Source organism: Leifsonia poae, assembly GCF_050632195.1.
GTDB classification, from domain to species: Bacteria; Actinomycetota; Actinomycetes; order Actinomycetales; family Microbacteriaceae; genus Leifsonia; species Leifsonia poae_C.
Window position 1 is genome coordinate 1915912 of the sequence record NZ_CP192580.1, and the last position, 55823, is coordinate 1971734.

The window sequence follows — 55823 nt, forward strand, 5'->3', positions numbered from 1 at the left end:
GGCTGGTCGATGAGCCTGCCGAAAATACTTCGAAGAAATTCGACTCGGCTGTCGATTTCGCGCGGTAGCTTACGTCGTACTGGTGTTCACATCAGAAGCGCCCCGGCGCGACACGTAAGGAGTAACCCATGTCTGACGAATACGTGGTCCTCATCCAGGAGCCCAACTGGGACCCGGCAGCGATGACGCCCGAGCAGTGGGAGGCCGGGATGGCGGGTCACCGCGCATTCCAGGAGGCCGTCGCGGCCGCGGGGGAGCGGGTCACCGCGAGCAATGCGCTGCAGCCGCCGTCGGCCGCGACGAAGATCACCCCGAACGGCGGCAGCCCCGTGTTCACGGACGGCCCCTTCGGCGAGACCCGCGAGGTCGTCACCGGGCTCTACGGGTTCACGGCGAAGAGCCCCGAGCAGGCCCGCGAGCTGGCCGCTCTCATCCCCACCCAGGGATGGCTCGAGATGTATCCGGTGCTCGTGCTCAGCTCTGTCAGCTGACTCCGATCCGGTGGTCACGACCAAGCACGTCGCCGGCGCGCCCGCGCAGGTCGTGAGTGGCCTGTGACCACCGAGATCGAGGATGCGTTCCGCGATGACGCTCCGCGCATCCTCGGCGCCGTCGCCCGCTACATCGGCGACCTCCAACTGGCCGAAGACGCCGTGCAGGAGGCGTTCGCACGCGCCATCGACCTCGCGGCCGCCGGCCGCGCGCCGAGCAATCCGTCCGCTTGGATCACGACGGTGGCGCGCCGCGTCGCGGTCGACATCATTCGCAAAGACCAGACGGCCGCGCGTGCCCTGCCCGGGATCGCGGCCGAACTGCGCCGGACGACGGACCAGCCCATGCCTGACACCTTCGCGTTCTCGGGCGACGAACGGCTCGAGCTGATCCTCCTCGTCTGCCACCCCGATGTGTCGGAGGAGTCCCGCGTCGCTCTCGCGCTGCGATTCGTCTGCGGCATCCCGACCGCGGACATCGCGGCCGTCTTCCTGGTGCAGGAGACGACGATGGCGGCGCGGCTCACGCGTGCCAAGCGCCGCATCCACGAGTCGAGCATCCGGTTCACCACCGACGACGACTCCGGCGTCACCTCACGGTTTCCGGATGCGCTGACGACGATCTACCTGCTCTACACGGTCGGTCACGCATCGCCCGACGACCGCATCCGCGCTGCCGCGCTCGACCTCGCGCGCGACGCGCACCGCCTGCGGCCCGACGATCCGGAGGCGGCCGGTCTGCTGGCCCTTCTCCTGCTGACCGAGGCCCGGCAGTCGTCGCGACTCTCGCCGGACGGGGAGTTCGTCACCCTCGGCGACGCCGACCGGTCGGAGTGGGACCAGCGGATGATCGCCGACGGCGAGCGCCTCGCCACGGTCGCCCTCGCGGGACGCGGCCGGTTCGCCCTGCAGGCTGGTATCGCCGGTCTCCATACGACGGCCATCAGTTGGCTCGAGACCGACTGGCCCACCATCGGCCGCCTCTACGACAGGCTTGTCGAGGTCTGGCCGTCACCCGCCGCGCAACTCGGCCGCGTCGTCGCCCGCGGGTACAGCCCCGATGTGGGGCCGGAGGCAGCGCTCGCGGAGTTGGAGCGCATCCCGAACGCGTTCGAGGGAACTCTCGCCCCGCAGTCGTTCGCGGTGCGCGGCGATCTCGCGCGGTTGAACGATGATCTGCCGACGGCGGTCGACTCCTATCGTCGGGCCGCTGAGCTCGAACCGAACGACCGGGTGCGCCGCTTCCTTGAGCGCCGGATCACGGAGTTGGGCGGGTGATCGGTCGGATCGAGATCAGCGCGAGCGTCCGGCCAGCTCGGTGACGAGCGCCACGAGCCTGTCCATCTCCGCCTCGTCGCGCACGATCGGTGAGGGCTCGGGGAGCAGCACGGAGTTGTAGTAGATCCCGTCGCCGATCAGCATGACCGCCTTCGCGGTGATCGGGTCGTCGACCTCGGCCTCGAGGAGTTCGAGCCAGCCGCGCTGCATCTCGCCGAGCGCATCGCGCGCCCGCGCGTCGGAGCCCTGGGCCAGGCGAGCGATCGCGATCACCGTGCGATCCAGCGCGCTCTGCGACGATACCGAGCTGCGGATGAAGTAGTCGACGGCGCCCGCGGGAGCGCTGCGCATCCGCTCGAGATCGTCGGTCACGAGAGCGCGGAGTCGTTCGACGATGCCCTCGACCAGTGCATCCTTCGACGCGAAATGGTAGAGGAGCCCACCCTTCGAGACGCCCGCGCGCGCAGCCACTGCGTCCAGGGTCGCCGCGCGTTCGCTCTGCTCGGCGAGCAGGTCCTCGAACGCGTCGAGGATGCGGTCGCGCGCGGACGGTGTCGATGGCATGGCCCCATGCTAGCCGCAGAACTTTGTCTACTGTACCGTCCAGACGGTATAGTGGTAGCTATGTCCGCTCTGCCCACTACGCACTCGCTTCCTGTCGTCGCCCCCGCTCGCGCCGGCACCCGCGAATGGCTGGCGCTCGGTGTGCTCATGCTCCCCGTACTGCTGGTCTCGATCGACAACACGGTGCTGAGCTTCGCGCTGCCCGCCATCTCGCGGGCCCTCGAACCGACGGGCACGGGCATGCTCTGGATCATCGACGCCTACCCGCTGGTGCTCGCCGGCCTGCTCGTCTCGATGGGCAGCCTCGGCGACCGCATCGGGCGGCGCAAGCTGCTCCTCATCGGCGCGATCGGTTTCTGCGCTGTCTCGATCGCCGCAGCGTTCGCGCCGACGACAGAACTCCTCATCGCGGCGCGTGCCAGTCTCGGCTTCTTCGGAGCGATGCTCATGCCGTCGACGTTGTCGTTGCTGCGCAGCGTCTTCACAGACCGCGACCAGCGCCGCTTGGCCATCGCGATCTGGGCTTCGGGATTCGCGGCGGGCGCCGCTCTCGGGCCGATCGTCGGCGGCCTCCTCATCGAGCACTTCTGGTGGGGCTCGGTCTTCCTGCTCGCGGTTCCGGTGCTCGTGCCGATGCTCATCCTGACGCCGCTGCTCATCCGGGAGTCGAAAGACCCGAACCCGGGCCCGATCGATCCCGCGAGCATCCTGCTCTCGCTCGCTGCCATGGCTCCGGTCGTCTACGGGATCAAGTCGCTCGCCAGCGAAGGCATCACCGTCGTCGGCGTCCTCGCGATCGTCGTGGGTGTGACGGCCGGTGCACTGTTCGTCCGGCGCCAGTTGCGTCGGCCGATTCCGATGCTCGACATGAGGTTGTTCCGCCGCGCATCCTTCAGCGGAGCCGTGCTCATCAACTTGCTCAGCGTCGTCTCGCTGGTCGGCTTCCTCTTCTTCGTGTCCCAGCATCTGCAATTGGTGCTCGGGCTCAGCCCGATCGGGTCCGGGCTCGTGCTGCTGCCGGGTCTCGTCACGATGATCATCGCGGGGTTGCTCGTCGTGCCCATCTCGCGTCGCGTGCGGCCGAGCATCGTGATCCCGGTCGGCCTGCTCATCTCGGCGACCGGCTACGGTCTCGTGGCGTTCCTGGGCGGGGATGCGCCCGCATCCGTGCTCCTCGTCGCGTTCGTCCTCCTCGGCCTCGGCATCGGAGCCGCGGAGACCGTCTCGAACGAGCTCATCCTGTCGAGCGCTCCGCTCGACAAGGCGGGCGCGGCGTCCGCAGTGTCGGAGACCGCGTACGAGCTGGGGGCGGTGCTCGGCACGGCGACGCTCGGTACCATCCTGACCGCGTCGTATCGGTCGGCCGTCGTGCTTCCCGAAGGTCTGACCTCGGCGCAGCAGCACGCGGCGGGGGAGACGCTCGGTGGAGCGACGACGGTGGCTGACCAGCTGCCGTCGACCCTCGGAGCGCAACTCCTCGAATCGGCCAGGCACGCGTTCGACTCGGGCGTCGCGCTCACCGCCGGTATCGGGGTCGCGCTCATGGTCGGCGCTGCCGTGGTCGCGCTGGTGTCGCTGCGCAAGGTGCGCGGATGACCCGGCCCGGCCGCCGGTAGGGTTGCTGTAAACACAATCGAGACCGCAGGAGTGCCATGCCGCAGACGATCAGACTCGCCGTCATCCCGGGAGACGGAATCGGACCGGAGGTCGTCGCCGAAGCGGTGAAGGTCCTCGATGCGGTCACGGCCGGCAGCGACCTGACCTTCGAGAAGACGCCGTTCTCGCTCGGCGCCGACCGCTTCCTCGCCACCGGCGACGTGCTGACGGATGCCGACCTCGCGGCGATCAAGGATCACGACGCGATCCTGCTCGGCGCCGTCGGCGGGGTGCCCGGCGACCCGCGGCTGAAGGATGCGAACATCGAGCGCGGCCTGCTCCTCAAGCTCCGCTTCTCGCTCGACCACTACGTGAACCTGCGGCCGACCACCCTGTTCCCGGGGATCACGAGCCCACTGGCCGAGCCCGGCGACGTCGACTTCGTCGTCGTGCGCGAGGGAACAGAGGGTCCGTACGTCGGCAACGGCGGAGCGATCCGCCAGGGAACGCCGCACGAGATCGCCAACGAGGTCTCGGTGAACACGGCATACGGCGTGGAGCGCGTCGTGCGCTACGCGTTCGAGCAGGCCGAGGCGCGGCGCAAGAAGCTGACCCTCGTGCACAAGACCAACGTGCTCACCTTCGCCGGTGGTCTCTGGAAGCGGATCGTGGATGCGGTCGCGGCCGAGCATCCGGATGTCACCGTCGACTACCTGCACGTCGACGCTGCGACGATCTTCCTCGTCACGAACCCTGCTAGATTTGACGTGATCGTCACGGACAACCTCTTCGGCGACATTCTCACCGATCTCGCGGCCGCAATCAGCGGAGGCGTCGGACTGGCGGCCTCGGGCAACATCAACCCCGCAGGCGAATTCCCCAGCATGTTCGAGCCGGTTCACGGATCGGCCCCCGACATCGCAGGCCAGCAGAAGGCCGACCCCACAGCCGCGATCCTCTCCGTGGCACTCCTGCTCCGTCATCTCGGCAGCGTGGAGCTCGCGGAGCGGGTGGAGGCCGCGGTCACGGCCGATCTGGGCTCCCGCTCGTCCCAGGGCGGCGCATCCCGCACCACCGCCGAAATCGGCGACGCGATCTCGGCCCTGGTGACGCAGAATTAGATCAACCCTGCTTTGAACGAATGCAGCGCAAAGGATTCACATGACTTCGACAAGCATCACCCTCACCGACGGTCCCAGCGAGACGAGCGGCCTGCAGTTCGCCGTGACTCGCAACGAGGCGGCTCGAAGCGCCGCCGAGCGTGAGGAGATCCTCGCGAACCCCGGGTTCGGCAACTACTTCACCGATCACATGGTCGACATCTGCTGGTCGGCCAAAGGTGGCTGGCATCGCCCGCGCGTCTCGCCGTACGGGCCGATTCAGCTCGAGCCGTCGGCCGCCGTGTTCCATTACGCGCAGGAGATCTTCGAGGGTCTGAAGGCGTACCGCCACGAGGACGGCTCCATCTGGACCTTCCGCCCCGAGGCCAACGCGGCCCGGATGCAGCGCTCGGCCTACCGTCTGGCCCTGCCCGAGCTGCCGGTCGAGTACTTCCTCGACTCGCTGCAGCAGCTCATCAAATACGACGGCGACTGGGTGCCGTCGGCTCCCGAGACAAGCCTCTACCTGCGCCCGTTCATGTTCGCGAAGGAGGCATTCCTCGGCGTGCGCCCGGCCAACAAGGTGGCGTACTACCTGATCGCGAGCCCGGCGGGGGCCTACTTCTCCGGTGGGGTCGCCCCCGTCTCGATCTGGCTCTCCGACCGCTGGTCGCGCGCCGGCCACGGCGGCACGGGCGCCGCCAAGACCGGTGGCAACTACGCGTCGAGCCTGCTTCCTCAGGCCGAGGCATCCGCTCACGGCTGCGCGCAGGTGCTCTTCCTCGACTCGGTCGAGGGCAAGTACCTCGAGGAGCTCGGCGGGATGAACGTGGCGCTCGTCTACAAGGACGGCACCATCGTGACGCCCGAGTCGGACAGCATCCTGGAGGGCATCACGCTCGAGTCGGTGCTGCAGCTCGCCCGCGACCGCGGCCACAAGGTGGAGCAGCGCAAGGTGACGCTCGACGAGTGGCGCGTGGGAGTGGAGTCGGGCGACATCGTCGAGGTCTTCGCCTGCGGCACCGCCGCCGTGATGACTCCGATCGGCGAGCTCAAGTCGGACACCTTCACCATCGGCGACATCACCGCGCCTCCGGGGGAGCTGACGATGTCGCTGCGTCAGGAGCTGACCGACATCCAGTACGGCCGCATCCCCGACCGCCACAACTGGCTCACCCGCCTCGACGGCTGACGCGCTTTTCGCGTTCTCGCGTTCTGCGCACCGAGTCGCGCCGAATCGACCTTCCCGATCACCGGGAACCGATTCGGCGCGACTCAGTCGTTTCGGGGACGCGACGGGAGGGCGTCGACGAGGAGGTCGAGGTCGGCTGGGGTGTTCCAGAGGTGGAAGGCGACGCGCGTGCGACCGGCGCGTCCGGACGCGCGAATCCCGGCGGCCGTCAGTGCAGTGAGATCGGTGCAGTCGGCATCCGGCCAGGTGACGATCGCCTGCCCGAGCCGCGGGATGCCGAGCCGCGCGCAGAGTTCGTCGCCCAGCCCGACAACGTGATCCCGGACGCTCGCGATGTCCAACCCCGCGAAGAACTCCAGCGCGGCTGCCGTGCCGGGCCAGACGGGCCAGGCGGGGGAGACGTCGAAGCGGCGCGCATCCTGAGCCAGATGGATGCTCGGGCCGTAACAGGATGTCCACGGGTCGTCGCCGGCGAACCATCCAGCCTGCACCGGGCGGAGCTCGTCGAGCATCCTGTCGCCGACGGTGAGGAACGCCGACCCGCGCGGCGCGCAGAGCCACTTGTATGCGTGGCAGATGGTCGCGTCGAACCGTGAGGCGTCGACCGGGAGCCACCCTGCGGCCTGAGTGAGGTCGGCAAGCGTGCGAGCGCCTGTGCGGTCGGCGGCCGCGAGTACAGCATCGACATCGGCGATCTGCCCGGTCGCCGACTGCACGAGCGAGAACGCGACCAACCAGGTGCGCGGGCCGATCGCTTCGGCGAGACGGTCGAGCGGGGCGTGCACGACGGTGATCCCGCGATGCGCCTGGGCGAGGAACGGATAGATCATCGAGGTGAAGTCGCCGTCGACGCAGACGACCTCGGCGCCGTCGGGTGCTGACGCGGCGGCGATGCTCACCAGCACGGAGACCTGCGACCCGATGGCCACGCGATTCGCGGGCACCCCGACTAGCCGCGCGAAGGCGGAGCGCGAGCGCTCGACCGCATCGCCGTAGAACGCGGGAGTCACCGTCCCGCCCTCCCAAGCGTCGAGCTCGGCACGGGATGCGGCGAGCGTCTCGCGCAATGGAAGCCCCTGGGTGCACGCGGCGAGGTAGCCGGCCGGAGCAGCGAAATGGGCACGGGCTTCGGCCAGGGCAGATGTCGTGGCGGTGCTGTGCATGAATCCAGCGTGACGGATCCTCATTCATTCGACCAGCACCAGTAGTGAATCAATCCCATAGCGCATGGTTATGATTCCGTATGACCACCGACAGCTCAGCGAGCGCCCTCGACTCCGCGATCGACACGGCGCGTCTCGACCTCGATTCCCACGCCCTACGCATCGTACGGGCGGTCGCCGACCACGGTTCGATCACCCAGGCCGCTCGCGCGCTCGGCTACAGCCAGCCCGCGATCAGCCAGCACCTCAAACGGCTCGAAGCGCGTCTCGGGATGCCCGTGGTCGCACGGGTCGGCCGTGGTGTGCGGCTTACCGAGGCAGGCCGGGTGCTCGCGCGCCACGCGAATACCGTCACGACCGCTCTCGACGCGGCCGCAGGCGAGCTGGCCGACCTGCAGGGACTCCGCTCCGGAAGGGTGCGGCTCGCGGCGTTCCCGTCTGCCTCGTCCACGCTCGTGCCGCGACTGCTCGGCACGATGGGAGCGACGCATCCGGGAGTACGGATCACTTACACGGAAGCCGAACCACCCGAGGCCGTGGCCGCGGTGCGCAAGCAGTCTGCGGACCTCGCGATCACCTTCAGCTACCCGGGCGACCGTGTCGACCCGCATCGGGAGAGCGCCCGGGGGCTCGCGGTGATCCCGGTCTGGCGCGACGAGATGCTGCTCGTGCTGCCGTCGGGACATCCGCTCGCCGACGCCGAGTCCATCGACCTGGCCGATCTCGCGGGTGAGGCGTGGATCGCCGGTTGCCCGCGCTGCCGCGGTCACCTGCTCGAGCTGACGGATGCGCGCGACTTCGTGCCCCGCATCGCCTACGAGACCGACAACTTCGTCGCCGTGGTGAGCATGGTGGCCGAGGGAGTCGGCGTCGCGCTGATCCCTTCGCTCGCGGTCGGGTCGGCCGGGCGTATGGCCGGAGTCGTCGTGCGGCCGACGATCAATCACGACCACCGCACGATCAACCTCGTCGGGGCGACGGGCGCCGACCAGGTTCCGGCGATCGCGACGACGGCCTCCGCCCTGCTCGCGCTCGATGCCGGCGAATGGTCGCTTGCTGCGGTCTGAGTCGCACAAGCCTTAGGCTCGGAAGCGTGAAAATTGCACGATTCAGCCACGAAGGCGCCATCGATTACGGAATCGTCGACGAGGATGCGCTCGTAGTGCTCGCCGGCGACCCCATGTTCTCCGGATTCGACACCACCGGAGAGCGAGTACCGCTCAGCAAGGTGGGGGCGCTCCTTGCTCCGGTCATCCCGCGTTCCAAGGTCGTCGCCGTGGGCAAGAACTATCGCGACCATGCCGCCGAGATGGGCGGGGATGCGCCGACCGAGCCGCTGCTGTTCCTCAAGCCGAACACGGCCGTCATCGGGCTCGGCGATGCGATCATCCTGCCGCCGCAGTCGCAGCAGGTGGACTTCGAGGGCGAGCTCGCCGTCGTCATCGGCAAGATCGCCAAGAACGTGCCGGCCGAGAAGGCTGACGAATACATCTTCGGGTATACCGTCGCGAACGATGTCACGGCCCGCGACCTTCAGAAGACCGACGGTCAGTGGGCGCGCGCGAAGGGTTTCGACACGTTCTGCCCGCTCGGTCCCGTGATCGAGACCGACTTGAACCCGGAGGCGTTCATCCGCACCCGCGTCAACGGGGAGCTCAAGCAGGACGGCAAGCTCAGCGACATGGTGCACGACATCCCGTCGATCGTCGCCTACGCGTCGAGTGTGTTCACGCTGCTGCCGGGCGACGTCATCCTGACCGGGACCCCGGCGGGCGTCGGACCGATCGTCGCCGGAGACACCGTCGAGGTCGAGATCGAGGGCGTCGGTTCGCTCGTGAACCCGGTGCGCGCGGCCAAGTAGGCGCGGCCAACTAGACTCGCAGGGTATGTCTGACAACGATTCGCACCCCTTCTCCACGGCCACCGGCGCCGACGTCCGCGTACGGTTCTGCCCCTCGCCGACCGGCACGCCGCACGTCGGCCTGATCCGCACCGCCCTGTTCAACTGGGCGTACGCCCGGCACACGGGCGGCAAGCTGGTCTTCCGCATCGAGGACACGGATGCTGCCCGCGACAGCGAGGAGAGCTTCGACCAGATCATCGACGCTCTCACTTGGCTCAAGCTCGACTGGGACGAGGGCGTGAACGTCGGCGGACCGGACGGGCCGTACCGCCAGTCGCAGCGCTACGGGATCTACGACGAGGTCATCGCCAAGCTGAAGGCGTCCGGACACATCTACGAGAGCTTCGCCACGGGCGAGGAGATCGAGGCGCACAACGTCGCGCTCGGCCGTGACCCGAAGCTCGGCTACGACAACTTCGAGCGCGACCTCACCGATGAGCAGAAGGCCGCGTACCGGGCCGAGGGTCGTCAGCCGGCGCTCCGCCTGCGCGTTCCCGACACCGATCTGAGTTTCGACGACCTGGTTCGCGGTGAGATCACGTTCCCGGCCGGCTCGTTCAGCGACTTCGTCGTGGTGCGCCCCAACGGACATCCGTTGTATCCGTTCGTGAACCCGGTCGACGACGCGTTGATGGGTATCACCCATGTGCTGCGCGGCGAGGACCTGCTCTCGTCGACGCCGCGCCAGATCGCGCTCTATCACGCCCTCATCGACATCGGCATCACCACATTCGTTCCGCGGTTCGGACACCTGCCGTACGTCATGGGCGATGGCAACAAAAAGCTCTCGAAGCGCGACCCAGAGTCGAACCTGTTCCACCACCGCGACCGGGGCTTCATCCCCGAGGGTCTGGTGAACTACCTGGCGCTGCTCGGTTGGTCGCTCACCCACGACCGCGACGTGTTCTCGATCGACGAGATGATCGCGGCGTTCGACGTCGTCGACGTGAACCCCAACCCGGCCCGTTTCGACGTGAAGAAGGCCGAGTCGATCAACGGGGACCACATCCGGATGCTCGAGACCGCCGACTTCGCGGAGCGCACCATCCCGTACCTCGTCGCCGCAGGTGTGCTCACCGAGCCGCTGACCGACGTGCAGCGCGCGGTGCTCGCGGACGCCGCCCCGCTCGTGCAGGAGCGCGTGCAGCTGCTGGGCGAGACGCCCGGCATGCTCGGCTTCCTCTTCACGGACGCCGGTTCGCTGGTCGTCGAAGACGACGCGCGGGCGTCTCTGCCTGCCAACGCGGGCGAGGTGCTCGCCGCCTCCCTGGGAGCGTTGGAACTCGTCCCCGAGTCCGAGTGGACGCACGAGACCATCGAGTCCGCGTTGCGCGATGCTCTGATCGAGGGCCTCGGCCTCAAGCCGCGCATCGCCTTCGGACCGTTGCGCGTCGCGATCTCCGGCCGCCGGATCTCGCCGCCGCTATTCGAGTCGATGCAGATCCTCGGCAAGTCCGAGACGATCGCGCGGCTCGACAAACTCTCCGCGCTGCTCGGATAGGGCGCGCAGAATGGCAGGGGAGTCGTTCGAGGTCGTGGTGATCGGCGGGGGCCCGGCAGGGCTGTCGGCCGCACTCAACCTCGTTCGCGCTCGGCGACGCGTTCTTGTGATCGACGGCAACCGCCCGCGCAACGCGGCGACCCTGAAGGCGCGCGGGTTCCTCACGCGCGACGGGATCCCACCGCTCGAACTGCGCAAACTCGGCCGGGATGAGGTCGAGGCTTACGAGAACGGCGAGGTCGCGTTCGCGCAGGTCGAGACTCTAACGGTTTCGGATGCGGGTTTCCGCGTTCGGGCGAAGGGCGTTCGCGGGTCCGCCGACCTGGACGTTCTCGCTGATTCCGTGGTTATCGCCACTGGCGTGGTGGAGACGCTCCCGAGCATCCCGAGCATCCGTGCTTACTACGGCACCCAGCTGCACAGCTGCGTCGAGTGCGACGGCTTCGAGAAGGCGGATGCGCCACTCGCGCTGATCGGGGAGACCTCCGATCTGGCCGAGCGCGCGCTGCTGCTGACCCAGTGGTCGACCGACCTCATCGTCTTCACGAACGGCATAGGATCCGTGACCCCCGACGAGGAGCGCACGCTCGCACGTCTCGGGGTACGGGTCGAGCGTCGCCCGATCGACGATCTGACGGGCGAGCGCGGGGCCATGACCGGTGTGCGACTCACCGACGGTACGGAGATACCGCGTACCGGCGGATTCGTGCGGCCCCTGTGGACTCCCTCGCTCGGCTTCATCGCCGATCTCGACCTCGACGCCGACGACGACGGATTCCTGCTGACGGACGCTCAAGGTCGCACGTCACTCCCGGGTGTCTACGCCGCGGGGGAGTCGACGCCCCCGGGCCGCAGCAACTGATCGTGGCAGCCGGAGCGGGAGCCGTCGTCGCGGCGGCCGTGAATCGCGACCTGATCGGGATCGCGATCGAGCGCGAGTGAACCGCGGTGCTCTCGTTTTGTTATTGAGGCTCCCCGTAGGCTAAAGTTGACTCTCGGTGCCGGTCTCCGGATCTGCGCAGTGGGGTATGGTGTAATTGGCAACACGGCTGATTCTGGTTCAGTTGTTCTTGGTTCGAGTCCAGGTACCCCAGCAGTAAAAGCAAGTGTCAGAAGCCCGGATTTCCGGGCTTTTTCATGCCTCCGCTAACGCCCCTCGTTCGCAAATGGAAGCCGCTAACGGTAGCGGGCGTGCCGAAGGGTCAGGGGAGCTCGGTCGGCTCCGGATGCGCATCCGTCGCTGACTTCTTGCGTTGCTGGCCCACGATCACGTGCTCGCCGACGATCACGGCTGCTCCGACGACGAACAGGAGTGCTGCTGTCCACCATCCGACCGGCGTCGCGCCCAGGATGATGTTGACGACGACAGAGACAATCCCGAGGGCGATGATCAGGCCGCCCGTAATGTACGCGGTGCGGTAAGGGTCGGGCGGATCGAAGCTCGTTCGGGCCATGTGTGGATGGTACGCCGTGCGACCCGGCTGGCGGCTCTTTAGACTGAGAGGCGGGTGGGATCAGCGGAGGACGGCGGACACATGCAGATACGACGGATTCTCGCGGCGAGTGTTGTAACGGTTGGTCTGACGCTGCTCGCGGTGCTCGGCGCAGGGCCTGCGCAGGCGCAGGAGCCGGTCGTTCTCGGACCCGGCCAGGTGGTCGACGACGCCGGCGTGCTGGGATCCCGAGCAAGCGAGGTGGAGAGCGCCGCAGCCAAACTCGCGACCGGCCACCAGGTGCGACTGTTCGTGGTCTACGTCGACACGTTCACGTCGCCGTCCGATGCCAAGTCGTGGGCGATCGCCACGGCTCGGCAGAACGAGCTCACGCCGACCGACTACCTGCTCGCCGTCGCCGTGCAGCAGCGTTCCTACTACTTGTCGGCGGATACCGCCGGGCCGCTCAGTCAGGAGCAACTGAGGGAGATCCAGAAGAATCAGATCGAGCCACGCCTCCGCGCCGACGAGTGGGCCGACGCCGGGATCGCCGCCGCGACCGGCATGGACACGGCTCTGAGCGGCGCCGACAACGGCGCAGCGGGTGGCGGGAGCGCGACCTCATCCGGCTCCATCACGGCGGTCATCGTATCCGTCGTGATCGTGCTGGTGATCATCGGGATCATCGTGCTGCTCGTCGTTCGCAGCCGCAATCGCAAGCGCATCCAAGCCAAGCAAGCCGCGACCCCCAGAGAGCCTGTGGACGAGCTCCAGGCGATGCCACTGCCCGACCTCGAACGCCGGGCGGCGACCACCCTTGTGCGGACCGACGATGCCCTGCAGGCCAGTTCGCAAGAGCTCGGATTCGCCGTCGCCCAATACGGTGAGGAGGCTGCGAAGCCGTTCGCGGCCGCCGTCGATGCAGCCGGGGCGAAACTGCGAGCAGCCTTCTCGCTCAAGCAGAAGCTCGACGATGCCGAGCCGGACACCGAGCAGGAACGGCGCGAGTGGAACGCCACGATCATCCGGGAGTCCGACGAGGCGAATCGTCTGCTCAACCAGCAGGCCGACGCGTTCGCCGAACTGCGATCGATCGCCAAGGACATCCCGGGAAAGGTCGCGGAACTGCGATCGGATGTCGCCACCGTACAGGGCAGACTCAAGGCCACGCGGACTGCGTTCGCCCAGCTGAACACGGCATACAGCGATTCCGCGCTCAGCACCGTGAGCGACAACATCCCGCAGGCCGAGGAACGGTTGACCTTCGCGGCGACGGCGCTGGCGGATGCGGAGCGCAAGGCCGCGGCCGACTCCGCCAGTCAGGCGGCGGTCAGCGTACGCGCCGCCGAAGCGGCCATCGATCAGTCGCGCCAGCTTCTGGATGCGGTCGACCGGATCGGCGCTGACCTCACGGCGGCACGTCGACAGCTCGACGACCTCATCCTGAACCTGCAGCAGGACATCGCGGATGCTCGAGCTCTCGCGGCCACCGGCGACCCGAGCGGAGCCATCATGGCCGCCGAAGGATCGACGCAGGCAGCCGTCTCAGACGTGCAGTCGCGCATCCGAGGCGGTCAGCTCAACCCTCGCGAGTTGCTGCAGAAACTCGAGACGGCGAACCGGGAGATCGACGGCGTGCTCGGGGCTGTTCGCACGCGACAGGCACAGGAGCAGCGCGCTGCCGCCTCGTTGGGACAGATTCTCGGGTCGGCCCAGAGCCGCGTCACGGCTGCCTCGGACTTCATCGCCGCTCGCCGAGGTGCGGTCGGCGCCGAGGCTCGCACTCGGCTCGCCGAAGCGTCGCGCCTGCTGGGCGTCGCTCAGACGTCCGCGGCGACCGACACGGTCAGCGCGGTGGCCCAGGCGCAGAGGGCCGACCAGCTCGCGGCCGAGGCCATCCAGCTGGCCGAGTCCGACGTCAACGGGTTCACCTCGAACACCGGCGGTGGCTACGGGATGCCCGGGCAGTACGGCGGCCGGGGTGGCGGGGGCGGAGGGCTCTTCGGCGCCGTGCTCGGCGGCATCCTGATCGACTCGGTGCTGCGCGGGAGCGGTGGTGGCTTCTTCGGCGGCGGCGGCGGTGATGGCGGTAACGCGAGCGGCGACGGTGGTGGCGGAGGCGGAGACTTCTTCAGCGGAGGCTTCGGCGGCGACGGTCGCGACGCGGGCGGAGGTGGCGGGTTCTTCGGGGGAGACGGCGGCGGTGGAGGTGACTTCGGCGGCGGCGGCGATTTCTGATCGCCGTGCCAACAGCGCGGCGTTGATGATGGACACGACCCCCGGGGAACGATAGCGTTCGGACATCCAGCGAAAGGATCGTCCGATGTCCACTCCTCAACCTTCGGTTTTCGCCTCGTTCTCGCTCGACGCCAAGGACATGACCGCCTCGGTGATCAACACCGTGCGCGTGTCGCTTGGAATCAGCGGCGCGGTCGCTCTGATCATCGGTGTCATCATCGTGTTCTTCCCCAAGACCGCCGCAGCCGGCTTGACGGTTCTGCTCGCCATCTCCCTGCTCATCTCCGGCCTCTCGTACCTGGGGATCGGGATCTTCGCCAAGGGTCTCAGCGGGGGAGCGCGCGCCCTCGATATCGTCTTCGGGGTCATCCTGGTCGCCGTCTCGATCACCGCGTTCGCGAACATCGCGTCGACGACGCAGTTCCTGGCCGTGTTCCTCGGCATCCTGATCGGCATCGTCTGGATCGTCGAAGGCGCGACGACGTTCGCGCAGCTCGGTGACGCGGGATCGCGCGGGTGGGCGATCTTCTTCGGAATCCTGAGCATCCTGGCCGGTGTCGTTCTGCTGTTCGCTCCGCTGTGGGGCTTCGTAGTGCTGTTCATCATCGTCGGCATCAGCCTCATCGTTCTCGGCATCATCCAGATCGTCCGGGCGTTCACGTTCGGTCGTGGCGTCGGCAAGGGCGCGTCCTCCGGCGCCTAGCGAGTCTGCATGGTCTCGCATCCGTCGGCCGCGTCGGTGGTCGCCTTTAGAGTGCCGACATGGTCGACGGATGCGTGATCCCGCTCGAGGAGAGCGTCGCTGTGGCGAGCCCGTCGCCGCGGACGCTCCGCTCAGCCTCTGCACGAAGCACCTGCTGGTCGCTTACGACTGGGTCGCTCGAGAGGCCGGGGTGACCGATCTGCTCCCCTCCCCGTGCGTCGCCTGCGGTTCTCGCTTGGGCGTGCGCTACCCCTCCGGGTGGCTGTGCGCGATCTGCGAGTGGCGGGTGGGGGATGCGCCCGACGAGCAGATCACGGAGGCGCGCGTCGACGTCGTGTACTACCTCCGCTACCGCGACCGGGTGAAGATCGGCACGTCCGCGAATCCTCGCCAGCGCTTCGCGAGCCTGCCGCACGACGAGGTGCTCGCCTTCGAACGGGGTGGCAGAATGCTCGAGCAGCGACGACATGCGCAATTCGCCGAGCATCGCATTCCGCGAACGGAATGGTTCGAACTGCATAACGAGATCGTCGCTCATGTGGCAGAGCTGCAGGCGGGCGTGGACGACCCGTGGGGGCTCCTCGCGTACTGGCGCAGCCGACAGATCGCGTTGAACGGGTAGCGTCGACACGACGATTGCCCCCGACTGCACCGTGCGGCAGAGTGATGTCATGCCCACCACCGATCCGTACCGCTGGTTCGTCTACCTCGAGATCGCGTTGGCCGTCATCACCTTCGTCGCGCTCTGCTTCATCGTCGCGCCGTACGGGAGGCACGGGCGCGGCGGATGGGGACCGACCGTGCCGGCGCGTGTCGGCTGGCTGGTGATGGAGGCTCCGGCCTCGTTGCTGTTCCTCGTGTTCTTCCTGCTCAGCGGGCACCGGTTCGAACTCGTACCGCTCGTGTTCTTGGGGTTGTGGCAGCTGCACTACATCCAGCGGGCGTTCGTCTACCCGTTCCTGATGCGGGGCGGCGGCCGGATGCCCGTGACGGTCATGGGGATGGCGATCCTGTTCAACACGCTCAACACGTGGGTGAACGCGCGGTGGATCTCGGAGTACGGCTCGTACGCGGTGTCGTGGCTGACCGATCCGCGGTTCGTGATCGGGGTGGTGGTGTTCTTGGGCGGGTTCGTGCTCAACCTGAGCTCGGACCGCATCCTGAGGCGGCTGCGCGGTCGTGGTTCGGGCGGCTACAAGATCCCGCAGGGCGGCGGGTACCGGTTCGTGTCGAGCCCCAACTATCTGGGCGAGATCATCGAATGGACGGGCTGGGCGATCGCGACGTGGTCGTTGGCGGGGCTCGCTTTCGCGCTGTACACCATCGGCAACCTCGCGCCGCGGGCGATGTCGAACCATCGGTGGTACCAGGAAACCTTCGACGACTATCCGGAATCGCGCAAGGCGCTCATCCCGTACCTGGTCTAGAGGTTCTGCCGCGCGACCGCGAGCCGCAGGGCACGGTACGCGAAGCCCGCCGCCAGGACGACGACGCCGACAGCAATGCTCAGCGCAGGGAGGGTCGCGACGAGTGCGAGGCAGCCGAGCATCCCGAGCAGCTGCAGGGCTTTCGGATACCGGCGAGCGTCGGCGGTCTGCTTGAACGCGGCGAGATTGGCGACGAAGTAGTAGAGCAGCACCCCGAACGATGAGAAGCCGATCGCGCTGCGGAGGTCGACGGTCGCGACGAGAACGACGACGACGATGGCGAGCGCGATTTCGGCACGATGTGGAACCGCGCGACGGGGATGCACGGCGTCGAGGTATCGGGGGAGGTCAGCGTTTCGTGCCATCGCGAGTGCTGTGCGCCCGACGCCTGCGATCAGGGCGAGCAGCGCTCCGAGAGAGGCGAGTGCGGCACCGACCTGCACCAGCGGCAGCGCCCACGCCCATCCGGCCGCCGCGGTCACGTCTTCGAGGGGTGCGTCGGAGACCGCGAGTCGGGCGGGCCCCACTGAGGCGAGGGACACGATGGCGACGGCCGTGTAGAGAACGACGGTCAGCGCGAGCGCGATGGTGATCGCGCGAGGAATCGTGCGGGCGGGAGCGCGCACCTCTTCGCCGAGGGTGGCTATCCGCGCGTATCCGGCGAAGGCGAAGAAGATCAGTCCCGCCGATTGGAGGACCCCGTAGAGCGACGCGGGGGCGGCGAAGCCGGCAGCGAGGGCGCCTGATGAGGATGCGGCGGTGCCCGCGGCCAGAACGACCCCCAGCGCGGCGAGAACGAGCACCACGATGATCTTCGTCAGTTGGGCGGTGCGGGTCACGCCCGCGTAGTTGACCGCTGCCAGCGCGATCGCAGCGACGACTGCGACCGGGCGCTCCCAGCCGGCCGGAGCCGCGTAGCTTGCGAAGGTCAGGGCCATTGCAGCGCAGCTCGCGGTTTTGCCGATCACGAAGCTCCAGCCGGCGGCGAATCCCCACCACTGACCGAGCACTTCGCGGCCGTAGAGGTAGGTTCCACCCGATGACGGATACGTGGCCGCCAGTTGTGCTGAGGACGTGGCGTTGCAGAAGGCGACGACGGCCGCGATCACGAGACCCGCGAGGAGCCAGCTGCCCGCGGCGGCGGATGCGGGAGCGAAGACCGAGAAGATCCCAGCACCGATCATCGAGCCGAGACCGATGAAGATCGCGTCGCCGAGGCCGAGTCGACGAGCGAGGGCGCCTGAAGTGGCCATCGCAGAACAGTATGCCGCCCAGGTGACGCGCCGGTGAACGTGTCAGCGCGAGCCGTCAGCGCGAGAACTCGGTGATCTGCTCGCTGTGGGTGATCAGAAGCGCGCCGACCGGTTCGAAGCCCAGCTGCTCGAGATCGGTGCGCCCGTAGGAGTCGACGGTGACCCCATCGGTGTGCTCGATGAGCCAGAGGTGACGGATGCCGTCGAAACGATCCGCGCGCTCGGCCTGGGGCACCGACATCACGGCGTCGTACCAGGTGTGATTCGCGGTGAACGGCGTGCGCAGGGCGACGTCGACCAGCCCGGTGAATCCGGCTGGGTATGTGTGCATAGCCAGCCGTGGCCGCTGCGACGGTCGCGCGCTCTGATCGAAGATGACCCCGTCTCCGGGCTGGGCGTGCGAGCCGATCACTGCGCTCAACTCCGCCCAATCGCTGTTGTTCTTCGCGTACGGCGTGCGCTGGCCGACGTACACCGGAACGATCGTGGCCAAGAGCAGAGCGCTCGCTACGAGGGGAAGCCAGCGTCGCACACGTGAGAGCCGGGCCAGCCCGAGTGCGATCAGGAGCGCGGCCGCCGGAGCGCAGAAAGACAGATAGCGCGGAGTGAAGTCAGGAGTGACGGTATGCACGGCGAGCAGCGAGATCACCGGCACGGTCAGCCAGAGCGCACCGGTGACCGCAAGGGACGGAAGCTGTCCGGCGCCTATCCGCGCTCCTCGATCGGTTCGCGCGGCGACCGTCCCGCCGCGCCTGCGCCACTCCGAGCCCAGCGCGAACAGGATGAGCGCCCATCCCACGACTGCGACCGTCCAGGCGCTGAACCACAGCGTTGTGAAGACCGCGGTGAAATTCGCACGATCTGCTGTGGCCAGATAAGCGATCTGATGGCGTTCGCCGATCGCGATCAGCGCGATCGGGGAACACGCGATCGCGGCGGCGGCTACCGTGATCGCCCAAGGCACGAGGGTCCGGCGTCCCGGACGGGTCACGAGCAGCAGCAGAGCGTGCACGATCGCGAAGAGCGCGACGAACAGGAAGACGTACGTGCCCGCGATCAGCAGGATGCCGTAGAGCAGCCACCAGCGCTTCCGCACAGCGGGACGGGCGAGGATCTCCAGCAGGACGAGCGTCAACCAGACGGCGAAGGCTGTGCTGAAGGCGTACGACCTGGCCTCCTCGCCCATGTATGTGACCCGGGGAGCAGAGCACAGACGAGGCCGGCGATGACGGCGATCCGTCGGTCGGCCAGTCGCCAGGCGATGGCGACGGTGCCCGCCACGGCGAATCCGACGGCGATCGCGCTCGGAAGGCGGATCGCGAACGGCGACGTTCCGGCGACGGCGATCCACCAGTGCAGACCCAGATAGTAGGTGCCGTGCACGGCGTCGACGTGGCCGAGCATCCGGAACAGCGACGGCAATGGGCGTTCGGCCGACATCAGGCTGGCGGCTTCGTCGCCCCAGAGCGAGGGGATCCAGGAACCCGCCACCGCGAGAAGGGAGGCGAACAGACCGAGCGTTGAGGCGACGGCCCACCTGGTGCGGGCCGCGACCGCCAGGGAGAACCGCGGCGAGGTTCGGCGCGGTGCGTCGACGAGAATCATCCGTCGTCCCCTCCCGGTGCGCAAGTGCTGCGGCTGCGGCAGCGTCGTGCCGTTCCACCAGTACAGCCGATCAGGTCTCAGAAACGTCCAAGAGTCCACGGAGTGAACGTTCGGGTTCTCGAAGGTGCCACTCAAGCTGCCGTTCAGGTTGCCGGCGACTCCGGGAGGACCAGCTCGAGGACGGTCCCTTGATCGCTCGTGTCGGCGACGCGGACACTTCCGCCGTAGCGGACGGCGACCTCGCGAACGAGCGCGAGTCCGATTCCGAAGCTGAGCCTTGTCGGGGTTGTCCTGACCGGTCGTTGCGCACGGGCGAAGCGGTCGAAGATGCGGTCGGGGTCGATGCCGACGATGCCGGGTCCGGAGTCGGACACGGTCAGGATGACCTCGTGCCGCTCGGCGCGGACGCTGACGCGAACGGTGGCGTCATCGGGCGAGTGCGTCAGTGCATTGTCGACGAGCGCAGTGACGCAGCGCTGGATGCTCGCGGCGGGCACAGCCGTCGCTGGTTCGCCCGCTGCGTCGAGCGAGATGGTGATGCCGCGCTCGGCGGCCAGCACCCGCAGCGCATCGACCGCGCGCTCGACGGCCGGAACCACGGGAGTCGGCTGCTGACCTGCACCTGCGGCCGGGACGTCGGCCGCGAGCAGGAGGTCGTTCACGACATCGATGAGGGTGCGAGCATCCGCGCGCAACTCTGCAACGAGCTCGGCGGACGGGTCGCCATCGGGGAGCGAGCGCTGCAGCACCTGGAGCCGGGCATCCAGAACCGCGAGAGGGTGCGCAGCTCGTGGCTTGCATCCTGGACGAAGGTGCGCTGGATGGACAGCGCACGACCCAACGGACCCACCGCGCGCCGAGTGATCACGAGACTCAATGTGCCGGCCACGGCGACCGCGAGGACCCCGACCACGACGAACGCGATCATCGCCTCGGTGCTGTCGATGTAGATCTTGTGCTCGCCGGGCGCGGGTTTCTCGAGCAGTTCGGCGGGTCGCAGCTGATCGAGCACGAAGAAGAACGCGACGCCGATCGCGGCGACGACGAGCGCTCCCGAGGCGATCGTGATCTGCAATCCCACGATGCGGGATGCGCGTCGGACCGCGAGCGCGTCGACGTCGTTCTGCTCGCGCTGGTTCATAGTTCGCCCAGTCGGTAACCTTCGCCGCGCACCGTCGTGATCAGGTCTTTGTCCGTCTTGCGGCGAAGGTAGTGCACGTAGGTGTCGACGGTGCCGGGCTGCTCGTCGCTCTCGAAGACCTCGTGCAGAATCGCGCGCCGGCTGAATGTGCGCAACGGATTCTCAGCGAGGAGACGCAGGAGCGCGCTCTCGCGAACCGTCAACTGGACGCGACCGTCGTAGGGGAGTAGATGCAGCGGCTCTCCGGGTAGAACTCCCAACTGCCGATGAAAACGGCCGTCCCCTCTCCGCTGAACGTGCGTGTGAGTGCTCGCAATCTGGCCAGCAGTTCGTCGAACTCGAACGGCTTCACCAGGTAGTCGTTGGCACCGGCATCGAGTCCGCTCACGCGGTCGGCGACGGCGTCGAGGGCGGTCAGCACCAGGATGGGCGTGACGACCCGACCGGAACGCAGGCGCTCGATCACGGTCAGCCCGTCGATGCCCGGGAGCCGACGGTCGACGACCAGTGCGTCGAACGGCTCATCGAGGCCGAGACGCAGGCCGGTCTCGCCGTCGGGCGCGAGGACGACTTCGTAGGTCTCCGCCAGCACCCGGTGGATGATCGGCCCGAGCTGCGGATCGTCCTCGATCAGGAGGATGCGCTGCCTTTCACTCTCCATGTCTGCCAACCCTAGTGAGGATGGCCCCGCCGAGGATGACGACGATCGCGGCGGCCGAGGTCGTGAGCAGGAGGCTGGCTACGACATCCGTCAGATAGTGCACTCCGAGGTACATGCGCGTGAAGGCGGTCAGGAGAGGGATGACGACGGCCGCGACGATCAGATACGGTCGCGCTCTCGTCGACCACGCCACGGTGAGAAGGGCGAGGCAGAACGCTACGGCGAAGGCGGTGTGACCGCTCGGAAAGCTGAACGATGCCGGAGTCGAGGTCAGTGGATGCGTCAACGCCGCGGGATCAGGTCGCGGCCGCCGCACGATCTGCTTGACGACCTCGCTGCCGAGCCAGGGGATGACGGCCACGCACGCGAAGACGATCACCGGGCGAATTCGTCGCGTGACCAGGAGAACGACCGCGCCGGCGACCACGACGATCAGTGCCGCGAACGGCGGCGAGAACAGGCGATCGACTCCGAACGCGAGCGCCGTCAGCGCAGGGGTCTGGATGGTGGAGATCGCGTTCAGGATGCGGAGGTCGACCGCTGTCACGCCGGTCGTCGCCCGGATGGCGAGCCCAGTGAGGATCACGAGGACGATCAAGGCTCCGGAGACGCCGAGCGGCGCCACGGGGAGCGGCCTGACGGCCGGGGTCGGGGTCGGGGTGCGGGACGGGCGCACGGCGGGGCTGAGCATGGGGGGAGCCTTTCTTCCGAACTCCCGAGTCTTCGACACAGCCCCACAGACCGCGCTAAGAATCGCCCGGGCCGCACGCGGGTACCCCAGCGGGAATGCCTCAGCTCTCCGGGAACTTGCACCCAGGGGACGTAGAGTTGCTCCCGAGAAAAACCCCTGGACATGATGCAAACCCACACCTTAGATCTGACCCGCATCCGCGCGGACTTCCCCATCCTTTCCCGCGAGGTGAACGGCCACCCGTTCGTGTACCTCGACTCCGGAGCGACATCGCAGAAACCGCGCCAGGTGCTCGACGCCGAACGCGACTTCGTCGAGAACTACACCTCGGCTGTGCACCGTGGAGCCCACACGGTGGCGGGCGAGGCGACGGAGTTGTTCGAGCAGGCCCGCGCAACCGTGGCGAGTTTTGTCGGCGTCGCCGACGACGAGATCGTCTGGACATCGAACGCGACCGAGGGCATCAATCTGCTCGCCTACAGCATGTCGAACGCGTCGGTCGGACGCGGAGGAGCGGCTGCCGAGCGCTTCCGGCTCACGACGGGCGATGAGATCGTCGTCACCGAGGCCGAGCACCACGCCAATCTTGTCCCCTGGCAGGAGTTGGCAGCGCGCACCGGTGCCACCCTCCGGGTGATCGGTCTACATGATGACGGACAGCTGAGGCTCGACGAAGCTTCCTCGGTTATCGGACCGCGCACGAAGGTCGTGGCCTTCACGCACGTCTCTAATGTGCTCGGCGCGATCAACCCGGTCGAGGCGCTCGTGCGGCTCGCCCACGAGGTCGGCGCGCTCGTCGTGCTCGACGCCTGCCAGTCGGCGCCGCATCTCGCACTTGACCTGCGCGCGCTCGATGTGGACTTCGCGGTCTTCTCGGGCCACAAGATGCTCGGTCCGACGGGCGTCGGAGCACTCTACGGACGCAAAGAGCTGCTCGACGCGCTCCCGCCGTTCCTCACGGGCGGCTCGATGATCACCACGGTGACGCTCACCGAGACCGAGTACCTCCCCGCACCGCAGCGCTTCGAGGCGGGCACGCAGCGCGTGTCGCAGGCGGTCGCTCTCGCGCGGGCGACCGAGTATCTGCACGAGATCGGGATGCCCGCGATCGAGGCCCATGAAGCGGCGCTCGGCGAGCGCCTGCTCGACGGGCTCGGCCAGATCCCCGGAGTGCGCATCCTGGGACCGGGCCGCGATGTCGAACGAGTGGGACTCGCGAGCTTCGTGGTCGACGGGATCCACTCGCACGACGTCGGACAGTTCCTGGATGATCGGGGCATCGCCGTCCGCGTCGGTCACCACTGTGCGCAACCCGTGCACCGCCGGTTCGGCGCCACGGCCAGCACGCGGATCAGCACTTACCTCTACAACACAGCGGACGAGGTCGATCAAGCCGTGCAGGCCGTCGCCGATTCCCGCGCGTTCTTCGGAGTCGACCGATGACCTCTTCCGACCTTCAGAGCCTGTACCAGCAGGTCATCCTCGACCACGCCAAGGAGAAGCACGGCTTCGGGCTGCACGACGGCGCCTCGGCGTCCTCGCATCAGCTCAACCCGACGTGCGGAGACGAGGTCACGCTCAACGTGTATCCCGCCCCCGACGGCGGTGTGGCCTCGATCAGCTGGGAGGGGCACGGCTGCTCGATCTCGACCGCTTCGGCCTCCCTGCTCAGCGACATCGTCGACGACGACTCGCGCGAGAGTCTCGCGACCAAGATCGCCGCGTTCCGCGAGCTGATGCAGTCGAAAGGTCAGCTGGAGGGCGACGACGAACTCCTCGGCGACGCCGTCGCGCTCGCCGGAGTCTCGCGCTACGTGACCCGCATCAAGTGCGCGATGCTCCCTTGGGTAGCCCTCGAGGACGCTCTCAGAAAGTAGCCTCCGAGGTCGTGCCCGGCGCGGTCACTCAGTCGGCGAGCGCGTCCAGGATGCCCGAGGCCGGCGCGAAGAACGTCGTGCCGGTCGCGGCGGTGGAGAAGTCCAGGATGCGGTCGTAGCTGCCCTCGGGGTCGCCCACGAACATCCGGCGCAGCATCTGCTCGATCACCCAGAGCCGGCCGGAGTAGCCGATGAAGTATGTGCCGAATTCGCCCTGTCCCGGTCGACCGAAGGGCATGTTGTCGCGCAGGATGTCGTGCTCGACACCGTTCTCGTCGGTGATCGTCGCGAGCGTCTTGTGCGACTTCTGGCCGTGCTCGGCATCGTCCAGCTCGATGTTCTCGAGCTTGGTGCGGCCGATCACACCCTCCTGAGCGGGCACAGGCAACCTGCCCCACTTGGTCAGGTCGTGGAGATATTTCTGCACGACGACGTAGCTGCCGCCGGTGTATTGGGGGTCTTCGTCGCCCACTAGGGCCGCGCCCATCATCTCGCTGCCGGCGGGATTGGCCGTTCCGTCGACGAAGCCGAGCAGGTCACGGGAGTCGAAGTAGCGGAATCCGACGACCTCGTCGACGACCTCAACTGCATCGTCGAGCGCGGCGAGCAGGAGCCGCTCGAACTCGAAGCAGAAGTCATCGCGCTCGGCACGGATGTGGAACAGCAGGTCGCCGGGCGTGGAGACCGCGGTGTGCACAGAACCCTCGATGACGGGGAACGGATGCAGTTCCTTCGGCAGGTCGCGCCCGGTCAGGCGGGGCCAGGATGCCGCCCCGATCGCGACGTTGCACGACAGGTGCGCGCCCAGGTCGCGGAAGCCCACGGTCTTGACGAGATCGGAAAGCCCGGAGAGCGTATCCCGAACGACCGCGTACGCATCGTCGGAGTTCGCGATCGTCACCACCAGGAATACGGCCGAGCCGGAGAGGGGGCGTCGACGCTCTGGGCCTCGATCGGAACGCGCTGCCAGCCGTGGTCACCCGGTTCGGTCGTCATGCTTGAAGTCTGCCGTAGCCGCGGCGCTTCGGCCAACGCTTCATCCAGCGCCCGCTCCGTTCGCCGGCAGCCACGCGAAGATGTCGTTCAGCGCACGAAGCGCCACGAGCCCGTGACCGGTGTCCGGGATGCGCAAGAAGCTGACATCTGTGCCGATCGCCCGCTCGTGCTCGACGAAGGCGGCCGTCGCCTGGGGCCGCACGAGTTGATCGGTCTCGCCCTGCGCGACGAACACCGGCACCGGGATCGGCACCGCACCCGGGGTGTTCTGCTTGAGAAGCGATGCCCATGGCTCCGTCGTCTCAGGATCCGCCTTCAGAAAGTCGCCCACGAGCGGTTTGCCGATCGCATGCAATTGCTTGTTCTGGCCGATCAGGCAGAGTTTCGCCATCGACGGGAGCGCCGCAATCGCGGCGGGCGTCAGGATGCTGTCGAGCTTCGCTGCCGGGGTGTTCGGCCCGTAGACGTCCTCGAACGCGGTGAAAGCGTACGAGGAGATACTCACCCCGGAGATGTCGCCGATATCGGCCTTGATCAGGTCGCCGAGATCGGCGGCCGGAGCCGCCACGGCGACCGCGCGCAGATCGAGGTCGGGTGCATACTCTGCGGCTAGCTGGCCCGCGAACAGCGCCGCCTGGCCGCCTTGCGAGTGACCCCACGCCACCACCCTGTTGCTCGCATCCGTGCCGAGCAATTCGCGGGTTGCGCGGGCGGTGTCGAGCACGTTCTTGCCCGCGGTGTCGCCGATCAGGTACGAGTCGGGACCCTTCGTTCCCATACCGGTGTAGTCCGTGTACGCGACGATGTACCCGCGCTTCAGGAATCCGTCGAGCCCCTCCACCAGATCGAACGGATCAGTGCCGAGCGAGGGCGCGCACCGCTGGGCGCTCCCCGTCGTCGGGTGCCCCCAGGAGACGATCGTGCGTCCTCCGGACGGGGCAGGCGAGGTCGGCGCGACCACGAGGCCGGAGTTGACGACCGGGTGGCCCAGCACATCCGTCGAGCGGAATAGGATTCGCCACGCCTCTGCGCCGTTCGGCGCTCCGAGCACGCGCTGCGATCGGATGAGCGTGCCCGGATCGCCGGCGGGCAGAGGGGAGGGCTGCTCGTAGAAAGCGGGTACCGTCCACTGCTCCGCGACGTCTTCGCCGGCCTGTCTGACCTGCGTCGGCGAGCATCCGTCGAGCATCAGGATGCCTGCGACCGAGACGGCGACGAGCGCGGCGATGTGGCGGAATCCGCGGCGTGTGGATGTCACCCGCACAGCGTATCGCCGCGGTCTCGATTGGCTTTCCTGCCACGAACGTTGATAGCGTCGATATGTTCCGATCCGCCTTCACGGGCCTGGATCGGGGCCGCAAACCCAGTCCGCGGACCGGGCGCCCGGCGTCCCCAGATGCCTGAGAATGCGCATCCGGAACGTACGGTCTGACGGTGTGGGCGCACCCCGAAGGTCGCGCCGGCAGCCGGCGATTCGCGTGCCCCGCGCGCTTGAGTCCCGCCCTGCTCACGTCGCAGACCCGGGCGCAACCACGGAGCACGCTGGGGTTCGTCCCTGCGCGCCGCGGAGATCAAGTGAGCGAGTCTGTCGCCGTCGAGGCACGGAACCTATTCAAAGTATTCGGCAGGAAACCCGGCGAGGTCGTTCGCCGTTTGACGGGCGGGGAGACCCGTGAAGACGTGGCGGGCCTCGGCACCGCCGCCGTCATCGACGCGAGCTTCACGGTGCGGCCCGGCGAGATCTTCGTCGTCATGGGTCTCTCGGGCTCGGGCAAGTCGACGCTCATCCGGCTCCTCAACGGGCTGCTCGAGCCCACGAGCGGTCAGGTGGACGTGATGGGCACCACCATCACGGGTGTTCCCGCCAAGCGGCTTCGGGATGTGCGCCGCAAGCACATCTCGATGGTCTTTCAGCACTTCGCTCTGCTCCCGCACCGCACCGTGCTCGACAATCTGGCCTACGGTCTCGAGGTGCAGGGCGTCCCGCTAGCCGTGCGCCAGGAGAAGGCGCAGCAGGTGCTCGATCTGGTGGGCCTCAGCGGGTGGGGCGACAAGCTCCCGAGCGAGCTCTCGGGCGGCATGCAGCAGCGCGTCGGCCTCGGCCGTGCGCTCGCGGCCGACACGGACGTGCTGCTGATGGACGAGGCCTTCTCGGCGCTCGACCCGCTCATCCGTCGCGAGATGCAGGAGCAGCTGCTCGAGCTGCAGAGTCAGCTGGGCAAGACGATCATCTTCATCACGCACGACCTCAACGAGGCGATGTTCCTGGGCGATCGCATCGCCGTCATGCGCGACGGCCGCGTCGTGCAGATCGGCACGCCCGAGGAGATCCTCACCGACCCGGCGAACGACTACGTCGAGAGCTTCGTGCAGGATGTCGACCGTGCGCGGGTTCTCACCGCGGCGAGCGTGATGGAGCCCGTGCGGGCGCTGGTCACCGTCGCCGCAGGACCGCGTGCCGCCGTGCGCACCATGCGCGATCTTCAGACGTCAGCGGCCTTCGTGGTCGGACACGGTCGCCGTCTGCTCGGCGCCGTGCGCGACCGCGATGTGATGCGTCAGGTACGTGAGGGGCAGGGCGACCTCAGCGCGGTTATCCGCGAGGACATCGCCTCTGTCTCGCGCGACGAAGTGCTGAGCGACCTCGTCGGACTGTCGGTTGAGAGCGAACTGCCTCTCGCTGTCGTCGACGACAAGCAGCGTCTGCTGGGCGTCATCCCGCGCGTCACGCTGCTCGCCGCGCTCGGCAACGTGACAAGCGACACCACGGAGATCCCGATCATCGTCCAGCCGCAGACGACGATCCCGGTCGATGTGATCAACCAGACCCTGCGTGAGACAGCGCAGCCTGCCGAACTCGAGGAGGTTCGCTGATGGGTATCCGACTTCCGCTCGGGGAGTGGGCGACCGACGTCGTCGACTTCATCACGCAGTTCTTCGGCCCCGTGTTCGACGTGATCCGCACCGTCTTCACCGGGCTCTACCAGGGCATGGACTGGATTCTGCAGACGCCGCCGTTCTGGGGAATCATCCTGATCTTCGCCGCGCTGGCCGTGTGGCTGCGCGGCTGGGTGTTCGGCGCCGGAACGGTCGTCGGCCTCCTGGTGATCGCGGGCGTCGACCAGTGGGCGAACGCCATGGACACGCTCGCGCTGGTCATCGTGGCCGCCGCGATCGCGGTAGCGCTCAGCGTGCCGCTCGGCATCCTGGCTGCGCGCAACAAGACGGCGTCGGCGATCATCCGCCCGGTGCTCGACTTCATGCAGACGATGCCGGCGTTCGTGTACCTGATCCCTGCGCTCATCCTGTTCCGGGTAGGCGTGGTTCCCGGCATCGTCGCGACGATCATCTTCGCGATGGCTCCCGGGGTGCGGTTGACCGAGCTGGGTATCCGCGGGGTCGACAGCGAGATCGTCGAGGCCGGGAAGGCGTTCGGCTCTTCGCCGCGTCGCATCCTGCGCCAGATCCAGCTGCCGCTCGCGATGCCGTCGATCCTCGCCGGCGTCAACCAGGTGATCATGCTGTCCCTCTCGATGGTCGTCATCGCGGGGATGGTCGGGGCGGGCGGTCTCGGCCGTGACATCGTGCAGGCGCTCAGCCGTGTCGATGTGGGTCTCGGCTTCGAGGCCGGGCTGTCGGTGGTGATCATCGCGATCATCCTGGATCGGCTCACTGCCGCGCTCGGCACCGCCCGCAAGAGGGTGAAGGCGCGTGCGCCGCGCCGGGTCGCCCTGGCAATCGCAACGGCGACCGTCGTAGCTGTCGCCGCAACCGGGATCGCCGCCGCTACCACGCCGCAGACCGGCGACAAGGGGAGATCAAGGTCGCCGTCTTCAACGGCTGGCCCGAGGGCGAAGCAGTCTCGTACCTCTGGAAGCACGTGCTCGAGAAGAAGGGCTACCAGGTCAAGTTCGAGTACGCCGATGCCGGTCCCGGATTCGCGGGGCTGAGCACCGGGGACTACGACGTCGCGCTCGACGGCTGGCTGCCGACCACGCACGCCACGTACATGAAGAAGTACGGCGACTCGCTGGTCGATCTCGGCGCCTGGAACGACGAGGCCAAGCTGACCATCGCGGTCAACAAGGATGCGCCGATCGACTCGCTCGACGAGCTCGCCTCCCACGCCGACGACTTCGGCAACCGGCTGGTCGGGATCGAGCCCGGTGCTGGACTCACCGAGGCCACCCAGAACGCCGTCATCCCGCAGTACGGACTCGACAAGATGACGTTCCTCACCTCATCGACGCCCGCGATGCTCGCCGAGCTGACGAGCGCGATGAAGAAGAAGGACAACATCGCGGTGACGCTGTGGCGGCCGCACTGGGCGTACGACCAGTTCGATCTGAAGGACCTCAAGGATCCGAAGAACACGCTGGGCGGCGCCGAGTCGATGCACGTGATCGGGAGCAAGGACTTCTCGAAGAAGTTCCCCGAGGCGGCCGGCTGGCTCAAGGGCTTCAGGATGGACTCCGACTCGCTCTACTCGCTCGAGAACGTGATGTTCAACGGTGCGAAGAGCGATGACTACGACCCCGTCGTCACTCGCTGGATGGAGCGGCACCAGGACTACGTCGACACCCTGACCGCGAAGCAGAAGACGACCTCGTAACCTGGACGGATGAGCCTTCCCACCCCGATCACCTCGGACACTCTCGTCAGCTACCCGGACGGCGCGCTCGCGTCGACCGGCACGGTCGTGCACGTCGAGCCCCTTCCGGATGGCCGGGCGGCCGTCGTGCTCGACCGCACGGCGTTCCACCCGGTCGACCCGGTGTGGCCCGACCAGCCGGCTGATCAAGGCACGCTGAGCGTGGCCGGGGTGGCGCATCCGGTTCTCGACGCGGTGGTGGGGGCGACCGACGGGAGCACCCTCTTCGTCGGGGATGCCCCGGTTCGCACTGGTACCGAGGGGTGGGCGTTCGTGGTGTGCCACATCGTGGGAGACGCAACGGGCATCGAGCCGGGAGCATCGGCGGACATCTCGGTCGAATCCGAGCTGCGCCATGCCCTCGCCGCGGGCCACACGGCTTGCCACCTCGCGTCCCTGGCCCTCAACGAGTCGCTCGCCGGCCTCTGGACGAAGGAGGTGACGCTCGACGGGCGCGGCAACGCGAACTTCGATCAGCTCGCCATCACCGAGTCGCGCATCCTGCCGAACGGGTCCCTCGACACGTACCGGATCGGCAAAAGCCTGCGCAAGAAGGGTTTCGCTGCCGCCGATCTCGCCGACAAGCTCGACGAGGTCACCGCCACAGCGAACGCGCTGCTCGCGGGCTGGGTGGCTTCCGGCGCGCCGGTCTCGATCGTGCGCGCGGGGGAAGGCCTGGGCGAGCGTCGAACCTGGCGCTGCGAGTTGCCCGACGGGATCGTCGAGATCCCGTGCGGCGGAACGCATCTCACCTCGCTCGGCGAGCTGTCCGCGGTGCGAGTCGGTCTGGAACTCGAGACTGTCGACGGCGCACTCGAACTCAGGATGCGCACGACCGCATCCTGAGACCGCTTGATCAGTGCGGCAGCAGTGCCACAGCGCCGGCGATCAGAGCGAGCGCACCGGCCAATGCCCAGCCGCGGCGCACGAAAGCGGCCGTGCGCACATCGCGGGCGATCGCCTCGAACCGTCCGACCGTGTCGCCGACGGGTGTGTCCGAGCGCCAGGTCGCGGGATGGTCGAACAGGTGCACGATCGCGGTGGTCGTCATGACGTCTACGACGTTCGGCCTCCGCCTGATCGACCGGAGAAGCTCCGACGACTGCACGATGGTGACCCGCGCCGGCTGCTGTGCGACCGTGAATTTCGCCGCCCCGACCACGGCGACCATGCCGTGGACCGGCGCAGTCAGCCCTTGTTCGGCGAGGAGACGCCGGATGCGGGACGCCTCGAACTCGGAGTTCCGGATGTACGGCTCGCGCATCCCGTCGACGAGCACGGCCTTCGCGCCCACCCAGACCTTCTTGCCACGATGGTGCTTGGTGTTGATGGAGAACACCCCGCCAGGCCCGACCACGAGGTGGTCGATGTCGGACTCGTCGCGGCCGATGGGAACCGCGTGGAAGGCGGTCCATCCCTCGGGAAGCCGGGAGAGCACGGCACCCACTTCGCGCTCGCCGGTGGCCCCGGCGAACCAGGGCTCCGCCTCCTCGGTCAACGGGTTCACACCGAGTGCCCGGGCGAGCGCGGATCGCGGCGGTGCCGCATCCTGAAGCCGCACGACCTGTTCCATCACAGAGAGGCCGGCCGCGCGCCCGCGCATGCCCGATTCTTCACCCATCGGGCCACCGTATCGGGGGCGCCCGACCCGGGCATACGCCCCAGTGCAGGGGCTCGTCCCACCGGTTCGCCCCCGAGTTGGGCTAGCCCACCGGGTCTTCCGGGCTGGCGAGACGAGCCCGCAGATCGTCGCCGTCGGGGAGCCGCTCTTCGAGCGACTCGTTGCGATCTGCGATCGTCTCCAGCCTGTCCTCGTCCGTCTCGCCCAACTCGTCGAGCGGGGTGCGCTCGACGTCTTCGGCGGCCGGGTCTTGCTGCTGATTCTTGTCCGTCTCCATGCCGCGCACTGTACGCCTGCGACTAGACCTCGATCGACACCTCGAACACCTGGTCGGTGGGGTGGCCGGCGCGCTCGTGGATGCGCATGACCGCCTCCTTCGACGGTCCGTTCGACAGGCAGAACACCTTGCCGCTCTCCGGATCCAGCCAGGCCTGCTCGAAGTGCACGTCCTCGTCGCCCTCGATCGCGAGGTCGAACTCGTGCGCCTCGGCGAGCTGCTCCTTGGTGACGCCGACGAACCCGTCGTGAACATCCATGAATCGTGCCATTGTCGTTTCCCTTTCGCTCGTCCTTCTTGTCTGACACCCTCGTCTTCGAGCTCACGCCGGGCATCGGTCGTCTGACCGATCTTGGCCTGGGGATGCGCGCAGAGCCTGTCGTACTGAGCCGTGCGCTCCTAGACTGAGCGCATGATCGCGGCGTACTCGACGCCTGGTGGTCGCGCCCGTGTCTGTCCCGAGTTCGTGGGCCGCGAGGATCTCCTCGCGCTCGCGGAACGTCGATGGGCCGAGACCGCCGAAGGCTCGGGGCAGATGCTCGTCCTCGCGGGCGAAGCAGGAATCGGCAAGTCGCGCCTCCTCGATGAGATGGTGGCGCGGATCGCCGCGCCCCGAACGCTCGAGGTCAGCGCCTTTCCAAGCGACCGGGCGACGCCCGGTGTGCTGCTGCTCGGGCTGGCCGTCGAGGTGCGCAAGGTGGGGGAGTCCGCGCTGGCGGAGCGCATCCGTTCACTCGTTCTCGACGACGGGATGACCGGTGATCCTCTTCGCCGTCGTCGCTTGATGGTCGCCGAGCTGACCGCTGCCGTAGAGGACGTGCTGGCGACCCCGACCCTCCTGCGGCTCGAGGACATCCACTGGGCCGACGAACTGAGCCTCGAAGTGCTCGAACGGGTCGCGGGAGCGCTCCGCGGGTCATCGAGCATGGTGCTGATGACCTATCGCACCGAGGAGCTGTTCCCGCAGACCGAGTTCCAGCTGTGGCGCACCCGGTTGCTCGCTCAGCGCCGCGCCGAGGAGGTGCGGCTGTCCCGGCTCGACCTCGACGGCACCGCCAGGATGCTCGCCTCGATCCTCGGTCGCGAGCCGGCGGAAGACGAACGGGACAAGCTCTTCGTGGCGAGCGACGGCATCCCGCTGCACATCGAGGAACTTGTCGCCGGTGGCTTCGATCAGGTTCCGGATACCATCGCCGAGGCCGTGATCGAGCGCACCTGGCGGCTCCGTCCGCGCACTCGCGAGACGTTGTCCGCGGCGTCGGTCATCGGCCGCAGCTTCGACGCGCCGTTGCTCGCCCAGATCACCGGAGACAGTGACGTCGAGGTCGAGATGATGCTCAACGAGTTGATCACCGAGCATTTCGTCGTTCGACGCTCCGATGACCGGTTCGATTTCCGGCACGCGCTGATCCGCGACGCTGTCTACGAGGAGACCGGTACAGCGCACCGCCGCTCCCTGCATGCTGCCGTCGCGCGGGCCACCGATGCCGCGCGGTTCCCGGCGGCCTGGGTCTCCGACCACTTCGAGCGCGCCGGGCTCTTCGACGAGGCCTACGGCCGCGCGCTCGCGGCGGCCGACCGCGCGTCGCGCGTCTCGGCACATCGTGAGGCGGCCGAGTTGTTCGAACGTGCCGAGCGCACGATTCCGGCCGCCACAGACAGTGCCGAGCGAGCATCCCTGCACCGCCGGCTCGCTGCCGAGTTGGTCGCGGTCGACGACAACGAGGCAGCCGAGACCGAGTACCTGCAGGCGATCGACCTGCTCCGCGCCGAGGGAGACGACGTCGCGGCCGCCGAACTCGTCCCCGCGTTGGTCGCTGTGCGACACCTACTCGGCGCAGACCTCGAAGCCAGGATGCGGGACCTCGACGACGCCCTGGCCGGCCTCGACAACCTGCCGGAGGACGAGACCAGGCATGCGAGAACCCAACTCCTCGCATCCCTCGCCGCAGCGACCATGCTCGACCGAAGGCTGGAGGATTCCGAACGCTACGGCGACCGTGCCTCGGCCCTGATCGCGGCGGACGACCTCGAATCGCGGGTCGGCATCGACGCCACGATCGGCTCGGTGTACGTCTTCGCCGGGCGTCTCGACGACGGTTGGGCGCTCCTTGAGTCGACCATCGAGCGATCCGTCGATGCCGGTCTCGAAGCCGCGGCGGCACGGGGTTACCGGATGCTCGGCAGCAGCGCGTCCGTGCTGGTCGAGTACGCGCGTGCCGAGCGGTGGCTGACCGACGGCATCCGGTACACACGGTCCGTTGAGCGCTGGAACGACGCCCACTACCTCACGGCCCACCTCGGTCATGTGCGCTGGGCCACGGGTGATTGGGAGGGCGCGACGGCCCACGCCTCGCGCGCCCTCGCCGACGGCCGCTGCGCGATCACGACCAGGGTCACCGCACTTCACGTGCTCGGCTACCTGGCGCTCGGCCGCGCCGACTACGAGGGCGCCAGGACGATCCTGACCGAGGCGCGCGAGATCGGCGAAGGGATGCGCGAACTGCAGCGCCTCTCGCCGGCCCTCTGGGGGCTCGCCGAGCTCGCGCTCCGCGAGGGGCGGTTCGCCGACGCGGTCGAACTCTGCGAAGCCGGCTTCGAGGCCTCGGAACGCGTCACGGATGCTGCGTACCTGTTCCCGTTCGTGGTCACCGGCACGCGCGCGATCCTCGCGGGCGGCTCAGCAGACACCGTTCCAGCGCAGGCCGCTCGCGTCTGGATCGACAAGTGCGCGCGCCTACTGCTGCGCCGCGGGATCCCGGCGACGCTCGCGGCTATCGACCACGCGGAGGGACTGCTCGAGGTCGCGGCCGGTCGGCCGGGTCAGGCGCGCATCCTGCTCGAATCCGCGTCGGCGCGCTGGGAGGCGAACGGCCGCTGGTGGGAAGGAACGGAAGCCCTGATCGACCGGGCGGTCTGCGCGATCCGGTCGAAGAGTCCGGCAACGGCGGCAGAGCTTCTCACCGATGCCACCGAGCGGGCGCAGAAGGCCGGCGCGGTCGCGCTCGTCGAGCAGGCCGCTCGGGCCGGCAGGGGAGTGCCGCGCGACGACGGCACCTTTCCCCTCACCGCACGGGAGGTCGAGGTGGCTCGGCTGGTGGCCACCGGATCGACGAACCGTCAGATCGCCTCATCCCTCTCCATCGCGCCCAAGACGGTCGGGTCGCACATCGAGCACATCCTCGCCAAGCTCGGCGCCGCACGTCGAGCGGAGATCGCGGCCTGGGCGGCCGGTCATCCGCGACAGCCCAGCCAGGCAGCCGACCCCCTCGACGCGGCGTCGCATCCCGGGGCTACACTTCCGGCATGAGCCGAATCGAGACCGGAATCGTGTCGTACACCCTCTCCGCCGACTACTACGCAGGCGTGGGAGCCGACTTCGACACGGAGGCCGTCGACGACGCCATCCTCGCGCAGTTGAACAGGATGGTCCCCGTCGGCATCACCGTCGAGCGCAGCGGTCGTGTGCTCGCCGACGAGGACATCGCCGAGGTCGCGCGCGACATCGACTGGTCGGCCCTGCTGAAACAGATCGACGTCGACCAGATCCTGGCCGACCACGCGCGCTAGCCCTTTCTGACGAGGTCGTAGGCGGCGAGCGCCGCCTTCCGCGTCTCGCCGAGATCCACGATCGGCTCCGGATACGCGTCCGTCTGCCACTCGGGCACCCAGCGCCGCACATAGTCTCCGTGCGCGTCGAATTTCTCGCGCTGCAGTTCGGGGTTGAAGACCCTGAAGTACGGGGCTGCGTCCGCGCCGCTTCCGGCCACCCATTGCCAGTTGAACGGGTTGCTCGCCGGGTCCGCGTCGACGAGGGTGTCCCAGAACCAGCGTTCGCCTTGGCGCCAGTCGATCAGCAGGTTCTTGGTGAGAAAGGATGCGACGACCATCCGAACGCGGTTGTGCATCGTTCCCGTGTGCCAGAGCTCGCGCATCCCTGCGTCGACCAAAGGAATACCCGTGCGCCCCCGCTGCCATGCCTGCAGAGCGCTCGGGTGGAGCCGCGGCCAGGGAAACGCGTCGTACTCGCTCCGGATGTTCACGGTAGCCATCTGCGGACGCTGGTAGAGCGTGTGATACGCGAACTCTCGCCAGCCCAGCTCCGAGAGGAAGGTCGACGCGCCCCGGGCGCTCGAGGAGTCGCGTGAGCGTGCATCGGACGTTGCGTGCCACACCTGATGCGGGCTGAGCTCGCCCCAGCGGAGGTGGGGCGAGAGCCGCGAGGTCGCGGCGACACCGGGGGTGTCGCGGTCGCGTTCGTAATCGGCGACGTCGGCGTCTAAGAACTCCGCCAGCCTGGCGTGTGCGGAGTCCTCGCCGGGGACCACGTCTCCCGCAACCCGCCCGCCCAATCGGGATGCGTCGGCAGCAGGCCGAGATCGTCGAGGTCGAGGCTCGGGATGCGCGGCCCGCCCGCGAGCTCGCGCGGCGCATCCATCGGCTTGCGCGGAGCCGGAGCCGCGAGACAAGCCCGCCAGAACGGGGTGTAGACCGAGAATGACGTGCCCGACCCGGTGCGGATCGTCCACGGCTCGAAAAGCAGGTTCGACCCGAAACTCGACGCCTCGAGTCCTCGCGCACGTGCCGCGGTCTTGATTCCTTCGTCGACCGTGCGCTCGGCCTGCCCGTAGCGACGGTTCCAGAAGATTGCTGCGGCATCGGTCTCGGCGATCAGTTCGCCGATGACCTCCGCGGCCGGTCCGCGCCTGATCATCAGACGCGAGCCGAGCCGCTCGAGTTCGCCGGCCAGGCTGCTCAGGCTGTTGTGCAACCACCAGCGCGAGGCACCGCCAGCCGGTCTGAGCCCCTGGGACTCTTCGTCCCAGACGTAAACGCAGACCAGCGGCAGTCCCGTCTCCACCGCCGCGACGAGCGCGGGGTTGTCGGCCGTTCGCAGATCGTCCCGAAACCAGACGATCGCGGGCCGTGCGCCCGAAGCCACGGCTCAGAGATCGAGCGAGTCGCCGGGTTCGAGCGCGAAGAACTCGCCGCCGCCCTGTTCGGTCGCCCATTTGATCCGACCGTTCGACATGTCCTTGCCCGCTCGCGCGAGGACCATCTCGTGGGTCGGGAAGCTGCGCTTCGGCTTCACCGCGAGCACGTAATCGATCGACTCGGCGATCTTGAGCCATGGCGCACCGGCCGGAACCGCGAGCACGTCGATCTCGACGCCCTCCGGAATCGTGAACGAGTCGCCGGCGTAATAGAGCTCGTCGTTGATGAGCACGCCCAGGTTGTCGACCACGGGAATGCTGGAGTGGATGACGGCGTGCTTTCCCCCGAAGAACGTCAGCGTGAAGGGTCCGGCCTCGACGCTGTCGCCGGCGTGGACCACCGTGATGTCGAAGTCGGTAGCGGCGGCGGCGACGCCCTCGGGAGCGTAGATCGGCACACCCGGGTTGAGATCGAGCACCCGCTTCAGCTGCTCGGGCGTCCAGTGGTCGGCGTGTTCGTGTGTGATGACCACGGCCGCGGTGTTCGCGGTGTCGGTGAGGGGCGACGTGAACGAGCCGGGGTCGAGGAACAGCTTCTTTCCGGAGTCTTCGAGGAGCAGGGCGGCGTGTTCGAACTTCGTCAGTCTCATGGCTCCAGGAAATACCCAATCCCGGTGGACTGCAACATGACCGAACCGGCGCGCGCGCCCGCGTGTCGGAGGCATCCGTCGTGGCGGGGCGCGGGAGTCGGACATAATCGTGAACCATGGCCGGTTCCCCCTCACCGTCGTCGTCGCCGTCAACCCGATGGCGTCGTTCGGGCACCGTGCCGACGTCGGCCCTCTGGCCATCCGCCGGTTGCGGGATGCGGGGCACACAGTGGTCGACGTCGGCGAGGCCAACATCGAACTGCTCAGGCGGGAGACGATCCGCGCGGTCGAAGCGGGGGCGGATGCGCTGGTCGTGGTCGGCGGCGACGGCATGGCCAACCTGGGCGTCAACATCGTGGCGCAGACCGAGGTTCCGCTCGGCATCGTGCCCAGCGGAACGGGGAATGACCTCGCCGACGGCCTGGGCATCCCGATCGACGACGCCGAGGCGGCCATCGCGAGACTTCTCGACGCTCTGCAGCGACCGCCGCGGGTGATCGATGCCGCCACCGTGCGCCACGGCGAGCTGACCACCTGGTTCGCCTCGGTGCTCTCCGCCGGGTTCGACGCCACCGTCAACGAGCGCGCCAACCTCATGACCCGTCCGCGCGGAAGGAGCCGCTACATCTTCGCGCTCCTGCGCGAGCTCGCCACGCTCAATCCGATCCAGTACGAGGTCGTGGCCGACGGCGTTCCCGCGGCAAGGAAGGCGCTGCTGATCTCGGTCGCCAATAACCGTTCCCTGGGCGGTGGGATGAGGATCGTGCCGCACGCCGACCTCGAAGACGGGATGCTCGACCTCTTCGTCGTCGCGCCGATGTCCCGTTTCGCCTTTCTTCGCGTGTTCCCGAAGGTCTTCTCTGGTACCCACACCGAGCTTCCGGTTGTCTCGTTTCAGCGCGTTCGTTCGGTCACCCTGAACGCATCCGGGGTGATCGCCTATGCCGACGGCGAGCGCATCGGACCTCTACCCGTCGAGATCACCGTCGTTCCCGGCGCGCTCCGCGTGCTCGTCTGAACGGGCGCGGCCCCAGGTTCGCCCGCCACGCCCGGAGGGTCGCCCCGTTTTGGAACCGGTGCCGGGTCTGTGGCATACTCATTGAGTTGCAAAACGGCCCCATCGTTTAGCGGCCTAGGACGTCGCCCTCTCACGGCGGTAACGCGGGTTCAAATCCCGCTGGGGTCACAATCGCCCGGATACCAGTCATTCACTGGTGTCCGGGCTTTTTCTTTGCGTCGTCGCCGAGTGCGCAAGTCGCTCCGCGCTACTGTTGGGGCGTGCTCACCAACGATCCGCTGCCCGAACACCCCGCGCCGGACAACCCGTCCGGCAAGCTGATTCTCCTTCGTCACGGCGAGACGGAGTGGTCGAAGAGCGGCAAGCACACAGGGCTCACGGACATTCCGCTCACCCCGCGAGGGGAGGATCTTGCCCGCGGTGCCGGCAAGTTGCTGGGTGGCTACAAGTTTTCGCTCGTCTTGACCTCGCCGCTGCAGCGCGCGCGACGGACTGCTGAACTCGCGGGCCTTCACGCCGAGGTCGACCCCCTCCTCGTCGAGTGGGACTACGGCGGATACGAAGGACTAACGACCCGCGAGATTCGCGGCGAGCTCGGCTACAACTGGAGCGCTTTCACCCACGGCGTTATTCGTGGGGAGACACCGGGTGAGACGGTCGAGGAGGTCGCTGCACGCGCGTCGCGGGTGCTCACGCGAGTACTGCCTGCAATGGTGGAAGGGGATGTTGCGCTGGTGGCGCACGGCCACTTCTTGCGCATCCTGACGGCCGTGTACCTGCGAATGGCTCCTCGATTCGCGGCACAGATAACCCTGGATGCGGGATCGGTCTCCGTATTGAGCTTCTACCGCGAGCAGCCGGCCATCCTGGCGTGGAATTACGGGCTCGAACTACCCTTGGTGCCCTCGGAGTCCTGAGCGTGCGGGGCGGTCAGGCGGGCAGTTGTTCCGGTGCCGGTTGCTGGCCCGGGTGCAGATTAACCCACCAGAAGTAGACCTCCTCGTAGAAGCGGTCGGCGAGTTCTTCGGGACTCACCCCGACGTCGAGACCGATCGTGTACGGATGCCCGGGTTCGACGGGGCGGCCTCGCCGCTTCGATCCGCGAAGACCGTGACCGCCCATTGGGCGCCGGGATGATCCGCCTCAATGAAGACGTGGTCGGCGACGCGCACCCGCACGGATGCGAGCTGATTCGGATCGGTGGGAACCAGCGTGACCTGGATCTCCGCAGACGGCCAGTGCGCCCGAAGACGGTCGATCACCCGATTCATTGCGTGATTGCCGGTGGAGTGGGACATGGCGGTCTCGACTTTCGATGTGCGATCAGCGGAGCCGAACGGGTGGACGAGAACGAGGATCGCGAGCGCGACGGCGGCACCGGCGGCCACTTGGACGGCGAAGAGGCGCCAATGCTTGCGCAGAGGAATCTTCTTCGCGTAAAAGAGTCGACTCGCCGGGATCGTCATTACCAGTGATCCGAGCGCCGAGACGATCGCGAGCACGGGTATCCAGAAGGCGGTCAACAGTGCGAGCGAACTCAGCGGGGTTCCCCAGGTGGCTCGCTGCAGCGCGCGTCCTGCGCGAGCGCCCTCGCTCTTCGCGTCGACGGGCAGGGTGTGGTCGCCGGCACGTTCGGACTGGGGAGGCCCGTCGAGGTTCCCGTGGCATACGCACCGAACGACGCGGGACGTGGCACATCTGCTTCGGGCCAGCGCTCGTTGACGTCGATGAGGCCGGGTGTCAGCGCCGGCGACCCCATGAGCCGAAGAGACGCCGTCGCGGGATACGCAGCCAAGGACGCGCGCCAGCTGTCGTAGAACTTGCGGAATCCGTGCGGATCAGAGGCAATAGTGTCGGCGATGGGGTTGGGGATCACCACACCGATCGCGCGGCGTCCCCAGTAAGTCGCCCACGCCTTGGTGAACTCGTCGAATCCGAGCTCCTGCATCCGTCCCCCATGCCATCCGCGGCGCGCGTCGAACCCGTTCCGCGTGGCAAGAATATCGGCGGCCGAATCGAGCACGATCGGCCCAGTTCTGGGCACCGCGCGCACTTTCCGTCACAGTTTCTCGGTGGGGAAGCGGTCCCGGATGCTCTCCGCGAAGTAGCGCCCGCGGCTCTCGGCGTCGAGGAGCTCGCGCCACACCCGCGAAGGTACGACCCAGTACCGGTAGACATCCCCGTCAACGAACTCCAGCTCCAGGATGCGGCGCTCGGCGTCGTAGCCCGCCGCAGCGAGCACGCTGCTCTCAAGCCGCTGCCTCTTCACGCTCGGTGCCCGTTGAGGTCTGCTTTGACGGTCTGCGCCCGCGCGTCGTCGCTCATGCGGCCACAGTAGACCGAGCGTCCGACAGGTGGAGACCGGCCGCATTGACCACGCATCCTGGTGCGCGGCGAACAGGATGCTCCGGTAGCATGGTCGAAGCGAAGGGGAGTATCCCGGACGGCCCACAGTGGGCCGGCGCCGTGAACGTCATCACGGATCGATATCTTCGATCCCGGGCACGGCGGCACCTGAACTCAGAGGTGCGGGAGAGACTTTCGGCCTCATTTCTGGCACCCTTCGAAAGGTAATCCCTGTGGAACTTGCTCTTCCCGCGTGGTTCGAAATCGGATCGTTCGTCGTCCTCCTGCTGATCCTGGCGTTCGACCTGCTGATCGTGTTCAAGCGGCCGCACATCCCGAGCCCCAAAGAATCGACACTGTGGGTGTCGTTCTATGTCGCGCTCGCGCTGATCTTCGCGCTGCTGATGCTGTTGATCGGGGATGCGGAGCACGCGGGGCAGTTCCTCGCCGGCTGGCTCACGGAGTACAGCCTGAGCATCGACAACCTGTTCGTCTTCGTGATCATCATGGGCCGGTTCGCCGTGCCAAGGAAGTACCAGCAGGAAGTGCTGATGGTGGGCATCATCATCGCCCTCGTGCTTCGGGGAATCTTCATCCTGCTCGGCGCGCAGCTGATCGCGAGCTTCAGCTGGATCTTCTACATCTTCGGCGCCTTCCTGCTCTACACGGCCATCCACCAGGCCCTCAGCAAGCACGACGACAGCGACGACGGCGAGAACGGGATGGTGCGCTTCCTGCGCAAGCGTCTGAAGGTCTCGAACCAGTACGAGGGCTTCAAGCTGCGGACGCTCGTCGACGGCAACCGAATGTTCACCCCCTCCTCATCGTGTTCCTCGCGCTGGGCACGACCGACCTGCTCTTCGCGCTCGACTCCATCCCGGCGATCTTCGGCATCACCCAGAGCCCGTTCATCGTCTTCGCGGCCAACGTGTTCGCGCTGATGGCCTGCGGCAGCTCTACTTCCTGCTCGGTCACCTGCTCGACAAACTCGAGTACCTCAAGTACGGCATCGCCTTCATCCTCGGATTCATCGGCGTCAAGCTGGTCTTCCACGCGATGCACGAGAACGAGTTGCCGTTCATCAATGGCGGCAAACCGATCGAGTGGGCGCCCGACATCAGCACCTGGACATCGCTCGCGGTGATCATCCTGTCGATGGCAGTCGCTACGATTGCGAGTCTGGTGAAGTTGAAGCTCAGCGGCACCTCCGTCGCCGACGCCATCCACGGCGACGACGCGGACGAAGACGCGGCCAAGACCACACGGGAGGATGCCGGGTAATGACCTCAGTCGACGTGAGCGTGCGCAGCGATGTAGGGGCCGTGCGTCACGTCAACGAGGACAGCATGATCGCGGCCGATCCGGTCTTCGCCGTCGCAGATGGCATGGGTGGCCATGCTCGCGGCGACGCGGCCAGCACGACCGCCGTCGAAACCTTGGGCAGGGTGCTGCCCGCCGGTTCGGTCCCGACTCCCGACGCGGTTATCGCGGCCATCGACGAGGCAAACACCGCCGTGCGCGCCCTCTCCGGAGCCGACGAGTCGGGAGTGGCGGTAGCCGGCACAACCCTGACGGGAGTCGTCCGCGTGCGGGAAGCGAACGGCGGTGGCGAGCAGTGGATGGTCGTCAACGTGGGGGATTCGCGCGTGTACAGCTGGGACGGCCGCGTCCTCGAGCAGCTGACGAGCGACCATTCCGCCGTGCAGGAGCTGCTGGATGCGGGGCTGATCACGGTCGAGCAGGCGGCCGTGCATCCTGAGCGCAACGTCATCACGCGGGCCCTGGGTGCGGAGGACTTCGTCGACACCGACGCACTGCTCCTGCCGGTGGACGGCCACCAGACGTTCCTGATCTGCTCAGACGGACTCACCAGGGAGGTCGACGACGCGCAGATCGCGAGCATCCTCGCCGATCCGATCGTGACCGACCGCGCGGACGCCCTCGTGGATGCGGCGATCGCGTCGGGCGGACGCGACAATGTCACGGTGCTCGTGATTGAATCGGTGACCGGGGAAGCCGACACGGCCTCGGCCGACACCCGGGACAGGGTGGGCGAGAGCCGGTCGCTCGAAGACACCAGACCAAGAGGGTAGGTTCGACCGTCGTGTTCGAGGTTCAGCAGACGACTGCAGGGGGATGGGCGGTCGCCGTCGCCGGAGAGCGTGCCCTCCTCGTCGAAGCCGCATCCGGTGACCGGCTGCACGGCTACCGCGCCGCACTCGCCACCGGATTCGCCGAGACCCTCGAAGCGCTCGCCGCAGACGGATTCGCCCGCACGCCTGCCTTCGCCTTGGCGGATGTGGTCGCCGGACAGGCGTTGATCGCCGTGCGCGGCAGCGCCAGCGCGACGGTCGTGGTGGGAGGGACCGAAAGAGCAATCGACGCGGCGGGGGTCTCGACCTGGTCGGAGCAGCAGGTCGCCGGGGTGAGCGCCGTCACCCTCGCTGCGAGCGGTCAGGATGCGCTGCTGCCGCCGCTCCCGCTGGGCGCCGGCATCGTCTGGGGTGCGGCCGTGTCCTGGCCTGCTGTCGCCGGACGCGACACCGATGCGGCAGATCACTCGCCGAAACTCTCGAATCCGGCACAGGCGCCCATCACCGAACCTGTCGCCCTCGAAGCGGAGGCCGCCGGAAGCGCGCCCGTCGCGGAGGTGACGATCTCTGCTCCAGCCGAGGCGACCGGGTACGACCACCTCTTCGGCGCGACCATGATGCGCAGCGTCGAGGATGCCGCCGTGAGGCCCGACGAAGTGCCAGAAGAGTCGCAGCGCATCGACATCCCGGGATTCGTGACCGACTCGATCCCCGCGGCGTCGGAACGCGAGGGCGACCACGACGGAATGACCGTTTTCAGCGGGAGCCTCGATGGGTTGCGCGACCGCGACCGTCCGGCCGTGGAAGCGGCGGCCGAGTCCGAGGCGCGCTTTTACGTCGACCTCTTCGACGGTCGCCGCGAGTATCTCCAGCCTCCGATCGTGGTCGGCCGTGCGCCGGTCGCCTCCACGACGTCTCGTGGCCCGGTTCCGCGGCCCATCACGGTCACGAGCGAAGAGCAGGACATCTCCCGCAGCCATGCGTCGATCGCCGTCGAGGGAGACAGCGTCGTCGTCACCGATCTGCACTCGCGGAACGGCACGATCGTCGTGCTCCCCGGAAAGGCGCCGCAGAAGCTGCGCCAGGGCGAGCCGACGACCGTCATCACCGGAACCGTCGTCGACCTGGGCAGCGGCGTGACGCTGACCGTCGGGCAGGACGCATGAGGCGGCTCGCCTCCACCCCGCCCGAGCTCCCGGGATACAAGTTCGTACGGCTGCTCGGTTCCGGTGGCTTCGCCGACGTGTTCCTCTACGAGCAGCAGCTGCCGAAGCGCAGCGTCGCGGTGAAGGTGCTCCTTACCGACAGCGTGGACGCCGCAGCGCGTGCCCGTTTCGTCGCCGAGGCGAACGTCATGGCGCAGCTCTCCGCGCATCCCTATATCGTCACGATCTACCAGGCGGACGTTTCGGCCGACGATCGCCCGTACCTGGTGATGGAGTACTGCTCGGGGCCGTCGCTCGGCGATCGGTTCAAGCGGGAGAGGTTCACGGTCGAAGACGCACTGCGCACCGGGGTGCGTCTGTCGAGTGCAGTCGCCACGGCGCATGGCGTCGGCATCCTGCACCGGGACATCAAGCCGGCGAACGTCCTGACCACAGATTTCGGCTGGCCGGCGCTCACCGACTTCGGCATCGCCTCGACACTCGAAGAGCTTCCCGTGCACACCACTTCGCTCAGCGAGCTGCGCCGCGACGCTGGCGACACGGGGACGAGCGGCAGCCGTTCGATCGGCCTGAGCGTGCCGTGGTCGCCGTCCGAGATGTTCGAAGACGATCCCGAGCCGGATGTGCGCAGCGATGTCTTCTCGCTCGCCGCGACCATCCACACCCTTCTCGCCGGCCGTACACCGTTCGAGGTTCCTGGCCGCTCCAACGGGACGCTCGACCTGATCGGGCGGATCGAGCGCGGCATCATCACGCCGATCGGCCGGGACGACATCCCGCGCTCGCTCACGGCCGTGCTTCAGAAGGGCATGGCGGTTCGGCGCGACGACCGATTCGCGACAGCCGTCGACTTCGCCCGGGCACTCCAGCGCGTGGAGTTGGAACTGGGATTCGCGCCGACGGGCATCGACGTTCCGAACCTTCGCGTGCTCGACGAGCGGCCCGTGACCCCGTCGGAGGACGAGACCCGGGTGCGGTCGGTCGCGACCATCGACGCGCAGGGGATCGGTACGCCGCCACCGGCGCGCGAGCGGGGAGCGGAGCGCTCAGCAGCCTGTGGAGGTCGAACCCACGCGCATCCGGGGATCCGTTCCGTCGATCGACCCCGAAGCTGCGCCGTCGTCCGAGCCCGCGGAGAGCACGATCGTGCGACCCCGTGCCGTGACCGCGGTCGAGACCGGCTCCGATACACCCGAGGTCGTTCAGAATGACGCACGCCGCCCGCGCCCGCGCTGGCTGATCCCGGTGGTCGCTGTGGCCGCCGGTGTGGTGGTCGTCGGCGGAATCCTCGCGGCTGTGCTCGCGCCGATGCTCGCTCCCAGTGCCGCTCCGAGCGATCGGCCAGGTTCGGAGCAGGACTCGACCGTCGCCGTCTCCGTCATCCCGGAGCCCACGCTGGTCTCGGCGACGCGCAGTGCCGACGGAACGGTCGCGACGTTCGTCTGGAAGACGGCCGATCCGAAGAAGGGCGACTCCTACCTGTGGAAGCGTGAGGGAACGACCGAAGGACCTCAGCCGACCGACGCATCCCGAGTCGATGTCCCCGGCCTCACTCCGGGCGTCGGCGCCTGCATCGATGTGGTCACGGTCCGCTCCGGTCGCACGTCGACGGCGCTGGAGGCGTGCTCGCAATGAAGCCACTGACGATCGACTACTGCGGCGAGCTCTACACCGTGGCGGGTCCGGAGGAGTTCGGGATCGGACGCGAGTCCGACCTGAGCATCGACGATAATCCCTACCTGCATCGACGCTTCCTCTCGATCTCGAGCGATTTCGGGATGTGGTGGCTCTCGAACGTGGGAACCCTGCTGACAGCGACGGTCAGCGACTCGACCGGAACCGTGCAGGCCTGGCTCGCGCCCGGGGCGAAACTGCCGATCGTGTTCCAGACGATGCACGTGATGTTCAGTGCGGGCGCCACCACGTACGACTTCACGATCTCGAGCGAGGACGACTACTTCAACACCTCGGTGACGGTCAACGACTCCGGCGGCTCGACGACGATCCTCCCGGTCACCCTCACGACCAGCCAGCGTCAGCTGATCGTCGCGTTGTCGGAAGGCGTGTTGACCCAGGCCGTACCCGGCCGAGGCACGATCCCGACGTCGGCCGAGGCCGCCGAGCGCTTGGGCTGGAGCATGACCACCTTCAACCGCAAGCTGGACAACGTCTGCGACAAGCTCGACAAGCTGGGGGTCGCCGGACTCCGTGGGGGTCGTGGGAAGCTCGCCACCAACCGGCGCGCGCGACTCGTCGAATACGCCGTCACGACCCATCTCGTCGGCCTCGACGACCTGCCGCTGCTCGATGCTGCTGGGGCCGCCTCAGCCGACGCTGCACCCGGGTCCGATGCCGAGAATTCGTCCCGAACAGACTGAGCTGGTGAGGGGCATGGGGAGACCTCCCCATTCCGCCCCGGTAGAGGTGCCGTGTTAGCGTATGGACGTTTCGAGTGGGGGATAACGCGTAGTGGGATCGTTCTCGGCATGGGTACGCAAGCGTAAGACGCTTGCCTCCCTGACGGCTCTTGCAGTGGTCGCCGGCGTGCCCCTCACGATCGCCGTCCTGCACAAGGGCTTCCCCGTGAACGCGGTCGATCTCGACTCTCGGGATGTGTGGGTCACGAACGGCGAGAAGCTGCTCGGTGGCCGCCTCAACCATCAGATCAACGAGCTCGACGCATCCGTCACCGGAGCCAGTGCCGACCTCGACGTGCTGCAGGACGGCAACGCCTACTACCTCACCGACACGAAGCATGGGACGGTCGACAGGATCGATCCCGCATTCGTCTCCCTGACCGACCGCATCCAGATCCCCGAGAAGTCACAGGTCGCTTACGGCGCCAACACGCTGTCGGTGCTGTCTCCGGCCGGGCAGCTGTGGGTGCTCGATGCTTCTAACCGCGTGGATTTCGACAAGTCGAAGACCAAGCCGACGGCGAAAGTCGGTTCGAATGCGGCACTGGCCGTCTCGAAGTCGGGCAAGACATTCGTGGTGGCACCGGCTTCGAAGGCTCTCTTCAGCGTCGATCACCCGGGCGCGACAGCCACGAAGACCTCGTTCCCGGCTCCCGCGAACGCGCAGCTGACGACGGTGGGGGACGAGCCGGTCGTGTTCGACGCGAAGGCCAACCGGGTGATCAAGCGCGATGGCGGCACGGTCGCCCTTCCGGCGAAGGGGCTCCGGATCCAGCAGTCCGGTGCCGCGGATCCGTCGGTACTCGTGGCGACCGCTTCCTCGCTGCTCAGTGTGCCGCTGGGCGGTGGCGCGGTGGTCGCTCATCCTGCCGGCGCGACCTCGACCGGCGGCTCGTCAGCGGTGTCGGCGCCGGTCCGTCTCAACGGATGCTCGTACGGAGCGTGGTCGGGCTCGGCTCGGTACCTCTATGTCTGCGACGGCAAGAAGGCCAGCGGCGTGGACATCGACCAGCCGGTGAAGGGCGATGACCTCGAGTTCCGCGTCAACCACGGCGTCGTCGCTCTGAACAATCTGCGCGACGGCAATGCCTGGGTCGTCTCGTCGACGATGCGGCTGGTGCAGAACTGGGCGCAGCTGAAGCCGAACGAGACGACCGTGCAGGGCGACACCGGCGAAGAGAAGCCGGTGCTCCAGTCGTTCGCCGACACGCTCGCTCAACGCTCCAAGGTCAATCGGCCGCCCACGGCCATCAACGATTCATACGGGGTGCGCCCCGGCCGGTCGACGGTGCTGCCCGTGCTGACGAACGACACCGATCCGGATGGGGACGTCCTCACCATCACGGAGGTGTCGAGCCTCCCGGCGAGCCAGGGCACGCTCGATCTCGTCGAGGGCGGGCGCGCGGTCCAGTTCACGCCGAAGGCCGACCTGAGCGGCACAATCTCGTTCCGGTACTCGATCAGCGACGGCCGGGGCGGCACATCCTCGGCCCAGGTCGACGCGACGCTGCGTCAACCCGACCAGAACACGGCTCCCGCCTCGACACGAACCAGCAACGCTCAGACCGAGGTCGGCCAATCGGCGCGATACGACGTTCTGAACGATTGGATCGACCCGGACGGCGACGATCTCTCCCTCGTCGGTGCGGCGGCGACGACCGAAGACGATGTGCAGTTCAAGCCCGACGGCGAGGTCACCTTCACGAGCAAAACGGGGCAGACCGGGTCGAAAGAGGTGAAGGTCACCGTATCCGACGGCAAGAAGAGCACGACCGGAAGCCTGCTCGTCACGGTGAAGGCTGCGGGCACGCTCGATCCTGTCGCCGTACCCGATTTCGCCTCGGGGTTCGCCGGGACCCCGGTGGTCGTGCGGCCGCTCGACAACGATCAGTCGCCGTCGGGGGAGCCGCTGACGCTGGTCGGGGCCAGCCTCGACGGTCCGGGCGGCGCCCAGGTGGCGACGGATGCGGGCAAGGGCACGGTCACGGTCCGCACGAACGCGCCGGGGGAGTACTACGCCACATACACGCTCGGCGCCGGTCCGAAGTCGACCACCGGCCTCATCCGGGTGAACATCGCAGCGAACGGAGCGACGGAGGCTCCACCGGTGGCGGTCACCGATACCGCATACGTGCGCCCCGGCGAGCCGACATCGGTGAGCGTCCTCGACAACGATGTGTCGCCGTCAGGCAAGGTGCTCGTCGTGCGCTCGGTGTCAGCGGGCAAGGGCGCGGAAGATCTCAACGTCGAGGTGCTCGACAATGCGGTCGTCAAGATCACCGCCCCCACCGTGCTCACCGAGCAGGTGCAGCTCGAGTACACGGTGTCCGACGGCGTCGACGAAGCCGAAGCAGGAATCACGGTGGTGCCGGTGCCTCCCCTCGTGAACCATCAGCCGCCGATCGCCGTCGATGACGCCGTGACGGTACGCGCGGGCGACATCACGAGTGTCCCGGTGATGGACAACGACACGTCTCCCGACAACGAGCCGTTCACGCTCGACGCGCGGTTGCGCGATGACACGACCGCGGGCCCCGGAGCGACCGCCTTCGTGAGCGGCAAACTCGTGCGCTACCAGGCGCCGAAGACGCCGGGCCAGTACAGCGTGGTCTACGGGATCACGGACAAGTTCGGTCAGAGGGCGCAGGCGACCGTCAGCTTCCTCGTGATCGGTCCGGACAAGGGTGCGAACCACCCGCCGGAGCCGCAGCCGTTGACCATCCGCGCGTTCGCCGGCTCGTCGGTTCCCGTCGACGTCCCGCTCGACGGCATCGACCCCGACGGCGACTCCGTGACCCTCGCGGGCCTCGGATCGCAGCCGACGCTCGGCAGGATCTCCGACTCGACCAGCACATCCTTCACCTACGAGGCGTACCCCGGCTCCGCAGGAACGGATACCTTCACGTACCAAGTGAAGGACACCTATGGCAAAACGGCGACGGGCACGGTCACTCTTGGCGTGATCCCTCGTCCCGAGACCGTGCGGCCGCCGATCGCCGCAAACGACCCGGTGCAAGTGAAGCCGGGCCGCACCGTGTCGGTGCCTGTGCTCGACAACGACTCCGATCCCAACGGGTACACGATCGCGGTGCAGAAGAAGCTCCTGGCCGTGGATGCGGGGCTCAAGGCGGCCGTGCACGGCAAGGTCGTCCTGGTCACGGCGCCCAAGACCGAGGGTGCATACGTCGTGCGCTACCAGATCACGAACGGTCAGGGCGGGGTCGCGAGCGCGTTCATTCAGGTTCTCGTGACGCCTAACGCGAAGGAGCAGCCTCCCACCGCGGCCGACCACCTGCTCGAACCCGACGAGGTCGCTGCCAAGTCGAGCGTTCCGGTCGACGCCATAGACGGCGCGACGAACCCCTCCGGGCTCGTCGACGACCTGAAGCTCGCCGTCGACGGAGCGAACGCCGCCGTGGCAGAGGTGGGCCAGCACGGCAAGATCACCGTGCATCCGGGAAACCAGCGGTTGGCGATCGCCTATACCGTGACGGATACCGTGACCGGGTTGAGCGGGCAGGCGTTCATCGTGGTTCCCCGAAGGGCGACGCCACGGCGCCGCCGCAGATCAAGCCGACGCTGCCGCAGCAGATCGTGGAGATGGGCGGGTCGAAGAGCTGGAAGCTGTCCGATATCCTCGACGTCCCGTCGGGCAGAGCGGTCAAGCTGACCGGCGCAGACGGAGTGAGCGCGACCAACAGCGACGGAAAGAGCGCGTTCGCCGACGGGCAGACCCTCACATTCACTGCGGCCAAGGACTACCGTGGCCCCGCCGCGATCACCTTCAAGGTGAACGACGGGCGCGAGGCCGGCCAGACGAAGGACCGCGTGACGACACTCGTGCTGCCGCTGACCGTCGGCAGTCCCGATCAGTCCGACGTTCCTCCGACCTTCACTCCGCCGACCGAGAAGATCGAACCGGGCGAAGCGGCCGTGGCCGTCGATCTGCGCGCGTCGAGTTTTCACCCGAACCCGGCCATCCTGAGCCGTCTGACGTACAGCGGCGGCACGTCGCCGAACCCGAGCATCCAGTCGTCGCTGAGCGGGTCGACCCTCTCGTTGAGCGCGCCGCTCGGCGCCCAGGCGGGCGAGACGGCCGTGATCCCGGTGACGATCAGTTCGGGGACCCACACGATCCAAGGGACCGTGAACGTCCAGGTGGTCAGCTCGAACCGACCGGTCGCGACGCAGAAGAACCCGCCGCAAACCGCGGAGGTGCAGCGAACGCAGACGGCGACCATCAACGGTGCAGCGAGCGACTCTCAATGGGTGAACCCGTTCCCGGGCAATCCTCTGACGATCACGGATGCGAAGGCGGACAGTGCTCCGGCGGGCGTCACGGTGACCTTCACCGGGTCGTCGATCAGCGTAAGTGCGGCATCGGGAGCCTCGATCGGCGCGGTGAACGTGGTCTATCACGTCGAGGATGCGACCAAGGATCCGAAGCGCACGGCAGCCGCGATCGGACAGTTCCGAGTCACGATCCACGACGTGCCGGCGAAGCCGGTCGCACCGCAGAACCCGAAGGCATCCGACGGGCAGGCTACGGTCACCATCGTCGCACCGGCGAACAACGGTAAGCCGATCGATCAGTACGAGGTGAAGACCGGATCGAAGTCGGTCACGACGGCATCCGATGGCCCCCTGACCATCAACGGTCTGACCAACGGTCAGTCGTACACCTTCACGGTCCGCGCACACAACGCCGACGGATGGGGTCCCGCTTCAGCGGCATCGTCTCCAGCCGTGACCCCATACGGCACCCCGCAGGCCGTCTCGGGAGCAAAGATCTCCGGCGGCCAGTACGCACCCTCCGACCTGACGCTGAGTTGGAACGCGCTCGCGAATCCGTCGGGAACCGGTGGCGGGCCCGTCACCTACGAGTACCGCCTCAACTCGGGCAGCTGGGCGGCGACGAGCGGTACGAGCGCGAAGGCCAACAACCAGGGCGCTGGATCGTACAAACTTGAGGTCCGCGCGAAGAACAATGGCAGTGGAGCATACGGAGGCGTTGGCACCTCCAGCACATTCAAGGTCGATACGAAGCCGCCGCCTTCCCCGTCGATCGACCTCTCGAAGGGCGATCTGGAGCCGGGATACGCGCACAGCTACACCTTCGACGTGACGATGAGCCACTTCGATCCGAACACCACGTACACGCTGACGATGTACTGCAACGGTGGACCACTGTCGACGCGATCGCTGACGACGAACGGCAGCGGCAGCGTCCACTACCGCGGAGCGCCGGACGGTGTGCACCCGTGGTGCGGATACCCCGGCGCGTACGTCACCGCCGGTGGCGTGCAGAGCAGTGTGCAGGACTGGTCCAAATAGAGATGGGAACCCCGTGGCAGTAACTCAGGAACAGGCGGACTGGTTCGCCGGAGCCTTCACCCAGCTGGTCGGGAACGTCGACAAGGCGATCCTCGGCAAGGAGCACAGCATCCGTCTCGTGATCACGGCGATGCTGTCGAACGGCCACGTGCTGCTCGAGGATGTGCCCGGCACCGGTAAGACGGTGCTCGCCAAGGCGCTCGCGAACACCATCGAGGGCACGCAGTCGCGCATCCAGTTCACCCCCGACCTTCTTCCGTCGGATGTGACAGGCGTGACGATCTACGACCAGAGCAACGGGCGGTTCGAGTTCCACCCCGGGCCGATCTTCGCCTCGGTCGTGCTCGCGGACGAGATCAACCGTGCCAGCCCGAAGACCCAGTCCGCGCTCCTCGAGGTGATGGAGGAGGGCGTCGTGACGGTCGACGGAGTCGGTCACCCGGTCGGTGCGCCGTTCATCGTGATCGCCACCCAGAACCCGGTCGAGCAAGCGGGAACGTACTCGCTTCCCGAGGCGCAGCTCGACCGCTTCCTGATCAAGACCTCGCTCGGCTATCCCGACCACGCCACGACCGTCGACCTCCTGCTCGACGCGTCGAACCGGTCGCGTGCTGCGGCGGTGCATCCGATCATCGCGGCCGAGTCGGTCGTCACGCTGTCGCAGCTCGCCTCTGACGTGCACACCGACGCATCCGTGATGGGATACCTCAGCGAGATCGTCAGCGCCACCCGCGCCGACAAGGACTCGGCGCTTGGCGTCAGCATCCGCGGTGCACTTGCGCTCGCCCGGGCGGCGAAGACCTGGGCGATCTCGTCGGGACGCACATTCGTGACGCCGGACGACATCCGGGAGCTCGCGATTCCCGTCCTCGCGCACCGCGTGATGGTCGATCCCGAGGCGGAGTTCGCCGGGGTCAAGGCCGAGGACATCGTCGGCCGCGCCATCGCCGAGGCGACGCCGCCCGCATACCGGGCCGCCTGAGGCGCGCCCACCCGACCGAAGCCACCCGACCGACACCCAGCGAGACTCGGACCCAGTGACCACGCAGACCCCCACGACGCCAGGCACGCCGCCGACGCCCGCGCCCCCTCCGGTGCGGAACCGGCAGCGGGTCGGCGACGTCGCGCGCCCGCATCTTCGCAGAGCCGGGTCGCTTTCGCTCAGGTCGGCGGAATGCTCGTGCGCGCCTCCGGTGCCGTCGGTCACCGCATCCGTCCCCTGTGGCACGCGCTCGCAGCCCGCGTAGGCCCGGTGTTCGCGGTCGTCAGCCCGCTCGGCTGGATCGTGCTCGGGGGAGCGCTGGTCGCGTTCGCGGTCACCCTGACGCTCGGCTGGGCGGAGTTCGCGTTTCTCGGCGCGACTCTGGTCGCAGCGTTCCTGATCGCCCTGGCCTTCGTCTTCGGTCGATCCACGTACGCGGTCACGATCGAGCTCAATCCTCGCCGAGTCGTCGCCGGCGATCGAGCACTTGGCCGCATGAATGTGCGCAACACAGGTTCGCGCGCCGTGCTCCCGACCCGGATGGAGCTTCCGGTGGGCTCAGGCCTCGCCGAGTTCATGGTTCCGCGACTCGCTCCCGGCGCCGAGAGCGAGGAGCTGTTCGCCGTCCCCACGGCCCGCCGCGCTCTGATCCTCGCCGGCCCGGCGCTGTCGGTGCGCGGCGACCAGCTGGGCCTGCTCAGGCGCACGACCGAGTGGACCGAGCAGGTCGAGCTCTTCGTGCATCCGAAGACCACCCGGCTCGTTGCGACCGCACGAGGACTGGTGCGGGATCTCGAGGGCCAGACCACGAAGGTGATCACCGACAGTGATCTCGCGTTCCACGCCCTGCGCACGTACGAGCCCGGCGACGACATCCGGAACGTCCACTGGCGAACGTCCGCCCGCACCGGGCAACTGATGGTGCGGCAGTACCAGGAGACGCGCCGGTCGCAGCTGCTGCTCGTGTTCGACGCGGAGCGCTCCCATTACGCCTCCGACGAGGAGTTCGAGCTCGGCGTCTCGGTGATGGCATCGATCGGCTGCCAGGTGATCCGCGAAGAGACCGAGATCGACGCCGTCTGGCAAGGCCAGGCGCTCCGGGTCGTCACGCCGACGGCGCTGCTCGACGATTCCTGTCGCATCCAGCCGGTCGAAGGGATGCACGCCAGCCTGCGCGACTTCGTCCGGCAGGCGACGGTGCGGCTCCCAGCCCCCAGCCTGGTGGTCTTCGTGGCCGGCTCGCAGTTGCCTGCCACCGAGCTCCGCGCCGCGACGACCGTCTTCGGAACCGATACACAGATCGTGGCGGTCCGTGCCGACGTCGGTGGAGAACCTCGTCTGAGCAGGCTGGGGGGCACCATGCTCGCATCGGTCTCGGCACTGACCGAACTCCCGGCCCTTCTGAAACGGGCGGGTCGATGACGGCGACGACCTCCCGCACGACGACTGCTCGTCCGGCCCGGACGACCTCATTCGACCGGCTCGGGACGACCACATGGATCGACGTCGCGGTCATCCTGACGCTCAGCGTTCTGGCCGTGCTGGGCTTCGAGCCGGCATTCGGTCACTTCTCGTTCGTACTGGCGGCATTCGGCGGCCTGGTGGTCGGGGGAGGCGCCGCGATCGCGTGCCGGCTCTTGCGGCTGTCGGTGCCGATCTCGATCGCCATAGCTCTGGCAGCGTATTTCGTGTTCGGAACGCCGCTCGCGATGCCCGCTCAAGCGACCCTGGTCGTCCTTCCTTCCCTCGACAGCCTGTCGGGCCTCGTCATCGGTGCGGTCTTCGGGTGGTCGGACGCCGTCACCCTGCAGGCACCGCTTGAAGCGCCGCCCTATGTTGCGGTCGTACCGTACTTCGCGAGCTGGCTGGTAGCGCTCGTCTCCGTGACTCTCGCGGTGCGCTGGCTCCCGTCGGCGCGTGACCGGAGCGTCGGCCGTCCGGCCGTGCTGCTGACCGGGCCCATCCTGTTGTTCCTGGCGGGCATCCTGCTCGGCACCAGCGATCCCTACTTCGCGGGCGTGCGCGGCGTGCTGTTCGGGGCGATCGCGCTGCTGTGGCTCGGCTGGCGCCGCCGTCGGGTCGGCGGAGTCGAATCCGTCGTCGATCCCGGTCTCCGGCGCCGCCGTCTCGTCGGTACGGGGGCGGTCGTTCTCGGTGCCGTCGCGGTCGGCGCCGTGGCCGGCTCGCTGCTCGCCCCGCCGGCGGACTCTCGATTCGTCCTGCGTCAAGAGGTGACTCCGCCGTTCGACCCGCTCGACTACCCGAGCCCCTCGCCGGTTTCCGCGAGTACACGAAAGACCTGGAGAAGACGAAGCTCTTCACCGCCGAAGGTCTGACGAGCGGGCAGCTCATCCGGTTGGCCACGATGGACAGCTACAACGGCGTCGTCTGGAACGTGACCGACCCGAGTTCGGGCAGCGACGCATCCGGGAGCTTCGAACTGCTCGGCAGCACCATCCCGATGCCGTCCTTGTTCACAGCCGGGGCCCGATCGACCGCGACCATCAGCATCGACGCGTACTCGGACGTCTGGATGCCCACCGTCGGCTACGTCGACCGGCTCACTTTCGACGCCCACCAGGGCGCGGATCCTGCGCCCGGCGTCCGGGTCAACACGACCACGGGCACCACGGCCATCACGAGTGGCGTGGCCGCAGGACTCCGCTACACGGTCGATGCCACCGCTCAGAAGGTCCCGAACGACAAGGCGCTCGCCCGCGTGGCGCCGGCCAAGCTCACGCTCCCTCCCGTGACCAATGTGCCGGACGTCGTGTCGGCGAAGGCCGAGGAGTACGCGGGAACGGCGACGACGGCCATCCAGAAGCTGCGGAACATCGAGCGGTCGCTCAAGACCTTCGGGTACCTCAGCCATGGCCGCGCGTCCGACCCCGTTCCCTCCCGTGCGGGCGAGGGCGCCGACCGGATGACCGACCTCTTCGCGCAGGAGCCGATGGTCGGCGATCAGGAGCAGTACGCGAGCGCCTTCGCACTGATGGCGCGCCGCCTCGGCTACCCGACGCGGGTCGTGATGGGATTCGCACCGAAGGTGGCCGCCGGGCAGACCACCACCGTGACCGGCAACGATGTGACGGCCTGGGACGAGGTCGCTTTCGACGGTGTCGGGTGGGTGCCCTTCTTCCCGACGCCGACGAAAACGGACGCGCCGAAGAACCAGACCACGAAACCCAAGCTCGAACCGCAACCGCAGGTGCGCCAGCCGCCGCCCGACAATCCGAAGCCGCAGGAACTCCTCACACCTGTCAAGACCAAGGACAACGACCGCAAGGAGGCCCAGAGCGCGTTCGCTCTGCCCGCCTGGGCGTGGGTCGTTGCTGGAGTCATCGGCATCCCGTTAATCCTCTACTTCGTGCCGCTGCTCATCATCGGGGCGCTCAAGCGTCGGCGTCGTCGCATTCGTGAGACGCAGGGCCCTCCCGACCGGCGAGCGGCGGGAGCCTGGGATGAACTGACCGACGGATACGCCGAACTCGGCCTGACGATGCCGCGCAACGCGACGAGGC

Annotated in this window: 53 protein-coding genes, 2 tRNA genes and 4 pseudogenes (2 of these 59 only partly in view); 38 read left to right on the top strand and 21 right to left on the bottom strand. The window is 67.8% G+C overall.

The window, feature by feature from the left end; all coding sequences use genetic code 11:
- The 3 genes from ACQ86A_RS09720 to ACQ86A_RS09730 all read left to right on the top strand — a co-directional run.
- A protein-coding gene (locus ACQ86A_RS09720; protein WP_431280304.1) for an ABC transporter ATP-binding protein crosses the window boundary here: on the top strand, positions 1-68 show its end. 679 nt of this gene lie to the left of the window's left edge; the window shows 68 of its 747 coding nt (coding positions 680-747); the start codon falls outside the window, past its left edge; its stop codon occupies positions 66-68.
- A gap of 60 nt (positions 69-128) precedes the next feature.
- Positions 129-491, top strand: coding sequence for a YciI family protein (locus ACQ86A_RS09725; RefSeq protein WP_431280305.1), 363 nt, complete (start codon positions 129-131; stop codon positions 489-491).
- A 63-nt stretch (positions 492-554) separates the two neighbouring features.
- A complete protein-coding gene (locus ACQ86A_RS09730) occupies positions 555-1769 on the top strand; it encodes an RNA polymerase sigma factor (protein ID WP_431280306.1) in 1215 nt (404 codons plus the stop codon).
- 15 nt (positions 1770-1784) lie between these two features.
- Here the strand turns inward: ACQ86A_RS09730 and ACQ86A_RS09735 are convergent, their stop codons facing one another.
- Complete coding sequence (locus ACQ86A_RS09735) at positions 1785-2333, bottom strand: TetR/AcrR family transcriptional regulator (protein ID WP_431280307.1); 549 nt, start codon at positions 2331-2333, stop codon at positions 1785-1787.
- Between the two features lie 60 nt (positions 2334-2393).
- On the opposite strand from ACQ86A_RS09735, the gene ACQ86A_RS09740 reads away from it, so the two are divergent.
- From ACQ86A_RS09740 to ACQ86A_RS09750, 3 genes are read left to right on the top strand one after another with little or no spacing between them, the layout of a single operon-like run.
- Positions 2394-3929, top strand: coding sequence for an MFS transporter (locus ACQ86A_RS09740; protein WP_431280308.1), 1536 nt, complete (start codon positions 2394-2396; stop codon positions 3927-3929).
- Between the two features lie 56 nt (positions 3930-3985).
- Complete coding sequence (locus ACQ86A_RS09745) at positions 3986-5050, top strand: 3-isopropylmalate dehydrogenase (RefSeq protein ID WP_431280309.1); 1065 nt, start codon at positions 3986-3988, stop codon at positions 5048-5050.
- A gap of 40 nt (positions 5051-5090) precedes the next feature.
- Positions 5091-6221: a branched-chain amino acid aminotransferase gene (locus tag ACQ86A_RS09750; RefSeq protein ID WP_431280310.1), complete on the top strand. Its 1131-nt coding sequence runs from the start codon at positions 5091-5093 to the stop codon at positions 6219-6221.
- Positions 6222-6304: 83 nt separating this feature from the next.
- On the opposite strand, the gene ACQ86A_RS09755 is transcribed toward ACQ86A_RS09750, so the two are convergent.
- Positions 6305-7384: an aminotransferase class V-fold PLP-dependent enzyme gene (locus tag ACQ86A_RS09755; protein ID WP_431280311.1), complete on the bottom strand. Its 1080-nt coding sequence runs from the start codon at positions 7382-7384 to the stop codon at positions 6305-6307.
- Between the two features lie 80 nt (positions 7385-7464).
- Here ACQ86A_RS09755 and ACQ86A_RS09760 point away from each other — a divergent pair, with 80 nt between their 5' ends.
- The 5 genes and pseudogenes from ACQ86A_RS09760 to ACQ86A_RS09780 all read left to right on the top strand — a co-directional run bounded on the left by ACQ86A_RS09760 (position 7465) and on the right by ACQ86A_RS09780 (position 11882).
- Positions 7465-8451, top strand: a complete 987-nt coding sequence (locus ACQ86A_RS09760) for a LysR family transcriptional regulator (protein WP_431280312.1) — start codon at positions 7465-7467, stop codon at positions 8449-8451.
- A 26-nt stretch (positions 8452-8477) separates the two neighbouring features.
- Complete coding sequence (locus ACQ86A_RS09765; RefSeq protein ID WP_431280313.1) at positions 8478-9245, top strand: fumarylacetoacetate hydrolase family protein; 768 nt, start codon at positions 8478-8480, stop codon at positions 9243-9245.
- A 25-nt stretch (positions 9246-9270) separates the two neighbouring features.
- On the top strand, positions 9271-10788 hold the full coding sequence (gltX, locus tag ACQ86A_RS09770; RefSeq protein WP_431280314.1) for a glutamate--tRNA ligase: 1518 nt from the start codon (positions 9271-9273) through the stop codon (positions 10786-10788).
- Between the two features lie 10 nt (positions 10789-10798).
- A pseudogene (locus ACQ86A_RS09775) lies at positions 10799-11730 on the top strand (NAD(P)/FAD-dependent oxidoreductase).
- A gap of 80 nt (positions 11731-11810) precedes the next feature.
- Positions 11811-11882, top strand: a tRNA-Gln gene (locus ACQ86A_RS09780).
- 108 nt (positions 11883-11990) lie between these two features.
- On the opposite strand, the gene ACQ86A_RS09785 is transcribed toward ACQ86A_RS09780, so the two are convergent.
- Positions 11991-12242, bottom strand: a complete 252-nt coding sequence (locus tag ACQ86A_RS09785) for a hypothetical protein (RefSeq protein ID WP_431280315.1) — start codon at positions 12240-12242, stop codon at positions 11991-11993.
- Between the two features lie 54 nt (positions 12243-12296).
- Between ACQ86A_RS09785 and ACQ86A_RS09790 the strand changes: the two genes are divergently transcribed.
- The 4 genes from ACQ86A_RS09790 to ACQ86A_RS09805 all read left to right on the top strand — a co-directional run bounded on the left by ACQ86A_RS09790 (position 12297) and on the right by ACQ86A_RS09805 (position 16589).
- Positions 12297-14459: a TPM domain-containing protein gene (locus tag ACQ86A_RS09790; protein ID WP_431280316.1), complete on the top strand. Its 2163-nt coding sequence runs from the start codon at positions 12297-12299 to the stop codon at positions 14457-14459.
- An 85-nt stretch (positions 14460-14544) separates the two neighbouring features.
- Positions 14545-15162, top strand: coding sequence for an HdeD family acid-resistance protein (locus ACQ86A_RS09795; RefSeq protein ID WP_431280317.1), 618 nt, complete (start codon positions 14545-14547; stop codon positions 15160-15162).
- A gap of 70 nt (positions 15163-15232) precedes the next feature.
- Positions 15233-15784: a GIY-YIG nuclease family protein gene (locus ACQ86A_RS09800; protein ID WP_431280318.1), complete on the top strand. Its 552-nt coding sequence runs from the start codon at positions 15233-15235 to the stop codon at positions 15782-15784.
- 49 nt (positions 15785-15833) lie between these two features.
- Positions 15834-16589, top strand: a complete 756-nt coding sequence (locus ACQ86A_RS09805; protein ID WP_431280319.1) for a DUF1295 domain-containing protein — start codon at positions 15834-15836, stop codon at positions 16587-16589.
- Here ACQ86A_RS09805 and ACQ86A_RS09810 read toward each other — a convergent pair.
- From ACQ86A_RS09810 to ACQ86A_RS09845, 8 genes are read right to left on the bottom strand one after another with little or no spacing between them, the layout of a single operon-like run.
- Positions 16586-17842: an APC family permease gene (locus ACQ86A_RS09810; protein WP_431280320.1), complete on the bottom strand. Its 1257-nt coding sequence runs from the start codon at positions 17840-17842 to the stop codon at positions 16586-16588. The genes ACQ86A_RS09805 and ACQ86A_RS09810 overlap by 4 nt on opposite strands.
- A 55-nt stretch (positions 17843-17897) precedes the next feature.
- Complete coding sequence (locus ACQ86A_RS09815; protein ID WP_431280321.1) at positions 17898-19028, bottom strand: hypothetical protein; 1131 nt, start codon at positions 19026-19028, stop codon at positions 17898-17900.
- On the bottom strand, positions 18974-19546 hold the full coding sequence (locus tag ACQ86A_RS09820) for a hypothetical protein (RefSeq protein WP_431280322.1): 573 nt from the start codon (positions 19544-19546) through the stop codon (positions 18974-18976). Before ACQ86A_RS09820 ends, ACQ86A_RS09815 begins: the two co-directional genes overlap by 55 nt.
- 44 nt (positions 19547-19590) lie before the next feature.
- The gene (locus ACQ86A_RS09825; RefSeq protein WP_431280323.1) at positions 19591-20109 is read right to left on the bottom strand and encodes a sensor histidine kinase; all 519 of its coding nucleotides are present in this window, start codon (positions 20107-20109) and stop codon (positions 19591-19593) included.
- Entirely contained in the window at positions 20106-20588 is a 483-nt protein-coding gene (locus tag ACQ86A_RS09830; protein WP_431280324.1) for a hypothetical protein, read from the bottom strand. The genes ACQ86A_RS09825 and ACQ86A_RS09830 overlap by 4 nt, the downstream gene beginning before the upstream one ends.
- Positions 20585-20791: a winged helix-turn-helix domain-containing protein gene (locus ACQ86A_RS09835; RefSeq protein WP_431280325.1), complete on the bottom strand. Its 207-nt coding sequence runs from the start codon at positions 20789-20791 to the stop codon at positions 20585-20587. The genes ACQ86A_RS09830 and ACQ86A_RS09835 overlap by 4 nt, the downstream gene beginning before the upstream one ends.
- Entirely contained in the window at positions 20788-21249 is a 462-nt protein-coding gene (locus ACQ86A_RS09840) for a response regulator (RefSeq protein ID WP_431280326.1), read from the bottom strand. Before ACQ86A_RS09840 ends, ACQ86A_RS09835 begins: the two co-directional genes overlap by 4 nt.
- On the bottom strand, positions 21239-21940 hold the full coding sequence (locus ACQ86A_RS09845; protein WP_431280327.1) for a phosphatase PAP2 family protein: 702 nt from the start codon (positions 21938-21940) through the stop codon (positions 21239-21241). Before ACQ86A_RS09845 ends, ACQ86A_RS09840 begins: the two co-directional genes overlap by 11 nt.
- A 165-nt stretch (positions 21941-22105) precedes the next feature.
- Between ACQ86A_RS09845 and ACQ86A_RS09850 the strand changes: the two genes are divergently transcribed.
- Entirely contained in the window at positions 22106-23383 is a 1278-nt protein-coding gene (locus ACQ86A_RS09850; RefSeq protein ID WP_431280417.1) for a cysteine desulfurase, read from the top strand.
- A complete protein-coding gene (sufU, locus tag ACQ86A_RS09855; RefSeq protein WP_431280328.1) occupies positions 23380-23817 on the top strand; it encodes a Fe-S cluster assembly sulfur transfer protein SufU in 438 nt (145 codons plus the stop codon). Before ACQ86A_RS09850 ends, sufU begins: the two co-directional genes overlap by 4 nt.
- Before the next feature lie 28 nt (positions 23818-23845).
- On the opposite strand, the gene ACQ86A_RS09860 is transcribed toward sufU, so the two are convergent.
- Positions 23846-24718 carry a Dyp-type peroxidase gene (locus tag ACQ86A_RS09860; protein ID WP_431280329.1) on the bottom strand — a complete coding sequence of 291 codons (873 nt, stop codon included), beginning with the start codon at positions 24716-24718 and terminating at the stop codon, positions 23846-23848.
- A gap of 135 nt (positions 24719-24853) precedes the next feature.
- Positions 24854-26071, bottom strand: a complete 1218-nt coding sequence (locus tag ACQ86A_RS09865; RefSeq protein ID WP_431280330.1) for an alpha/beta fold hydrolase — start codon at positions 26069-26071, stop codon at positions 24854-24856.
- 317 nt (positions 26072-26388) lie between these two features.
- Here ACQ86A_RS09865 and ACQ86A_RS09870 point away from each other — a divergent pair, with 317 nt between their 5' ends.
- The 4 genes and pseudogenes from ACQ86A_RS09870 to ACQ86A_RS09885 all read left to right on the top strand — a co-directional run bounded on the left by ACQ86A_RS09870 (position 26389) and on the right by ACQ86A_RS09885 (position 30310).
- Complete coding sequence (locus ACQ86A_RS09870; protein WP_431280331.1) at positions 26389-27687, top strand: quaternary amine ABC transporter ATP-binding protein; 1299 nt, start codon at positions 26389-26391, stop codon at positions 27685-27687.
- Positions 27687-28763, top strand: a complete 1077-nt coding sequence (locus ACQ86A_RS09875; protein WP_431280332.1) for an ABC transporter permease — start codon at positions 27687-27689, stop codon at positions 28761-28763. Before ACQ86A_RS09870 ends, ACQ86A_RS09875 begins: the two co-directional genes overlap by 1 nt.
- Positions 28688-29425: pseudogene (locus ACQ86A_RS09880) on the top strand (glycine betaine ABC transporter substrate-binding protein); the annotation flags it as partial. The gene ACQ86A_RS09875 and the pseudogene ACQ86A_RS09880, both read left to right, overlap by 76 nt.
- Positions 29426-29434: 9 nt before the next feature.
- A complete protein-coding gene (locus ACQ86A_RS09885; RefSeq protein ID WP_431280333.1) occupies positions 29435-30310 on the top strand; it encodes a metal-dependent hydrolase in 876 nt (291 codons plus the stop codon).
- Positions 30311-30320: 10 nt separating this feature from the next.
- Here ACQ86A_RS09885 and ACQ86A_RS09890 read toward each other — a convergent pair whose 3' ends face one another.
- The 3 genes from ACQ86A_RS09890 to ACQ86A_RS09900 all read right to left on the bottom strand — a co-directional run bounded on the left by ACQ86A_RS09890 (position 30321) and on the right by ACQ86A_RS09900 (position 31621).
- The gene (locus ACQ86A_RS09890; protein WP_431280334.1) at positions 30321-31085 is read right to left on the bottom strand and encodes a nuclease-related domain-containing protein; all 765 of its coding nucleotides are present in this window, start codon (positions 31083-31085) and stop codon (positions 30321-30323) included.
- An 82-nt stretch (positions 31086-31167) separates the two neighbouring features.
- On the bottom strand, positions 31168-31362 hold the full coding sequence (locus ACQ86A_RS09895; protein WP_431280335.1) for a hypothetical protein: 195 nt from the start codon (positions 31360-31362) through the stop codon (positions 31168-31170).
- A gap of 22 nt (positions 31363-31384) precedes the next feature.
- On the bottom strand, positions 31385-31621 hold the full coding sequence (locus ACQ86A_RS09900; protein WP_431280336.1) for an SCO4226 family nickel-binding protein: 237 nt from the start codon (positions 31619-31621) through the stop codon (positions 31385-31387).
- Between the two features lie 153 nt (positions 31622-31774).
- On the opposite strand from ACQ86A_RS09900, the gene ACQ86A_RS09905 reads away from it, so the two are divergent.
- Both ACQ86A_RS09905 and ACQ86A_RS09910 read left to right on the top strand, forming a co-directional pair.
- The gene (locus ACQ86A_RS09905) at positions 31775-34672 is read left to right on the top strand and encodes a helix-turn-helix transcriptional regulator (RefSeq protein WP_431280337.1); all 2898 of its coding nucleotides are present in this window, start codon (positions 31775-31777) and stop codon (positions 34670-34672) included.
- Positions 34669-34932: a hypothetical protein gene (locus tag ACQ86A_RS09910; protein WP_431280338.1), complete on the top strand. Its 264-nt coding sequence runs from the start codon at positions 34669-34671 to the stop codon at positions 34930-34932. The genes ACQ86A_RS09905 and ACQ86A_RS09910 overlap by 4 nt, the downstream gene beginning before the upstream one ends.
- On the opposite strand, the pseudogene ACQ86A_RS09915 reads toward ACQ86A_RS09910, so the two are convergent.
- Together ACQ86A_RS09915 and ACQ86A_RS09920 are read right to left on the bottom strand one after the other, a co-directional pair.
- Positions 34929-36304: pseudogene (locus tag ACQ86A_RS09915) on the bottom strand (cryptochrome/photolyase family protein). The gene ACQ86A_RS09910 and the pseudogene ACQ86A_RS09915 overlap by 4 nt on opposite strands.
- Before the next feature lie 3 nt (positions 36305-36307).
- Positions 36308-36946 (bottom strand): MBL fold metallo-hydrolase, encoded by a 639-nt coding sequence (locus ACQ86A_RS09920; protein WP_431280339.1) that lies wholly within the window; start codon positions 36944-36946, stop codon positions 36308-36310.
- A 109-nt stretch (positions 36947-37055) separates the two neighbouring features.
- Here ACQ86A_RS09920 and ACQ86A_RS09925 point away from each other — a divergent pair, with 109 nt between their 5' ends.
- The 3 genes from ACQ86A_RS09925 (at position 37056) to ACQ86A_RS09935 (ending at position 38881) form a co-directional block, all read left to right on the top strand.
- A complete protein-coding gene (locus ACQ86A_RS09925; protein ID WP_431280340.1) occupies positions 37056-37964 on the top strand; it encodes a diacylglycerol kinase family protein in 909 nt (302 codons plus the stop codon).
- Positions 37965-38059: 95 nt separating this feature from the next.
- Positions 38060-38132, top strand: a tRNA-Glu gene (locus ACQ86A_RS09930).
- A 92-nt stretch (positions 38133-38224) separates the two neighbouring features.
- Complete coding sequence (locus ACQ86A_RS09935; protein WP_431280341.1) at positions 38225-38881, top strand: histidine phosphatase family protein; 657 nt, start codon at positions 38225-38227, stop codon at positions 38879-38881.
- A 114-nt stretch (positions 38882-38995) separates the two neighbouring features.
- Here the strand turns inward: ACQ86A_RS09935 and ACQ86A_RS09940 are convergent, their stop codons facing one another.
- Genes ACQ86A_RS09940 through ACQ86A_RS09950 form a run of 3 tightly spaced genes read right to left on the bottom strand, consistent with a single transcriptional unit; the run spans position 38996 to position 40233 of the window.
- Entirely contained in the window at positions 38996-39487 is a 492-nt protein-coding gene (locus ACQ86A_RS09940; RefSeq protein ID WP_431280342.1) for a hypothetical protein, read from the bottom strand.
- A gap of 14 nt (positions 39488-39501) precedes the next feature.
- On the bottom strand, positions 39502-40008 hold the full coding sequence (locus ACQ86A_RS09945) for a hypothetical protein (protein WP_431280343.1): 507 nt from the start codon (positions 40006-40008) through the stop codon (positions 39502-39504).
- Positions 40009-40023: 15 nt separating this feature from the next.
- Positions 40024-40233, bottom strand: a complete 210-nt coding sequence (locus ACQ86A_RS09950; protein ID WP_431280344.1) for a KTSC domain-containing protein — start codon at positions 40231-40233, stop codon at positions 40024-40026.
- Between the two features lie 310 nt (positions 40234-40543).
- Here ACQ86A_RS09950 and ACQ86A_RS09955 point away from each other — a divergent pair.
- The 12 genes and pseudogenes from ACQ86A_RS09955 to ACQ86A_RS10010 form a co-directional block, all read left to right on the top strand.
- Positions 40544-41591, top strand: a pseudogene (locus ACQ86A_RS09955) (TerC family protein).
- Positions 41591-42403 (top strand): PP2C family protein-serine/threonine phosphatase, encoded by an 813-nt coding sequence (locus tag ACQ86A_RS09960; RefSeq protein WP_431280345.1) that lies wholly within the window; start codon positions 41591-41593, stop codon positions 42401-42403. The pseudogene ACQ86A_RS09955 and the gene ACQ86A_RS09960 overlap by 1 nt, the downstream one beginning before the upstream one ends.
- Positions 42404-42414: 11 nt before the next feature.
- Positions 42415-43569 carry an FHA domain-containing protein gene (locus tag ACQ86A_RS09965; protein WP_431280346.1) on the top strand — a complete coding sequence of 385 codons (1155 nt, stop codon included), beginning with the start codon at positions 42415-42417 and terminating at the stop codon, positions 43567-43569.
- Positions 43566-44780 carry a serine/threonine-protein kinase gene (locus ACQ86A_RS09970; RefSeq protein WP_431280347.1) on the top strand — a complete coding sequence of 405 codons (1215 nt, stop codon included), beginning with the start codon at positions 43566-43568 and terminating at the stop codon, positions 44778-44780. The genes ACQ86A_RS09965 and ACQ86A_RS09970 overlap by 4 nt, the downstream gene beginning before the upstream one ends.
- Positions 44731-45204: a hypothetical protein gene (locus tag ACQ86A_RS09975; RefSeq protein WP_431280348.1), complete on the top strand. Its 474-nt coding sequence runs from the start codon at positions 44731-44733 to the stop codon at positions 45202-45204. Before ACQ86A_RS09970 ends, ACQ86A_RS09975 begins: the two co-directional genes overlap by 50 nt.
- On the top strand, positions 45201-45947 hold the full coding sequence (locus ACQ86A_RS09980; protein WP_431280349.1) for a hypothetical protein: 747 nt from the start codon (positions 45201-45203) through the stop codon (positions 45945-45947). The genes ACQ86A_RS09975 and ACQ86A_RS09980 overlap by 4 nt, the downstream gene beginning before the upstream one ends.
- 91 nt (positions 45948-46038) lie before the next feature.
- Positions 46039-49656, top strand: coding sequence for an Ig-like domain-containing protein (locus tag ACQ86A_RS09985; RefSeq protein WP_431280350.1), 3618 nt, complete (start codon positions 46039-46041; stop codon positions 49654-49656).
- Positions 49587-51320 (top strand): fibronectin type III domain-containing protein, encoded by a 1734-nt coding sequence (locus ACQ86A_RS09990; RefSeq protein ID WP_431280351.1) that lies wholly within the window; start codon positions 49587-49589, stop codon positions 51318-51320. Before ACQ86A_RS09985 ends, ACQ86A_RS09990 begins: the two co-directional genes overlap by 70 nt.
- 13 nt (positions 51321-51333) lie before the next feature.
- Positions 51334-52302 (top strand): AAA family ATPase, encoded by a 969-nt coding sequence (locus ACQ86A_RS09995; RefSeq protein WP_431280352.1) that lies wholly within the window; start codon positions 51334-51336, stop codon positions 52300-52302.
- Between the two features lie 192 nt (positions 52303-52494).
- Positions 52495-53724, top strand: coding sequence for a DUF58 domain-containing protein (locus ACQ86A_RS10000; RefSeq protein WP_431280353.1), 1230 nt, complete (start codon positions 52495-52497; stop codon positions 53722-53724).
- Positions 53721-54638 (top strand): hypothetical protein, encoded by a 918-nt coding sequence (locus ACQ86A_RS10005; protein WP_431276954.1) that lies wholly within the window; start codon positions 53721-53723, stop codon positions 54636-54638. The genes ACQ86A_RS10000 and ACQ86A_RS10005 overlap by 4 nt, the downstream gene beginning before the upstream one ends.
- Before the next feature lie 29 nt (positions 54639-54667).
- Positions 54668-55823, top strand: partial view of a transglutaminase-like domain-containing protein gene (locus ACQ86A_RS10010; RefSeq protein ID WP_431276955.1) — the 5' portion only. 245 nt of this gene lie beyond the right edge of the window; 1156 of the gene's 1401 nt are visible here — the first part of the coding sequence; its start codon is at positions 54668-54670; its stop codon lies off the right edge, out of view.

Bases quoted from the DNA above. Each gene is read 5' to 3' on its own strand.
- ACQ86A_RS09725 (WP_431280305.1), top strand. From the start codon at position 129: ATGTCTGACGAATACGTGGTCCTCATCCAGGAGCCCAACTGGGACCCG.
- ACQ86A_RS09735 (WP_431280307.1), bottom strand. From the start codon at position 2,333: ATGCCATCGACACCGTCCGCGCGCGACCGCATCCTCGACGCGTTCGAG.
- ACQ86A_RS09740 (WP_431280308.1), top strand. From the start codon at position 2,394: ATGTCCGCTCTGCCCACTACGCACTCGCTTCCTGTCGTCGCCCCCGCT.
- ACQ86A_RS09745 (WP_431280309.1), top strand. From the start codon at position 3,986: ATGCCGCAGACGATCAGACTCGCCGTCATCCCGGGAGACGGAATCGGA.
- ACQ86A_RS09750 (WP_431280310.1), top strand. From the start codon at position 5,091: ATGACTTCGACAAGCATCACCCTCACCGACGGTCCCAGCGAGACGAGC.
- ACQ86A_RS09755 (WP_431280311.1), bottom strand. From the start codon at position 7,384: ATGCACAGCACCGCCACGACATCTGCCCTGGCCGAAGCCCGTGCCCAT.
- ACQ86A_RS09760 (WP_431280312.1), top strand. From the start codon at position 7,465: ATGACCACCGACAGCTCAGCGAGCGCCCTCGACTCCGCGATCGACACG.
- gltX (WP_431280314.1), top strand. From the start codon at position 9,271: ATGTCTGACAACGATTCGCACCCCTTCTCCACGGCCACCGGCGCCGAC.
- ACQ86A_RS09785 (WP_431280315.1), bottom strand. From the start codon at position 12,242: ATGGCCCGAACGAGCTTCGATCCGCCCGACCCTTACCGCACCGCGTAC.
- ACQ86A_RS09795 (WP_431280317.1), top strand. From the start codon at position 14,545: ATGTCCACTCCTCAACCTTCGGTTTTCGCCTCGTTCTCGCTCGACGCC.
- ACQ86A_RS09800 (WP_431280318.1), top strand. From the start codon at position 15,233: ATGCGTGATCCCGCTCGAGGAGAGCGTCGCTGTGGCGAGCCCGTCGCC.
- ACQ86A_RS09805 (WP_431280319.1), top strand. From the start codon at position 15,834: ATGCCCACCACCGATCCGTACCGCTGGTTCGTCTACCTCGAGATCGCG.
- ACQ86A_RS09810 (WP_431280320.1), bottom strand. From the start codon at position 17,842: ATGGCCACTTCAGGCGCCCTCGCTCGTCGACTCGGCCTCGGCGACGCG.
- ACQ86A_RS09815 (WP_431280321.1), bottom strand. From the start codon at position 19,028: ATGGGCGAGGAGGCCAGGTCGTACGCCTTCAGCACAGCCTTCGCCGTC.
- ACQ86A_RS09830 (WP_431280324.1), bottom strand. From the start codon at position 20,588: ATGAACCAGCGCGAGCAGAACGACGTCGACGCGCTCGCGGTCCGACGC.
- ACQ86A_RS09840 (WP_431280326.1), bottom strand. From the start codon at position 21,249: ATGGAGAGTGAAAGGCAGCGCATCCTCCTGATCGAGGACGATCCGCAG.
- ACQ86A_RS09845 (WP_431280327.1), bottom strand. From the start codon at position 21,940: ATGCTCAGCCCCGCCGTGCGCCCGTCCCGCACCCCGACCCCGACCCCG.
- ACQ86A_RS09850 (WP_431280417.1), top strand. From the start codon at position 22,106: ATGCAAACCCACACCTTAGATCTGACCCGCATCCGCGCGGACTTCCCC.
- sufU (WP_431280328.1), top strand. From the start codon at position 23,380: ATGACCTCTTCCGACCTTCAGAGCCTGTACCAGCAGGTCATCCTCGAC.
- ACQ86A_RS09875 (WP_431280332.1), top strand. From the start codon at position 27,687: ATGGGTATCCGACTTCCGCTCGGGGAGTGGGCGACCGACGTCGTCGAC.
- ACQ86A_RS09885 (WP_431280333.1), top strand. From the start codon at position 29,435: ATGAGCCTTCCCACCCCGATCACCTCGGACACTCTCGTCAGCTACCCG.
- ACQ86A_RS09890 (WP_431280334.1), bottom strand. From the start codon at position 31,085: ATGGGTGAAGAATCGGGCATGCGCGGGCGCGCGGCCGGCCTCTCTGTG.
- ACQ86A_RS09895 (WP_431280335.1), bottom strand. From the start codon at position 31,362: ATGGAGACGGACAAGAATCAGCAGCAAGACCCGGCCGCCGAAGACGTC.
- ACQ86A_RS09900 (WP_431280336.1), bottom strand. From the start codon at position 31,621: ATGGATGTTCACGACGGGTTCGTCGGCGTCACCAAGGAGCAGCTCGCC.
- ACQ86A_RS09905 (WP_431280337.1), top strand. From the start codon at position 31,775: ATGATCGCGGCGTACTCGACGCCTGGTGGTCGCGCCCGTGTCTGTCCC.
- ACQ86A_RS09910 (WP_431280338.1), top strand. From the start codon at position 34,669: ATGAGCCGAATCGAGACCGGAATCGTGTCGTACACCCTCTCCGCCGAC.
- ACQ86A_RS09920 (WP_431280339.1), bottom strand. From the start codon at position 36,946: ATGAGACTGACGAAGTTCGAACACGCCGCCCTGCTCCTCGAAGACTCC.
- ACQ86A_RS09960 (WP_431280345.1), top strand. From the start codon at position 41,591: ATGACCTCAGTCGACGTGAGCGTGCGCAGCGATGTAGGGGCCGTGCGT.
- ACQ86A_RS09970 (WP_431280347.1), top strand. From the start codon at position 43,566: ATGAGGCGGCTCGCCTCCACCCCGCCCGAGCTCCCGGGATACAAGTTC.
- ACQ86A_RS09980 (WP_431280349.1), top strand. From the start codon at position 45,201: ATGAAGCCACTGACGATCGACTACTGCGGCGAGCTCTACACCGTGGCG.
- ACQ86A_RS09990 (WP_431280351.1), top strand. From the start codon at position 49,587: ATGGGCGGGTCGAAGAGCTGGAAGCTGTCCGATATCCTCGACGTCCCG.
- ACQ86A_RS10000 (WP_431280353.1), top strand. From the start codon at position 52,495: ATGCTCGTGCGCGCCTCCGGTGCCGTCGGTCACCGCATCCGTCCCCTG.
- ACQ86A_RS10005 (WP_431276954.1), top strand. From the start codon at position 53,721: ATGACGGCGACGACCTCCCGCACGACGACTGCTCGTCCGGCCCGGACG.